This is a genomic window from Microbacterium sp. Z11_20 (assembly GCF_057197605.1).
On the sequence record NZ_JBXVOQ010000006.1, the window covers coordinates 281,865 to 329,668 of the forward strand.

A 47,804-nucleotide genomic window follows, 5' to 3' on the forward strand; every position below is an offset into this window, starting at 1 on the left:
GGCTCGTAGCCGTGCTCGCCGAGCCAGTCCACGGCCGCCTCGGACACCTCGATGGTCACCTCGCGCTTGGCGAGGCGAGCCTCCGTGGCACCGAGCATGAGACGCACGATCTGGCGCAGCTGCGGCTGGTCGAGCTTGCGGAACAGCACGATCTCGTCGATGCGGTTGAGGAATTCCGGACGCATCGCCTCGCGGAGCTTGCCCATGACACGGTCGCGCAGGTCCTTCTCCGAACCGAACCCGGTCGCGCCGCCGCCGTCCGCGATGAAGCCGATGGCTCCCGACCGCGACGCGAGGAACTCGCTGCCGAGGTTGGAGGTCATGACCACCACGGTGTTGCGGAAGTCGACCGTGCGGCCCTGGCCGTCGGTGAGGCGCCCGTCGTCGAGAACCTGCAGCAGCAGGTTGAACACGTCGGGGTGGGCCTTCTCGATCTCGTCGAACAGGACGATCGAGTAGGGGTTGCGCCGCACGCGCTCGGTCAGCTGCCCGGCCTCGTCGTATCCGACGTATCCCGGAGGGGCACCGACCAGGCGCGAGACGGTGTGCCGCTCGCCGAACTCGCTCATGTCGAACCGGATGATCGCGGAGTCGTCGTCGAACAGCGACGCCGCCAGAGCCTTGGCCAGCTCCGTCTTGCCGACACCGGTGGGTCCGAGGAAGAGGAAGGATCCGACCGGGCGGCGTGCGTCGCCCATGCCCGTCCGGTTGCGCCGGACGGCCTTGGCGACCGCGGCGACGGCGTCGTCCTGGCCGATCACGCGTCCGTGGAGCTCCTCCTCGAGCGAGGCGAGGCGCTCGCGTTCGGACTCGGTGACCCGGTTCGCGGGGATCCCGGTGGCCCGGCTGATCACCGCGGCGATCTCGGGCTCGCCGACGACGGCCTCGCCCGGACCGGCCCCGGGGCCCGTCGAGCGGGTGGTGGCCGCATCGAGCTTGTCCTGCACCTTCGCGATCTCGTCGCGGATGCGGGATGCCTCTTCGTAGTGCTCACCGGAGACGGCGGCGTTCTTGTCCGCCTCCAACGTCGCCAGACGCTCGAGGAGGGCCGACACGTCGACCTTCGAGCCCAGGCGCAGCCGCAGCCGCGCCCCGGCCTGGTCGATGAGGTCGATCGCCTTGTCGGGGAGCACTCGCTCGGTCAGGTACCGGTCGCTGAGTTCCACGGCGGCGCGGAGCGCGTCGTCGGTGTAGGTGACGCCGTGGTGCTCCTCGTACGCCGACCGCAGGCCGCGCAGGATCTCGACGGCGTCCTCGACCGAGGGCTCCCCCACCCGTACGGGCTGGAAGCGACGCTCGAGCGCCGGGTCCTTCTCGATCGTGCGGTACTCCTTGAGAGTGGTGGCCCCCACCAGGTGCAGGTCGCCCCGCGCCAGGCGCGGCTTCAGGATGTTGCCGGCGTCCATCGCTCCCTCGCCGCCGCCACCGGCGCCCACGACGGTGTGCACCTCGTCGACGAAGACGATGATCTCGCCCTTGCGGGCGGCGATCTCATCCATCGTCTGGGTGAGGCGCTCCTCGAAGTCGCCGCGGTAGCGGGTGCCGGCCAGCATGGCCGGCAGGTCGAGGGCGATGACGCGCTTGTCCAGCAACTGCTCGGGCACGTCCCCGGCCACGATCGCGGAGGCGAGGCCTTCGACGATCGCGGTCTTCCCGACGCCCGCCTCGCCGACGAGCACGGGGTTGTTCTTCGTGCGGCGGCTGAGGATCTCGATGGTCTGCTCGATCTCGTCGGCGCGACCGATCACGGGGTCGAGCTCCCCGGCGGCTGCCCGCGCGGTGAGGTCGGTACCGAACTTGTCGAGGTTCGGGGTCTCCGTCTGACCGGTGGCGGTCGCATCCGCCTCGCCGCTACCGCCGGCCGTCACGGTCTCCCGCATGCCCTGGGTGAGGGCCTCGGCGGTCACACCGGCCTGCGCCAGTACCTGACCGGCGGGAGCGTCCTGAGCCAGAACGAGTGCGAAGAACAGGTGCTCCGGGTCCACGTACGTGGAGCCGGCGGACCGCGCGACCTGGAAGGCGTGGAACAGCGCCCGCTGCACGGACGAGGTCACGACCGCACCGTCGACGTCGGCCTGGGCGGATGCCGCGGGCAGGCGCTCCTCGGTGGCTCGCGCGATGGCGTGCGGGTCGGCACCGATACGGGTGACCGCATCCCGTGCGGGGGCATCGTCGATGAGGACGCGGAGGAGGTGCAGCGCGTCGAGTTCGCGCTGACCGCGCGCGAGCGCGAACCGTCCCGCGCGCTGCAGCAGATCTTGGGTGCGGGCGCTGAGGAACCGGCTGAGGTCGATCGACCGTTCGGCACGCGCGCGCTCACCGGCGAGGTATCGCGCGAGGAACTCGTCGAACGAGCTCGCGCCTTCGCCGGCGTTCGGGGTGAAGTCTTCGGGCATTCCCGTCTCCTGTAGTACTTGAGTCGTGCGCTGGCAAGTTTGTAACTTGAGCGCGGTGATATCAAGTTCAACGCGGGAGCGCGGCCGCTATTCCCACGCCGGCGACAAAATCGCCGGGTCGGTCTCCGGCCACAGTTCGACCGTCTGCACCAGCCAGAAGACAGCGAACAGGAGGAGGGCGACCGCCTCCCCGACGAAGACCAGGGGCACGTCGCCGTCGAGAGGGCCGGTCCCGCCGAGGACGATCACGGCGGCGAGGAAGAGCAGGTCCGCGACGATGGCGGCGGCGATGGCGGCATACCCGATCCGCAGGAGACGGCGCCTCCGGTCGCCCCCCGCCGGACGGAGCGCCGCGATCGCCGCTACGGCCGCCACGATGGCGAAGAACCCCAGGGTGGCGGCAGAGTGCGCCCCCGCGAGGAAGGTCGCCGGAGAGAGGGCCCACCATGCGGTGCCGGCCTGCACGAGGATTCCGGCGGCGACGATGGTCGCCACCACGCCCGCCGTCAGCGTGCGCTGCAGCAGTCCGAGAGCCACCGCCCCGACCACTGCGACAGCGCCGACGATCGACAGGGTCAGCATCCCGGTGGTCACGTCGGCCAGGGCGGGCGGCGGCACGCACGACGCGCCCTCCGTGCAACCGGGGTCCACGCCCGGCACGCTCCCCGCGTGGATCGGGGTGGGAACGAGCGCGATGACCGGCGCGAGAACGGCGGCGAGGTCGAGGAGCGCCTGCTCGAGGCTGCGCCCCGACAAGGCCAGCAGCGCGAGCGACACGGCGCACAGGGCGCCGACGAACACGTTGCGGGCGGGCGTGTAGTAGGCGGAGCTCACCGACTCCAGCGGGCCGCCCAGGACCACCTGCACGCCCACGCCGACGCCGAGGAACACGACCAGGGCAACGAGGGACACGCGGACGTACCGGTAGGTGCGATGGGTCGACGTGGTTCGCACTTGCATCCCGCGTCCTCCTCCGACGAGGTCCATCCTGTCATCCGGCTCGGACGCGCGACCGTCTGGAAGACTGGCCTCATGCGGGAATTCGCCAGAGGAATCGGCACGTTGGCGCGCGGGTTCGGCATGTGGCGCCGCATCCCCGCCGCGATGGCCCTGGGCCTCGTGCCCGCCGTGGTCGTGGTGGTGCTCGTCGTCGCCGCGCTTGTCGCACTGGCATTCGCCCTGCCCGACATCGTCACGGCGATCACCCCGTTCGCCGACGGATGGCCGGAGTTCTGGGCCGGCGCCCTCAGGATCGCGGTGTCGCTCGCGACACTCGGCGGCGCGTTCTTCCTGGCCGCCGTGACCGTCACCGCCCTCACCCTCGCGGTGGGTGAGCCGTTCTACGACCGGATCTGGCGCGCCGTCGAGCGCGCCACGACCGGCACGGTGCCCGATGCCGCGTACGGATTCTGGCGAGCCGTGGGCGACGCCGCCGGCCTCCTCCTCCGAGGTCTCGGCGTCGCTCTGCTCGCGTGGCTCATCGGCCTCGTCCCCCTGGCGGGCGGTGTCGCCGGCACCCTCCTGGGTGTCACCCTGACCGGGTGGCTGCTCGCGGACGAGCTGACCTCGCGGGCGCTGACCGCGCGCGGCCTCGACCGGAGGGAGCGGCGGCGCCTGATGCGCCGCTCGCGACCGCGCGCGCTCGGTTTCGGCGTCGCCACGCAGGTGTGCTTCCTGATCCCGTTCGGGGCGATCGCCATCATGCCGGCCGCCGTGGCCGGGTCGACCCTGCTCGCGCAGGACCTGCTCGAACTCAGCGGTCCTTCGCCGCGGCAGGCGCTCCCGCCTGCAACGCACTGATCAGCGTCGCAGAATCGTATGGACCGACGTGTCGGCGCCCGTTGACGAAGAACGTCGGCGTGGAGTTGAGGTCCATGATCTCGGCATCGAGGCGGTCGTCCTGGATGTGGCGCAACACCCGCATCGAGGTGAAGTCGTTCGCGAAGGCGTCGGGATCGAGCCCGAGCATCTCGGCGTAGCGGAAGAGATCGTCGCGCTCCAGGTGATCCTGGTGCGTGAAGAGCTTGTTCACCATCTGACCGAACTGGCCCTGGTTCCCCGCGGCTTCGGCGGCCTGGGCGGCCTCTTGTGCATGCGGGTGCACGTGATCCAGCGGGAGGTGGCGCCACACCCAGCGCAGGTCGGCACCGAAGTGCTCGCGCACCGCGTCGACGGACCCGGTCGCTCGACTGCAGAAGGGGCACTCGAAGTCCCCGTATTCGACGATCTCATACGGGGCGTCCATGGCGCCGAAGACGTGGTCGCGCGTGGGGTCGACGGGTCGGGCGAGCCTCAGCCCCACCGCCTGCGGGGGAACGACCCGGTCACCGATGGCGAGGATGGCCCAGCCGAGAAGGAACGCCAGGACGGATGCGGTGAGCACGGCGACGCGCGCGATGTCCTGGGCCTCGGGGTCGGTGATGGCGATCGGAACGAGGAAGAGCGAGATGGTGAAGCCGATCCCCGACAGCGCTGCGCCTCCGGCGATCCGGTGGAAGCTCAAACCTGGCGCGAGTTGCCCCTTCCCGACGACGCACGCGAGCCATGCGGCACCGAGTATGCCGACGAACTTTCCCACGACGAGGCCGGCGACGATGCCCCACGCCAGTGGTGACGCCGCCGCATCCCGGAGGGTCTCCCCCGTGATGTGCACACCGGCGTTCGCGAGGGCGAAGATCGGCAGCACGCCGTAGTTGATGTAGGGACGCCATGCGTCCTGGGCTCGGTCGTTGATCGAGATCGAGTCTCGAAGGCTCCGGGAGATCGCCGCGGCGTACCGGGGATTCGGCGATTCGCGGAAGGCCCGCGCCTCCTCGGCGGCGCGCTCCACATCGCCGCGGCGCGGCGAGAAGACCGGGATGAGCAGGGCCACGGCCACCCCGGCGAGAGTGGGGTGGATCCCGGCCATGTAGATCTCGACCCACAACGCCGCACCGAGCACCGCGTACGCGAAGCCCCGGATCGGGGCGGGAAGGAAACGCACCAGCGCGAGAAGGCCGATGAGCGCGAGGGAGATGACGAAGGGCCACAGGTCCAGGCCGTTGTTGTAGAAGAGCCCGATCGCGAGCAGCGCTCCGATGTCATCCACCACGGCGAGGGTGAGGAGGAAGGTCCGCAGTCGCGCGGAGAACCTCGGACCGATGATGGCAAGTGCCCCGACGAGGAATGCGGTGTCCGTGGAGATCACCACTCCCCACGCGTTCATGTGGCCGCTGCCGAGGTTGATGAGGACGAAGATCAGCGCCGGGATGATCAGGCCGGCGATGGCCCCCGCGATCGGCACCATCGCGCGTGAACGATCGGTCAGCTCACCGATGGTGAACTCGCGTTTGACCTCGAGCCCCACGAGGAAGAAGAACAAGGTCATGATGCCCTCGTTCACGAGGGCATGCAGCGTGAACGTCACCGACGCGTCTCCGGCGCCGAGGGTGAGGGGGAGCTCCCACACGTCGTGGTAGGAGTCGCCTGGCAGGTTGGCCCACACCATGGCGATCACCACGCCGGCGAGCATGAGCGCAGCCGAAAGGCGGTCTCCCTGCAGAGCCCTCTTCTTCTGTCGCCCGTGAACCTGATCACTGGGCCGTGGTCGCTGGACGGTTGTCACGTTTTTCGTCCTGTCTTCGTCCGCTGTGCGATGCGTCAGGGTCAAGCCCTCCGCGGCGATGGAACATTGTGGGCCGCTCGGCACGGTAACCTGTGACCGGGAGGTTCCATGTACGTTATCGCGCTTGTCCTGTTCCTCGGTGGAGTCTTCCTCGTGGGCATCTCCTTCTCGCTTGCCCCGATCCAGGCGCTGGTCTTCATCCTCGGCATCCTGTGCGTGTCGGCTGCACTGGCGCTCCCGGTTCACCTCAGCAACCGCCGCACCTGACCTTTCCGGTCTCAGGGCCCGACGTGCCGCGGATGCGCCGCGCTCAGTGGCGCCCGCCGGGCGGGCCGATGACGAGCAGCGCGACGTAGAGCGCCACGATCCCGACGACGAGGATGAGCGCGAGGGCCCACGGCCGGCGGAGGAAGAACCGCAGCATCCGATCCAGCGGCCTGCCGTCGCGGGGATCCGCGGTCTCCTCGCGACGCCACTCCCCTGTCAGCAGGCCGGCACGGTGCAGCCAGATCTCGACCGGGACGGTGGCGTACGGGACGACGGCGCTGACGACGGCGACGACCGTCGGTGCCGCCCGCCAGCGCTGGTTCAGCGCCACGAGGATCGCGGTGGCGCCGTAGGAGAGGAAGACGAACCCGTGGATCGCGCCGCCGATCGTCACCGCGATGGGGAGGTCCCAGGCCGCGCGGACCACCAGCGCCGCGATGAGGATCGTCCACGAGATCGCCTCCGCGATCGCCAGCGTGCGGAACAACGTCAGGGGCGTACGGAACACGGGTCTCCTCGTCGGGTCGGGGATGCTTCAGCCTACGAACCTTCGCTGGGGGCTGCCGGCTCATCCTCACCGCCCCGGCGGGTAACGTGATGCGGTGGACTTCTCCCTCGACGCCCTCCAGCACGCCGGACCCCGCCAGGGGCCGCCGGCCCACGACGCCGCCGACCGGCTGCTGCTGGATGAATCCCTCGGCGCTCGCGGCACGGTCGCCCCGCACGAGGTGGTGGTGATCGGAGACACCGCCGGCGCCCTCGCCCTCTCCGTCGCTTCGGAGAGCCCGGCGGCTGCCTCCCCCGTGCGCGTGCATCAGGACGCCCTGTCGGACGAGCGCGCCCTCGCAGCCAACGCGCGCACGTTCGGCCTCGAAGGCGTCGTCCGCTCGCTGCCCCTGGATGCCGATCTCGTCCGCAGGGCACGCGTCGTGCTGCTCCGCCTGCCCCGCTCGCTGGACGCACTCCGCGACATCAGCGGGCTCGTCGCCGCGTACGCCGCACCCGACGTCGCCGTGTTCGCCGGCGGACGGATCAAGCACATGAGCCTGGCGATGAACGACGTCCTTCGGGAGCACTTCGCCACCCTCGACGTCACGCACGCGCGGCAGAAGTCCCGCGTGCTGGTCGCCCGCGGCCCGCGCAACGGACGGGATCCGGTGCCCGCGCGGACCGTGCAGGACGGCGTGACCGTCTGCGCGTTCGGCGGCGTCTTCGCCGGCGCCGGGCTCGACATCGGGACACGGCTGCTGCTCGAGCATCTTCCCGCGCCGCGCCTGGACCCCCACGATCCGTTCATCGACTTCGCGTGCGGAAGCGGGGTCGTGGGGGCGATGATGGCGGTGCGGCATCCGGGGCTCCACGTCTACGCATCGGACGAATCCGCCGCCGCCGTCGCATCCGCTCGCCAGACCGCTGCCGCCAACGGCCTGACCGACCGGATGACGGTGGTGCGCGACGACCGCCTTTCCCTGCTCCCCGACGCCGGCGCATCCCTCATCGCGCTGAATCCGCCGTTCCACCGTGGCGCGGCCATCGACGAGGGCATCGCGCCGTACCTGTTCGCCGACGCCGGCAGGGTGCTCCGCCCGGGGGGCGAACTGTGGACGGTGTGGAACTCGGCGCTGCAGTACCGCCCGGTGCTGAATCGCCTGGTCGGCCCGACCCGCCAGATCGCGCGGAGCCCGAAGTTCACCGTCACGGCGTCGGTCAAGCGCTGAGCGCGGCGTCCGGCGCCATCGATTCAGCCCACCACGTCGAAGTGCTCGACCGTGCGCTCCCGGTCGACGAGGAACGCGTCGTCCTCCGGATAGAACACCGCGACGGAGATGTCCGCGCCCGCGAAGGCCACGATGTCATCCCGGCATCGCCAGAGCGACAGCGTCCGCACTTCGGTACGCCCGTCGCCGAGGTCACGCATCACCGCCCACGCGCCTCGGTTACCGGGGGTGGCGCGGTACTCCCGCATCCCGGTGTCGGCCAGATAGCGCCTGTACGCCTCGCGGTCGGCCGTGCGGATCCAGCCGGTCCAGCTGCGGAGCACCGTTGCGTCAGCATCCATGCGCCGCAGTCTCCCACGTCAGGGTTCGCGCCGTGCGTCCGGCGCCTCTGGGCTGCGCGTCGTGCGCGCTGTCGGAGGAAACGACGAAGGTCGGAGGATCTGCGGGGATTCCTCCGACCTTCGTGCGTTCATCCGACGCCGCGGATGCGGAACTCTAGAAGTCCCAGTCGTCGTCTTCGGTGGCCTCGGCCTTGCCGATGACGTAGGACGAACCCGACCCACTGAAGAAGTCATGATTCTCGTCGGCGTTCGGCGAGAGCGCCGACAGGATGGCCGGGTTCACGTTCGTCACGCTGGCCGGGAACATGGCCTCGTACCCGAGGTTCATCAGCGCCTTGTTGGCGTTGTAGTGCAGGAACTTCTTGACGTCCTCGGTCAGGCCGACACCGTCGTAGAGGTCCTGCGTGTACTGCACCTCGTTGTCGTAGAGCTCGTACATCAGCGAGAAGGCGTAGTCCTTGATGTCGGCCCGCTCCGCCTCGGAGACCCGCTCGAGGCCCCTCTGGAACTTGTAGCCGATGTAGTAGCCGTGCACGGCCTCGTCACGGATGATGAGGCGGATGAGGTCGGCGGTGTTGGTGAGCTTGGCGCGGCTGGACCAGTGCATCGGCAGGTAGAAGCCCGAGTAGAACAGGAACGACTCCAGCAGCGTGGAGGCGACCTTCCGCTTCAGGGGCGAGTCGCCACGGTAGTACTCCATGACGATCTGCGCCTTCTTCTGCAGATTCGGGTTCTCCACCGACCAACGGAAGGCCTCGTCGATCTCCTTCGTCGAGCACAGGGTCGAGAAGATCGACGAGTAGCTCTTCGCGTGCACCGACTCCATGAACGCGATGTTGGTGTACACCGCCTCCTCGTGCGGGGTGATCGCGTCGGGGATGAGCGAGACGGCGCCCACCGTGCCCTGGATGGTGTCCAAGAGCGTGAGGCCGGTGAACACGCGCATCGTCAGCAGCTGCTCATCGGGCGTGAGCGTGTTCCACGACTGGATGTCGTTGGAGAGGGGGATCTTCTCCGGCAGCCAGAAGTTGTTCACGAGGCGGTTCCACACCTCGACGTCTTTATCGTCCTGGATGCGGTTCCAGTTGATCGCCTCGACATGCGAGAGCAGCTTGAGCGGTTCGGGTGTCATTCCATCAATCCTTAGTCGGTCCCTGAGCCTGTCGAAGGGCAAGCGTCACAGCGTGCAGCTGACGCACTCGCTCATGTCGGTGCCCTCGAGCGCCATCTGACGCAGGCGGATGTAGTAGATCGTCTTGATGCCCTTGCGCCAGGCGTAGATCTGAGCCTTGTTGATGTCGCGCGTGGTCGCGGTGTCCTTGAAGAACAGCGTGAGCGACAGGCCCTGGTCCACGTGCTGCGTGGCGGCGGCGTACGTGTCGATGACCTTCTCGTAACCGATCTCGTACGCGTCCTGGTAGTACTCCAGGTTGTCGTTGGTCATGAACGCCGCCGGGTAGTAGACGCGCCCGAGCTTGCCCTCCTTGCGGATCTCGACCTTCGCCGCGATGGGGTGGATCGAGCTCGTGGAGTTGTTGATGTAGGAGATCGACCCGGTCGGGGGCACCGCCTGCAGGTTCTGGTTGTAGATGCCCGCCTGCTGGATCGAGGCCTTCAGCTCGCGCCAGTCGTCCTGCGTGGGGATGTGGTGTCCCGCGAACATGCTCTTGACCTTGTCGGTCGCCGGCTCCCACACCTGCTCGATGTACTTGTCGAAGAACTCCCCCGACGCGTAGGTCGAGTCGGCGAACCCGTCGAAGGCCTGGCCGCGCTCGATGGCGAGCTTGTTCGAGGCGCGCAGCGCGTGGAACAGCACCGTGTAGAAGTAGATGTTCGTGAAGTCGACACCCTCCTCCGAGCCGTAGTACACGTGCTCACGGGCGAGGTAGCCGTGCAGGTTCATCTGGCCGAGACCGATCGCGTGCGTGCGGTCGTTGCCCTCCTCGATCGAGCGCACCGAGCGGATGTGGCTCTGGTCACTGACGGCGGTGAGCGCGCGGATGCTGGTCTCCACCGTCCGCGCGAGGTTTCCGCCGTCCATCGCCAGCGCGATGTTGAGCGAACCGAGGTTGCACGAGATGTCCTTGCCGATCTGGTCGTAGGACAGGTCTTCGTTGAGCGTCGTCGGGGTGTTCACCTGCAGGATCTCGCTGCAGAGGTTCGACATGTTGATCCGGCCCTTGATCGGGTTGGCCGCGTTCACCGTGTCTTCGAACATGATGTACGGGTAGCCCGACTCGAACTGGATCTCGGCGAGGGTCTGGAAGAACTCACGCGCGTTGATCTTGGTCTTCTTGATGCGGGGGTCATCGACCATCTCGCGGTACTTCTCGGTGACGGAGATGTCGCCGAAGGGCAGGCCGTACACGCGCTCGACGTCGTACGGCGAGAACAGGTACATGTCCTCATCGTTCTTGGCGAGCTCGAACGTGATGTCGGGGACGACGACGCCGAGGGAGAGGGTCTTGATGCGGATCTTCTCGTCGGCGTTCTCCCGCTTGGTGTCGAGGAAGCGCAGGATGTCGGGGTGGTGAGCCGAGAGGTACACCGCGCCGGCGCCCTGGCGTGCGCCGAGCTGGTTGGCGTAGCTGAAGCTGTCTTCGAGGAGCTTCATGACCGGGATGATGCCGCTGGACTGGTTCTCGATCTGCTTGATCGGGGCGCCCGCCTCGCGGATGTTCGACAGCAGCAGCGCCACGCCGCCGCCGCGCTTGGACAGCTGCAGCGACGAGTTGATGCCGCGCGAGATCGACTCCATGTTGTCTTCGATGCGCAGCAGGAAGCACGACACGAGTTCGCCGCGCTGGGCCTTGCCCGCGTTGAGGAACGTGGGCGTCGCCGGCTGGAAGCGGCCGGAGAGGATCTCGTCGACGATCTCGGTGGCCAGGCGCTCGTCACCGTCGGCGAGGGCGAGGCCCGTCATCACGACGCGGTCTTCGAAGCGCTCGAGGTACCGCTTGCCGTCGAAGGTCTTCAGCGTGTAGCTCGTGTAGTACTTGAACGCGCCGAGGAACGTCTCGAAGCGGAACTTCTTGCCGTAGGCGAAGTCGTTGAGCCCCTGGATGAAGTCGAACGAGTACTTCTCGAGCACGGCCGGCTCGTAGTACTCCTTCTCCACGAGGTAGTCCAGGCGCTCCTTGAGCGAGTGGAAGAACACCGTGTTCTGGTTCACGTGCTGGAGGAAGTACTCCCGCGCGGCGCGCTTGTCGGCGTCGAACTGGATCTTGCCGTTCTCGTCGTACAGGTTGAGCATCGCGTTGAGGGCGTGGTAGTCCATGCCGTCGAACCGCAGATCGGCCTTGAAGTCATTCGCGGTCAATGCCGCCTCTAGTGCTGTTGATTCCACCATCGTTCCAATCCTTCGCTGACGCGAGTGACGTCATCGGGTGTGCCGAACACTTCGAGCTTGTACAAGTGCGGCACGGAGCACTTGCGGCTGATGATTTCGCCGGCGAGACCGAAGTGCTCGCCGAAGTTCGTGTTGCCCGCGGAGATGACTCCGCGGATGAGGCTGCGGTTGCCGGTGTCGTTGAGGAACCGGATGACCTGCTTGGGCACGGCGCCCTTCTCGACGCCGCGCCCGGCGCCCCCGCCATAGGTGGGGGTCACCAGGACGTACGGTTCGTCGACGATGAGGGGGGCTTCGCTCGCCCGGACCGGGATTCGCACCGCACGCATCCCGAGCTTCTCGATGAAACGTGCGGTGTTGCCCGACACGCTCGAGAAGTAGACCAGGAGCGGAGCGTCGTCCCGCTTCGCTTGCTCAGTCACCGAAGCGGTGGCGGTCAGCGACATTGTTCCGGCCGGTAGCCGAGCGCCCTCGAAGCTCAGGCCAGGCGTGAGGCGAGTGCGTCGATCTTGTCGGGACGGAAGCCCGACCAGTGGTCCTCGTCCGTGACGACGACGGGGGCCTGCAGGTAGCCCAGCGCCTTGACGTGCTCGAGGGCGTCGGCGTCCTGGGAGACGTCGTGGACCTCGTACTCGATGCCCTTCGAATCCAGCGCGCGGTAGGTCGCCGTGCACTGCACGCACGAAGGCTTGGTGTACACCGTGATAGCCATGATTACCCGTTTCTTCCCTCAAGGTCCTGATTTTCCGGAACGATCCTGTGCCGGGAGCTCAATACTACATATGGGTGCCGACATTGGAAGTCACCACAAGGGCTAGTAGTTACATTCGTGTGATTCTCCACCGCTCTCCCCAGATACAACACATGTTGTCCACCGTTTCATCCACAGGCAGACGGATATCCGCAAGCTCGGAAAAGCCCTGAATCACGCCCATCTGGCCGACCCTCGCCCGATCCATCCACAGCCGACACGGTATGCCGGACCTCCGACACGCGCTCCCCTGTGGAATGCGCCCCACCGGCGTGTCGGGCGTGTCGTGTCGCCGCCGGCCACGACGCGTGACCGAGTCGCCGGGAGGCGGCCGAGTGGCTACCGTGGGATGTCGTGGCGGGTTACCGGGATCTTCTGCAGACGCGCGGCGTCGCGCGGATCATCGTCGCCCAGCTGGCCGCGCGATTCCCCAACGGGATGACGAGCCTGGCGGTGCTGCTGCACATCGAGCAGGTCACCGGATCGTACGGCGCCGCCGGTCTCGTCCTGGCGGCCACCTCGATCGGTCAGGCCGTGGCCGGCCCCGTCACCAGCAGGTGGATGGGGCGATGGGGGATGCGGCCCGTCCTCACCCTCACGCTCGTCGTGTGCGCCGCATCCATCGCCCTCCTCGCGCTGGTGCGCATGCCCGTGCCCGGCTACATGGCCCTCGGCCTGATCGCGGGCCTGTCGACCCCGCCCGTGCAGTCGGCCGTGCGCACCATCTACCCCAAGATGGTGACGTCTCGCCAGCTCACCCCGTTGTTCTCCCTCGACGCGTCGCTGCAGGAGATCATCTGGATCATCGCGCCGGTGGTCATCACGTTCGTCGCCACCCAGATCGGCACCGTGGAGGCGCTGTGGCTGATCGTGGCGATCCTGATCCTCGGCGGGGGGTGGTTCATCCTGTCGCCGGAGGTCGGGCGCGTTCGCATCCCGCGCAGCCGCCGGAGCTTCGGCAAGGTGCTCGCCAAGCCGCCCGTGCTGCTGGCCACCGTCAGCGGCTTCCTCCTGATCGCCGCGTGCTCAGCCGTCGAGGTCGGGGTGGTGGCGACCTTCGGTCACGGCGGCGCGGAGGCGGGGCTGGTGCTCGCGGTGTTCTCGGTCGGAAGTCTCGCCGGCGGCCTGTCGTTGGGCCATATCCCGATCGGTCCGTGGGCGATGGCGCGCCGCCTCGCCATCGTCGCCGGGGGCCTGGTCCTGGCGATCTTCGCGCTGGACGTCTGGTGGCTGGGCGGCACGCTCCTGCTCGCCGGCATCGGAATCGCCCCCGCCCTCGCCGTGATCTTCGCCATCACGTCCGCGAGCGTGCGGTTCAGCGAGACCGCCGAGGCCTACGGATGGATCGGCACCGGGCAGCTCATCGGCGCGGCGGCGGGGTCGGCGGCGGCCGGGTTCCTCATCGACGGCGTCGGGGCGCAGGGCGCCTACGTGGCCGCGGCCGCGTTCGCCCTGGTGGGAGCGGGCGTCGCGGCCGCGTGCGTCCGCGGCTTCCCCGACCTCCGCCATCGCGATGCGAGCCCGATCCCCGACACCGAGCCCGTCCACACGATCACGTAGGACGGCCGGCCCTCACGCGATGCGCGCGAGCAGCGACATCACGGCGAGCGCGTACGCGTCGGCGGGCTCGGGATGCTGGAAAGTGCGTCGCTCGCCGGCGACGACGACCTCCACCTCGTAGGTGTCGGTCATCCGGCGGAGCGCCCGGAACGCCGTCCGGAGCATCTCCCGCAGCTGATCCTCGGAGGGAAGCCACAGCGCCTCCTCCAGCGCGACGGAATCCAGCGCCCACTCGGTGGTGCCGTTGAAGGCGAGGATGGTGCCGGTCGGGTAGGTGCGCGCCTCGATCGTCATGTCGCTGACCGTGAAGACGTCGGCCTCGAACTCGGGCTCGTCGAGCTGGAAGCGATCTCCCGACCCCGGCTTCCAGACGAGCCCCGCTTCCCGCAGCGCACGGGCGGCCTCCGTCGAGATCATCCCTCCATTGTGGGGGTGCGCGGCGGAACGGGGGCCGCGCAGCGGGACGGGGGCCGCGCAGCGGGACGGGGGCCGCGCAGCGGGGCGGGGGCCGCGCAGCCGTCAATAGCATGGGGGCATGCCCTCCCCCGTGATCCTTCCGCGCCTCACCTGGGGCGACCCCGCCGCGAGCCGCCGCGCCCTCCTCGTCCACGGCCTCGGTTCCAATGGCGCCTTGATGTGGCGCTACGGCGTGGCCCTGGCCGATGCGGGGTGGCGAGCGGATGCGGTCGACCTGCGCGGGCACGGCTCGGCCCCCCGCGCCCTGGACTACACGATCCCGGCGTATGCCGCCGATCTCGCCGTGATCCGCGCCGACGGCGGTGCGTGGGACCTCGTGATCGCGCATTCGCTCGGCGGCGCCGCATCCACCGTGGTCGCCGCCGACGATCCGGAGTGGACGCGGCGGCTCGTGCTCATCGACCCCGCGATCCATCTCGCCGCGCGCGACCGCGAGGTCGTGCGCTCGAGCCAGCAGCGCGCATTCGCCGACACCTCCCTCGCGGCGGTGCGGGCGGAGCATCCCGCGTGGCACCCGCAGGACATCGAGCTGAAGGCGCTCTCGGCGCAGCAGGCGAGCGCGTGGGCGGTGGAGCAGACGAGTGTGCAGAATCCGGCGTGGGACGTGCGGCCGGCCGCCGCGCGCCTCACCGTCCCGACGCACATCATCGGTTCCGACCCGGAGGTGTACTCCATCTTCACCGGCGCCCTGGCCGAGGAGGTGCTGGAGAACACGGTCGTGTCGATGTCGATCGTCCCCGGCGCCGGGCACTCCCCGCACCGCGACAAGCCCGAGGACACCGTCGCCGCACTGTTCGCCGCCCTCGACTGATCCGCGGCGCGAGCACCCCTCCGTCCCGCCGGCACAACGGCGGAGAGAGACCACGACACGCCGCGGATGCCGGCTGGCGCGCGGGCGTGTCGCGAAGGATCTCCGCCGTTGTGTGCGAACCGGGCGGATGCGGAGCGGGCCATGATGGGACGATGACCGCCGCGTTCGAGCCCGCGCAGTATCTCCCCGACGACCTCCTGGGCCGCATCCGCGAGCGCGCGCCGGGGCACGATCGAGACAACACCTTCCCCGCGGACGACCTCGATGAGCTGCGGGCGGCGGGATACCTCGGCATCCTCGTCCCGGCCGACCGCGGCGGGGCGGGTCTCGGCCTGGCCGAAGCATCCCTCCTCCAGCAGCGCCTCGCCACGGCCGCCCCGGCCACGGCTCTCGCGGTGAACATGCACCTCGTCTGGACGGGCGTGGCCAAGGTGCTGCAGGACCGCGGCATCGACGACCTCGCGTTCGTGCAGGCCGGGGCCGCCGCGGGCGAGGTGTTCGCATTCGGCATCAGCGAGGCCGGCAACGACCTCGTGCTCTTCGGGAGCGACACCACAGCGACCCCGACCGGCAACGGCGGCTACACGTACAGGGGAACGAAGATCTTCACGTCCCTGGCCCCCGTGTGGGACCACCTCGGGGTCCATGGCCTCGACACCACCTCGCCCGACGCCCCCAAGATCGTGTACTCCTTCCTTCCGCGCACCGACGCCGTCGTCACCCGGGACGACTGGGACACGCTCGGGATGCGGGGGACGCAGAGCCGCACGACGGAGCTGCAGGGCGCCCACGCCCCGGCGGACCGGGTGGTGCGGCGCGTGGACCCCGGACCGCAGCCCGACCCCCTCGTCTTCGGGATCTTCGCCGTGTTCGAGATCCTCCTCGCCTCCGTCTACACCGGGATCGCCCGCCGTGCGCTGGACCTGGCCGTGGATGCGGCGACCACGCGCCGCTCGAAGAAGACCGGCGCCACGTACTCGCACGACCCCGACATCCGCTGGCGCGTGGCCGACATGGGCCTGGCCTACGACGCGCTGCCGCCGCAGCTGGCCGCGCTCGCCCGCGACGTCGACACGGTCGTCGACCACGGGCCGCGGTGGTTCTCGCTGCTCGCGGGGGTCAAGCATCGCGCGGTGACGACGGCCAAGCGCGTCGTGGATGACGCCATGCTCGTTGCCGGCGGCTCGTCCTACTTCTCGCGCAGTGAGCTGGCGCGGCTCTACCGGGACGTCCTGGCCGGGATGTTCCACCCCTCCGACCCGGAGTCGGCGCACTCCGCCGCGGCGACCGCGCTGCTCGGCCCGATGCAACCCTGACCCCGGCACATGGCGCCCATGCGAGGATGACCGGATGCCACCCACTCCTCCCGCTCTGCTGAGCCCGGCCGACCAGGAGCGGCGCCGCGCCCTCCGCACGATGAAAGCGGTGGCTCTGGGCGCGCTCGTGCTCATGGCGATCATCTTCGCCATCTCCTTCCCGCTGCAGGAGCGCTACCCGTGGATGCAGTGGGTGCGCGCGGCCGCGGAGGGCGGCATGGTCGGCGCCCTCGCCGACTGGTTCGCCGTCACGGCCTTGTTCCGCCATCCCCTCGGGCTGCCGATCCCGCACACCGCGATCATCCCGCGCCGCAAGGACGAGATCGGCCGGAGCCTCGGGGAGTTCGTCGAGACCAACTTCCTCTCGGCCCCGGTCGTGCGCGGCAAGCTCGAATCCACCGCCGTCGCCGCGCGCCTGGGCACGTGGCTCGCGCAGCCCGCGCACGCCGAGCGGGTCGCCGCCGAGGGCGCGACCGCCGCGACCGCCGTGCTGCGCGCGCTGAGCGACGATGACGTGCGCGACGTGATCGAAGACCTCGCGCGCGAACACCTCCTCGCCCCCGAGTGGGGGCCGTCCCTCGGCGGATGGCTGGCGCGCGTGGTGGACTCCGGCGCGCACACCGGCGCGGTCGACCTCGCCGCCGACTCCCTCGCGACCTGGCTCGCGGCCAACCAGGATGCCTTCGCCGGCCTGGTGTCACGCCGCCTGCCGTCGTGGTTGCCCGGCGTCGCCCACCGCCTCGTGGACGAGACCGTGTACCGGCAGGCGCTGACCTTCGTCGATGCGGTGCGGGATGACCCGCAGCATCCCGCCCGCGCCGCGATCGACCGGTACCTCGCGCGACTGGCGGAGAACCTCCAGGACGATCCGGAGACCATCGGCAAGGTGGAAGACGCCAAGGCGACACTGTTCGACAGCCCCCGCGTGCGCGCCCTCGCCGCCGAGGCGTGGCAGACCGCCAAGATCGGGCTGCTCTCGGCACTGGAGAACCCCGACAGCGGCCTGCGTCGCCGTGCGGCGCAAGCCCTGGCGGAGGTCGGCGAGCGCCTCACCACGGACGCGTCGCTGCAGCAGCGCGTGGACGGGTGGGTGACGGATGCGGCGGTGTTCGTCGTCGAGCGCTACCGCCATGACATCGCATCCGTCATCACCGACACTGTGGAGAGGTGGGACCCGGCCGAGACGACCGAGAAGATCGAACTCCTCGTCGGCCGCGACCTGCAGTACATCCGGCTCAACGGAACGATCGTCGGCGCGTTGGCGGGAGCGGCGATCTTCACCGTGGCCTCCCTCGCGCTGGGCTGAGCGCTACCCTGAAACGGTGGCCGAGGTACCCGCCGACGAAGCTCTCTTCACCTACGGGACGTTGCAGGTGCCCGACGTGCAGCGCGACACGTTCGGTCGCCTGCTGGCGGGCGAGGAGGACGTGCTCGCGGGGTACACCATCGACTACGTCGAGATCGAAGACACGAGGGTCGCGGAGGTGTCGGGCGCGGAGGTGCACCCGGTCTTGCGCGAGACCGGCGACGAACGGGACAAGGTGATGGGGATGGTGTTGTGGGTGACCGCGGATGAACTGGATGCCGCCGACGAGTACGAGGTGGCGCTGTATCGCCGGGCGTCGGTGACGCTGGCGAGCGGGCGCGCGGCCTGGGTGTACGTGACCGCATGATCCAGCTCTCTCTCGCCCGGCACGCCAAGTCGGATTGGGCCGACTCGTCGATCGACGACCATGACCGCCCCCTGAACGAGCGCGGTCAGCGCGACGCGCCGGACGTGGCCCGCCGCGTGATGCGCGCGGGTGTGCGCCCCGAGGTGGTCCTGTCGTCCACCGCGCTGCGTGCCCGCACGACCGCGGAGCACTTCGCCGCCGCCTTCGGGGCCGAGTTGCGCGAGCTCTCCGAGCTCTACCTCGCCGAGCCCGATGTGCTGCTCTCGGCGGCGCGGGAGAGCGGCGTCGACGAGGTGCTCATCGTCGCGCACGACCCGGGCGTGAGCGCGCTGGTCAGCGAGCTCGCCGGCCGCGAGGTGGGCATGCCGACGGGCGCCGTCGCCGTCTTCACGTGGGAGTCGGGCACGTGGGATGACGTCGGCTCCGCCCCGCCCGACGACGTCCAGGTGACCGCCCCGTAGCCGCCGCCCCGGGCCGCCGTGGCCCGGGGCGTTCAAAACTCAGGAGATCCGGGCCCCCAGGGCCCGTATCCGACCTCCGCACCGGCGTGTCTCCTGAGTTTTGAACGGCGAAGGCCGCTGACCCGGCGCCCCGGCACCTCGAGTGCCGGCCCGCGCAGCATCCGCCCGGCCGCGGGGCCCACCGCCACATCCGCCCCGCGACCGTTGCCGCACGTCGCCGCACGGCCCCAGGCCGTTCAAAACTCAGGAGATCCGGGCCCCCAGGGCCCGTATCCGGCCTCCGCACCGGCGTGTCTCCTGAGTTTTGAACGGCGAAGGCGGCAGACCCCCGCCCCCGGCGCCCAGACCGGCCCTCGGATGCCCCGAACACCGGATGACCCGGCCCCAGCCCGAACCGCCACCGCGCTCAGCGGATGACCAGGCGGGGCTCCACGAGCACATGCGCCGATCCGGATGCGGCGGGCCGGGGCGACACCACGCTCCCGGTGGCGCCCATGAGCAGCTCGAGCGCGCCGGCGGCGACCTCCTCGGGGAGCTGCTCGACGCTGGACAGCCCCAGCGCCTCGACAGCCGGGGTGTTGTCGAACCCGACGATGGGAAGCGCCGGCCGGGCGGCAGCGGCAGCGGCCAGGTGCGCGCCGATGGCGAGGGAGTCGCTCGCGCACACGATGCCGTCCACCGCCTCCCCGTCCGCGAGCGCCCGAGCGGCCGCGACCCGCCCGGCGGCCACGCTCTCCTCGGCCACCCACCGCGGTCCCGCTCCGCCGGCTTCGCGCCAGCCGCGCTCGCGATCGTCGCCGGTACCCGACCCCTCCGGCCACCCGAGGAAGGCGACGCGCGGCCCCGCCGTGCGCTGCACGTGTCCGGTGGCCGCAGCGGTGCCGGCGGCGCCGTCCACGTCCACCCACAGGTGCGCGGGCGCTTCGACATCGTCTTCCCCCCATGGCCGCCCGAACGACACGAAGGGAAGGGCTCGGTCGGCGAGCCACCCGGTGCGGGGATCGCCGCGGAACGTGCCCGTGACGACCACGGCGTCCACCTCACCCCCGTCGAGGAGGTCGCCCAAGCGCGCGATCTCCTCCTCGGGGGTGCGGGCCGCGTATACGAGCACGCGCATCCCGCGGTCGCTCGCGCGCTCGGTGAGGGCGTGGACGAAGCGGTCGAGCACCACGCCGGAGATGCCGCCGGCATACGGGTCGAGGTGGATGCCGATGGTCGAGCTCCGGCGGGTGCGCAGACGCCGCGCGGCCGCATGCGGTCGGTACCCGAGATCGGCGATGACCGCCTCGACGCGCTCACGGGTCGAGGCACGCACGACATGCGGCGCGTTCACGACGTTGGAGACGGTCTGGCGGGACACGCCCGCCGCCCGTGCGACGTCGTCGACCGTGGGCGCCTTGACCATCGCACCTCCTGCCGATCGATCCCGTGCGCCATCATAGGCCGCGCCACGCGGCCCCTTGACAGGCCGCGCCCGCGCTCCGTACGGTGATCTCGCGTAGAGTTTGATCGTTCAAATTCTGCCTCACATGCCTCATCGAAGGAGAGAGACACATGACACGGCACACCAGGCGGGTCCTGCTCGGCGCGGGCGCGCTCCTCGTCACCGGCACACTGACGCTCACCGCGTGCGGCTCCGGATTCGACGACTCCGGCAGCGGATCCGACGATTCCGCCGACGGATCGCTCAGCATCCTCATCGGCTCATCCGGCGACGCCGAGACCACCGCCGTCGAAGACGCCGTCGCGGCCTGGTCGGAGGAGTCCGGCATCGACGCCGAGGTACAGGTCGCCAACGACCTCCCCCAGCAGCTCTCGCAGGGGTTCGCGGCCGGTTCGCCGCCCGACCTGTTCTACCTGGCTCCCGAGGCCCTCGCCGGCTACGCGAGCAACGGCTCGATCCAGGCCTACGGCGACGAGCTGTCCAACCGGGATGACTTCTACCCGTCGCTCGTGGAGAACTTCACCCTGGACGGCGAGTTCTACTGCGCACCCAAGGACTTCTCCACCCTCGCCCTGGTCATCAACAGCGACCTGTGGACTCAGGCCGGACTGACCGACGCCGACATCCCCACCGACTGGGAGCAGCTCGCCGCGGTGGCCCAGCGCCTCACCACCGACGGCCGCGTCGGCCTCGCGTTCGGAGCCGAGTACCAGCGGATCGGCACCTTCATGGCACAGGCCGGCGGCGGACTGATCGCCGATGGCGAGGCCACCGCCGCCAGCCCCGAGAACGTCGAAGCCCTCACCTACGTCCAGACGCACCTGAACGACGGGTCGTTCGCGTACGCGGCCGACATCGGCGCCGGCTGGGGCGGCGAGGCCTTCGGCACGCAGGCCGCGGCGATGGTCATCGAGGGCAACTGGATCACCGGGGCCCTCACCACCGACTACCCCGACGTGAACTTCACCGTCGCCGAGCTTCCGGCCGGCCCCGCTGGACAGGGCACGCTGCAGTTCACCAACTGCTGGGGCATGGCTGCCGACAGCGCGAACCAGGATGCTGCGCTCGAACTCGTCGAATACCTCACGAGCACCGAGCAGCAACTGGCCTTCTCCGAGGCGTTCGGCCCGATGCCGTCCATCCAGTCGGCCGCCGACGCGTGGACGAGCGCAAACCCCGACCTCGCGGCGTTCCTCGCCGGCGCCGAGTACGCGCAGTTCCCGCCGAATCTCGCCGGCGCCGCCGAGGTCATCTCCGACTTCAACGCTCAGCTGGAGTCGCTGGCCACCGGGGATCCGCAGGCGATCCTCGACACCGTCCAGGCCAACCTCGAGGCGATCGTCGAGTGATCAGCATCCACCGCCGAGTGATGCAATGACCGCACTGTCGTCACCCGCTCGCCGCGCCGGGTCCTCCTTCGGGGGGATCCGGCGCGGCGAGACGGCCGCCGGATGGCTCTTCACGCTCCCGGTGCTGATCATCCTCGGCGTCTTCCTCCTCGTTCCCGTGCTCATGGCGCTGTGGGTGAGCTTCTCCGACTGGAACGGGCGCGGCAGCCCCTTCTCCCCCGACGTGAGCTTCGTCGGCGGCGAGAACTACGCCGCGATCACCACCGGCGGCGGCCTCGCCGAACGCGACTTCGGCATCGCGCTGCGCAACAACGCGTGGTACGTGGTGCTGGTCGTCCCGCTGCAGACCGCGCTGTCGCTCTTCCTCGCCATCCTCGTGAACCGGGCGGTGCTGCGCGGTCGCGGGTTCTTCCGCACGGCCTTCTACTTCCCCTCCGTGACCAGCTCGGTCGCCATCACGGTGCTGTGGCTGTTCCTCTTCTCCACGTCCGGCGCCGTCAACCAGGTGCTGTCGTGGTTCGGCGTCAACGGGCCGAACTGGTTCAACGACCCCAGCGGCGTGCTCCACAACGTCCTCGGCGTCGTCGGGATCGAATCCGGCCCCGCCGCCCTCACCGAGGGCGCTTTCCTCGGCGTGACGTGGTGGGACTGGCTGGCCGGACCCTCAGTGGCGATGTCGGCGTTCGTGCTGATGGCCGTCTTCACCACGTCCGGCACGTTCATGCTGTTGTTCATCGCGGCCCTCCAGAACATCTCCGGCGACGTGGATGAGGCGGCGATGATGGATGGTGCGAACGCGTGGCAGCGGTTCTGGCGAGTCACCCTCCCCCAGCTCAAGCCCACGCTGTTCACCGTCCTCACCCTCGGGTTGATCGGCTGCTGGCAGGTGTTCGACCAGATCTACACCGGCACGCAGGGCGGACCCGGCAAGACGACGGTGACACCGGCCTACCTCAGCTATAACTCGGCCTTCATCTCCCAGGAGTGGGGCCAGGGCGCCGCGATCGCGTTCGTCCTGTTCGTCATCATCGTCGCGTTCACGATCCTGCAGCGATGGGTCCTGCGCGACCGACCCGTCTCACGCCGCCGCGCGCGGCAGTACGAAGTCCGCACTCCGACGAAGGGCAGCATCCGATGACCGCCGTCACCGGCATGCAAGCCGACGTGCTCGTCGAGCAGCGCCTCACCGGCGGCGACCGCGGCCGACCGCCGCGTCGCCGCCGCAGCCTCCCCCGCAAGACCGCGGCATGGCAGGTCGTGCTCTACCTCGCGCTGGCGGCCCTCGCCCTCATCTACATCTATCCGTTCCTCGTGCAGGTGGCGACCTCGTTCAAGACGGATTCGGATGCGGCGGTCGACCCCATCTCGCTCGTGCCGACCACGTTCACGACGGCGGCGTACGAGCAGCTGTTCCTCCGCTCCGACTTCCCGACGTGGTTCGCCAACTCCGCCATCGTGACGATCTTCGTCACGCTCGGCCGCGTGTTCTTCGCCTCGCTCGCCGGCTACGCCCTCGCGCGGCTGCGCTTCCGCGGGCGCGGGATCGTGTTCGCGGCCGTGGTGGCGGTGATGGCCGTGCCCACCGTGGTGCTCCTCATCCCGAAGTTCCTCGTCATCAACCAGCTCGGCATCTACGACTCGTACGCGGGCATGATCCTGCCGCTGCTGGTGGATGCGGCGGGCGTGTTCATCATGAAGAACTTCTTCGAGTCCATCCCGCCGTCCGTCGAGGAGCAGGCCCGCATCGACGGGGCCGGCGCCTTCCGCATCTTCTGGTCGGTCGTGCTGCCGATGGCACGCCCGGCGCTCGTCACGATCGTCATCCTGTCGTTCCAGGGGTCGTGGAACGAGCTGAGCCACTTCGTCGTGTCCACCCAATCGCCCGAACTCACCACCCTCACCAAGGGCGTCGCCTCGCTGGCGAGCGGACAGCTCAGCCAGGGAAGCCAGTACCCCATCAAGCTCGCGGCCGCGGCCATCATGACGATCCCCGTCGCCGTGATGTTCTTCATCTTCCAGCGCCGCATCATGAACGCCAGCGAAGGAGCCGTCAAGGAATGACCCGCGAGAACGAGGGCGCGCAGCAGCCGCTGCAGCCCCTGCTTTCCGATGCCGTGATCGCCCTGCGCGCCCCCACCCAGGTGTGGTCGCGCGCAGGAGGCGACGCCGGCGCCGCCGCGATCGACGGGATCTACCACGGCGACGTGCGGCATGTCCGCGCGCTCGAGCTCTCCTGCGCGGGCTCCGCGATCGAGTGGATCTCCGTCGCCCCCGACGGTCCGTCCCGCGTGGTCTTCGGCGGCCTGGTCCGGGGCTTGGACGACGTGGAGGCCGACCCGAAGGTGCGGGTGGAGCGCGATCGGCACGTGGACGCGGGCCGGGTCGTCGAGACCCTGACCGTGCGATCCCACCTGAGCTCCCCGCTCTCGACGGCGCTCACCCTGCGGGTCGTGCCCGACTTCGCGCTGCTGCACGAGGTGAAATCCGGCGTCGAGGCACCGCGAGAGGCCGAGGTGACCGTTGCCGAGGGGGCTGCCACGGTGACGGCCGGCACCGCCTCCTTCGTCGTCGCCGCCGCCGGCGCCCGGGTGGTCGCCGAGGGCGACGCGCTCCTGGTCACCTGGCCGGTGGACGTGCCCGCGCGCGGCACCGTGGCCGTCGAGTGGTCGCTCGAGCTGCACGACGACTCGCTCGTCGTGCAGGCGGCTCGCACCCCCGGCCGGTGGGATGCCGCCGCGGCCGCCGCGTCGGCGACCGACCCGCGGCTGGGGCGGTGGCTCGAGGTCGCCCTTGGCGACCTCGACGCCCTTCGCCTGGCGCTCCCGGATGCGCCGGACGACGACTTCTTCGCCGCCGGGGCGCCGTGGTTCTTCACGCTGTTCGGGCGCGATTCCCTGTGGGCGGCGCGCCTGGTGCTTCCGCTGGACGCGGCGATCGCCGCATCCACGCTCCGGGTGCTGGCGCACCTGCAGGGCACCGTCGATGACCCCGCGACCGCGCAGGAACCGGGGAAGATCCTCCACGAACTGCGCGCGTCGGCGATCGAGCTGCCCGGCGAGGGGATCGTCCTCCCGCCGCGGTACTACGGCAGCGTCGATTCGACACCGCTGTGGATCTGCCTCCTCGCCGATGCCTGGCGGGCCGGCATGCCCGAGGCGGAGGTGCGCGACCTACTACCGGCGCTGCGGCGGGCGCTCGGGTGGATGCGGGAGAGCGGCGACAGCGACGGCGACGGGTTCCTCGACTACATCGACCGCCTGGGCACCGGCTTGGCCAACCAGGGCTGGAAGGACTCCGGCGACTCCATCCAGTGGCGCGACGGGACGCTGGCTGCCGGGCCGATCGCGCTGTGCGAGGTGCAGGGGTACGCGCACGAGGCGGCGCTCGGCGGCGCGGCGCTGCTCGAGGCGTTCGGCGACGACACCGACGACCCGGCGGGATTGCGGCGGTGGGCGGCGGATCTCAAGGCCCGCTTCGCGGCGGCGTACTGGGTGGAGACCCCCGAGGGGCGGTACCCCGCCGTAGCCCTGGACCGCGACAAGAACCCCGTCGACACCCTGACCAGCAACATCGGGCACCTGCTGGGAACCGGCATCCTCGAGCCCGACGAAGAGGCGGCCATCGCCGAGTTGCTGCGGGGTCCGACGATGTCGAGCGGTTACGGCATCCGCACCATGTCGACCGGGGCCGCCGGCTTCTGGCCGCTGTCGTACCACGGCGGCAGCGTGTGGGTGCACGACACCGCCATCGCGGTGCACGGGATGCTGCGGGCGGGGCTCGGCGAGGCCGCCCGGGCCGTGGTGGACGAGCTCCTCGACACCGCGGAGGGCTACGGCTACCGCGTCCCCGAACTGCACTCCGGCGACGCGGCAGCCGACACCTCCGTGCCCACGCCGTACCCCGCGGCCTGCCGCCCACAGGCGTGGTCGGCGGCGGCGGCCGTGACGTGCCTGCAGGCGCTGGCCAGCAGCTGACCCGTACCGCCGCTCCCCCTTGCCGCCCCCCCGTTCAAAACTCAGGAGATCCGCGCGCCCCAGCCCCACTACCGGCCATGACACCGGCGTCACTCCTGAGTTCTGCACCCTCGGCCGGCCCCGCGGCCCGGGGGCGCGGCGGATCGCTGCCGCGCGGCCGCTTCCGCGACGCAGCCCCGGGGGGCGCCTCCGGGGGGCGCTGCCCGTACCGCCGCTCCCCCTTGCCGCCTCTCCCCCGTTCAAAACTCAGGAGATCCGCGCCCCTCAGCCCCACTACCGGCCATGACACCTGCGTCACTCCTGAGTTCTGCACCCGGGCCTACCGCGCCGCGCGCGGCCCAGCGGCCGAGCGCTCAGCGGCGACGCGGCGCCGGCCGGCTCGCGAGGAGGCCGCGAAGTGCGGCGAGCACCTCGTCGGCGTGCCACATGATGTCCTCCGCGATCGGCCGGTAGGTGCCGTAGCCCTGGGCCGCTGCTGCCTGGTCGCGGCGCAGATCGCGGCGACGCGCGTCCCAGCCGGAGTGGTGCTCCTCGCTGTCGCACTCGATGATGAGCCACCCATCCACGACGAAGTCGACCCGCCCCACCCCGCGGATCTCCACCTGCACCTCGAAGGAGCATCCAAGCTTGCGCAGAAGAAGCCGCAGCAAGGACTCCGCCCCACTGCCGGCGCGAGCATCCAGTAGCCCCCTCAGAACGAGGTAGCGACGAGGAAGGCGGGCGAACAGCTCATCGACCTCGTCGTCGCGGAGCACACCGAGCCGAAGCGCCGAGTCCAGCGTCGCCACCGCCCCGCGCGGCTCCTGACACCTCACCGCCTGCAGCACCGCATCGAACGGCTCGACGGCACACGAGCGCGGATGCGGCTGCCGAACCGGTACGTCCCAGTGACGATGCACGGCCTGACCCGCGTTCCGCATGCGCCCCGCGTTGGCGGGGAGGTGGACGTGCACCGTGGAGAGGCCGAGTACGAAGACCCCGCGTCGACGCAACTCCGAGAGGCACGTGAGCCGCCCGCCGACCCGAGCCGCCGTCCGCAGGTCGGGGTCGTCGGAGGGGAGGAGGTACACCCCGTTGCGTGGCCGCACCAGGTCGCCGCGCCGCACCGCCGCGGTGATGACGCGGCCGGTCCAGCCGTCGGCGACGAGATCGGCGCGAGAGCGGGCGAACGGCGCCGGCGCTGCGGCGACGGTGAGAGGCCGACCATCCCAGGGCATGGCGTCACCCTCCTCCGCCCAGGCCGTCGCCACGGCTACCGGCGGGAATCTGGGGATGCGGCCACCGCTGCGGCCCCTGGGGAGGAGACATGGCCGAACGGGCCACCGCTCCCGCCCCCTGGGGAGGAGACATGGCCGGAGGTGATGGTTCAAAACTCAGGAGACACGCCGAGGACAGAGCCCGGAAGGGGGTCGAAACACCCGGATCTCCTGAGTTTTGAACGCGGAACGGCCGCCGGAAGGCTGCCGCGCCGCCCGCGAGGTCGCGCCGGGAGGCCCCGCGCGCGCAGGCCCCACGCGGGGCGGGACAGTAGGACCGGGGCCCGGCCGGCCGCAAGACCCTGGCCCGGCCGCCCGCGCCGCACCTATCCTCGGGGCATGCTCCCCCTCGACCTCCCCGACGACGCACACCTGCTGAATCTCATCGAGGCGCGCCACCCCGGCAGCATCAGCCTGCTGGTGGGTTCCTCGCCCCGGCCGGCCGATCACGAGCGGGCCCGCATCGCCCTGCGCGACGCCATCGACGAAGCCGAGCGCCGGCTCGATGCCCTGGATCTGCCCCGCGAGGCGCGGTCGGCCATCGTCGAGCGGCTGCGCGAGACGCTGCAGGACGACGAGGTCTGGGCCCACCAGTCCCAGGCCATGCTCATCCTGGCCGACGCGGACCGGCTGGAGTGGTTCCGACTCCCGTTCGAGGTGACCGACGAGGTCTCCGTCGCCGATCGCTTCGACACCCGGATGCTGCTACGCGCCCGCTCGGACGCGTCGACCGCGTTCGTCCTCCAGCTGTCGCGCGGGCTCGTGCGCCTGACGGAGATCGCGCCCGACGGCGCGGTCACCGAGCACCCCCTGGTGCTGCCGGACGATCACGCCCTCATGCTGCAGCACACCTCCAACGACGGCCACATGGACCGTGACGCCGCTCAAGGCTCCGATGGCGACCGCCCCGAACGCGAGCGGTTCTGCCGCGCCGTCGATCAGGCCGTGACCGCCGTGGTCCCGCGTGGAACTCCGCTCATCCTCACGGTCACGGACGACCTCCGTCCTGCGTATCGCGCACAGAACACGCACGCCCTGCTCCTCGAGGACGAGATTCCGGCTCATCCGGAATCGCTCGCGGACCAGGACCTCGCCGACCGCGCGCGCGAGGCGCTGCGCGCTCGTCACGAGCGCCGGGTCTCGGAGTGGAAGGAACGGTTCGGCACGCTCCGTGCTCAGGGGCTGGCGACCTCCCGCGTCTCGCAGGTCGCCGCCGCGGCCGCCGCCGCCGCGATCGACGAGCTGCGTCTGGATCAGGATGCGGAACGCTCGGGAATCGTCGACGAGTTCGGCCTCGTGCACGCCGGCGACGGGGATGCCCCGTTCCTCCTCCTCGACCTGGCTGCCGATGTGCTCCGCACCGGCGGAAAGGTGATCGCGGTACCGCGCGAAGAACTCACCGACGGATCGCCGGTGGCGGCGCTGCTGCGCTTCCCCGTGCCGTCACCGACCGGAGCCTGACGGTCAGTCCACCTTCATCACGGCGCCGCCGGTCAAATCCACCAGTTCCTCGAAGGTCAGCGGGAAGACGGTGTGCGGGGTGCCGCCGGCCGCCCACAGCTCGGCGTAAGCGGCGAGCGCTTCGTCCACGATCGTCGTCAGCGGCGCCGGGTGGCCGGTCGGTGCGACGCCGCCGATGGGCTGTCCGGTCGCCTCACGAACCTGCTCGGGCGTCGCCCGGCCGATCGACCGGCGGCCCATTCGCTCGGCCAGCGCGGCGGTGTCCACCCGGTGCGCGCCGCTGGTCATTACGAGGAGCGGCTCGCCGTCGCTGAAGAACACGAGGCTGTTGGCGATCGCCCCCACCTCCACTCCGAGCGCGGCTGCCGCGAGGGCCGCCGTGGATGCCGCATCCGGCAGCACGACGATCTGTCCGAGGATGCCCCGTTCCCTCAAGCGGTCGGCGACGAGGCGGCTACGGGCGGGCAGGTCGTCGGCCATGAATCCACCCTAGGGCGGTGGCGGCGGCCGGGCGTAGCATCGGGGTCACGAGCGACAGGAGGCACCATGTCCGACGTGTTCCGCCCCGACAATGCCGCGCATCAGAAGGCGCTGAGCCTTCTCCAGGAGCGCATCATCGCCTGGTTCACCACCGTGGATGCCGAGGGCCGCCCGCGCGCGGTTCCGGTGTGGTTCTTCTGGCACGAGGGCAAGATTTTCGTGTTCAGCGCGCCCGACAAAGCGAAGGTTGCGAACGTGCGACGCGGTTCGCCCGTGCTCATCCACCTCGACAGCGGCCCCTTCGGCAGCGAGGTCGTCATCCTCAACGGCACCGCGGAGATCTCCGACCGCGATACCGCGACGTGGGTGACCGACTTCGGCGACGCGTACGACCGCAAGTACGCCGAGGCGATCGCCCACTCGGGCCGGCCGCGGGACGAGCTGCTGGCCGCCTTCCCGCTAGCGATCATCTTCACGCCGGAGACTCTCCAGACCTGGTGAGGCGGCGCGGCCTGACCTGAGGCGTCCCTCCCTAGGGTGAGGCGGCCACGCCTGGCGAGGCGTCCAGGCCTGGCGGGATCGGCCGGCCGAGTCGGATCAGCCCGAGATACCGCGGGCGATGATCTCGGCGTGGGGAATGACCATCCACCCGTCGGGCGCGGCAGCCCAGGTGCGCCACGCCTCGGCGATCCGCACGAGATCCTCCCGGCTCGCCAGTCCGTGCTCCAGCGCGAGCTGCGCGAAGTCCCCCTCCATCGCGCGCTGCGCCCAGCGGTCCGCGTACCATGACCGGTCGTCCGCCGTCGCGAAGAGCCAGACCGAGGCGGAGGGTTCGATGTCGCTCAGGCCGGCCTGCTGCGCCCATCCCAGCAGCTTCCGCCCCGCCGCCGGATCGCCGTCGACCATGCGCCGGATCCGAAGGAACAGGTCGAGCCACTCGTCCAGCGCGGGCACCTCGGGAAACCACAGCGTTCCGCCGAAGTCGAATTCGCGCAGCGCCACGAGCCCCTCCCGCCCGGCGACGCGGCCGAACTCGCGGATCGCCTCGACGGGCCGCTCGAGGTGGTGCAGCATCAGATGCGCGTGCACGACGTCGAACGCGCCGGATTCCGCGTCGAGGGCATACGCGTCACCGAGGGTGAACTGCACGTCCGCGCCCCGGCCGGCGGCCAGCTCCCGCGCCACCTGCAGGGCCTCCTCGGAGGTGTCGACGCCCTCGACGCGCCCCGGGGCCACGCGTTCGGCCAGGGCGACGGTGATGTCGCCGGGGCCGCATCCGACGTCCAGGAGTGACATGCCCTCCCGCAGCCGCGGCAGAAGGTACGCGATGGAGTTCTCGATCCTCCGTCCTGCAGGAGTGTTCGCAACGACCGAATCATGTGAGTGCACTGCCATGCGCAGACCTTACCTGCCGAACCTGCGGCCGCCCCCTCGCCCCCTGTCGCTTCCCTGGGACCGCGGGCACAATGGTCGTGGATGCCGCACACCCGCGGCATCCGAAACCCCACGGCCCACGAGGCCCGCCGGAAGAGGATCAACGATGACTCCTGCCCTGCCCCTCCCCGATTTCACCCACGAGCGCGTGGAGGTGAGGACCGGGCAGCGCAGCGGCCTGTTCCTCGCCGTCGCCCTGCACTCCTCGACGCTCGGTCCCGCCCTCGGCGGCGCGCGCCTGTGGGCCTACCCGCACTGGAGTGCGGCGCTGGGCGATGTCCTCCGCCTCTCCGCGGCGATGACGCTCAAGAACGCCGCCGCGGGGCTCGATGCCGGCGGCGGCAAGGCCGTCATCGGCCTCCCCGAGGGAACGATGCTCGACGCGGAACGGCGCCGCGCCGCCTTCCTCGACCTCGGCGACGCCGTCGAGTCGCTCGGCGGGCTGTACCGCACCGCAGAAGACGTCGGATCGACCGCGGAGGACATGCTCGTCGTCCGCGAACGCACGGCGTGGGTCGTCGGCCTCCCGGATGCCGCCGGAGGCTCGGGAGAGCCGGCCGGTCCGACCAGCGTCGGCATCTACGAGGCGCTGCGTGCGACGCTCGAGCGCGTCACCGGTTCCGGCGACCTGATCGGACGCCGCATCACGATCTCCGGGCTCGGTCAGGTCGGGAGCCGCCTGGCGGTGCGCCTGGCCGCCGAGGGCGCTCAGTTGCACGTCACCGACGTCAACCCGGCCAAGCGCGACCTCGCGGCCGACCTCGGCGCGACGTGGGTCGCGCCCGGGGAGGAGCACCTCGTCGCGGCCGATGTGTTCGTCCCCGCCGGGCTGGGCGGCCTCCTCACCGCCGAGGTCATCGACGCCCTGGATGCGCGAGCGGTATGCGGGCCGGCGAACAACCCCCTCGCCGAGCGCTCGGGCGCCGAGCGCCTCGCCGCCCGGGGCATCCTGTACGCGCCCGACTTCGTCGCCAGCGCCGGCGGCGTGATCTACCTCGACGCCGTGGACAAAGGTCTCGGCGACCGCCCGCAGATCATGGCGCGGGTCACGGCCATCGGCGACACCGTGCGGCGCGTGTTCGACGAAGCAGACGCGCGCGGCGTCACGCCGCTGGCCGCGGCCGAGGCCCTCGCCGCCGAGCGGCTCAGCACGGGAACTCCGCGCGAAGCGCTCGTCGGCTGAACCGCTCCGCGCGAAGCGCTACCCGTGCGTGCGCGCGGGGTTGGTGACGGCGGGCAGCACCCGCGGGGTCTCCCCCGGGTGCGCCCACCGCACGGCGTTGGCGAGCACCCGCCGGATCTGCGGGTGGTGGTAGACGGGGTATTCCTGGTCGCCGGGTGAGAAGTAGAACACGCGCCCGCGCCCGCGCCGGTAGGTGAGACCGGAGCGGAAGACCTCGCCGCCGGCGAAGGACGACACGAAGATCTGCTCGTCGGGCTGGGGCACGTCGAAGAACTCCCCGTACATCTCCTGCCGGTCGATGGTGATGGGATGCTCCACCCCCTCGGTGATCGGATGGCCGGGCGCCACGGTCCAGACGAGCTCGCGCTCCCCGTCGTTGCGCCAGGCCAGCGAGCACGTCGTGCCCATGAGCCGGATGAAGATCTTCGAGAAGTGGCCCGAGTGCAGAACCAGCAGTCCCATTCCCGACAGCACGTGCCGGTGAACGCGCTCCACGATCGCGTCGTCGACCTGGTCGTGGGCGATGTGTCCCCACCACAGCAGCACGTCGGTCGCGGCGAGCGCCTCCTCCGACAGGCCGTGCTCCGGGTCACGCAGCGTGGCCGTGCGCACCTCGACCTCGCCGCCCAACAGGTCGCGGAGGCCCTCGGCGATCGCCCCGTGGATCCCGTCCGGGTAGATCTCCTGCACGGCGGCGTCGTGTCGCTCGTGTTCTCCCTCGTTCCAGACGAGGACGCGGATCGCGCTCATGCGGGTGCTCCGATCTCGATCTGCTCGACCGCGACTTCTCGGCCTTCCGCTGCCGACCGGTAGCAGGCGTCGATGATCGCGGCCCGGCGTGCGGCCACGCTGCCGTCACTGGCGGCCCACAGGGACGGGGTCCGGATGGTGCGGATGAATTCGTCCACGACGCCCTGATGTCCGGCCGGGGTGCCGCCGGGGAGGACCCGATCGGAGACCGCCTCGGCCGTGCCGGCGTAGAGCGCGACATCCGTCGCCGGGGCGTAGTCGACCACGCGCAGCTCGGCGCCCCCCTCGGTGCCGTAGAGGACGAAGCCGAACTCATCGCCGCTCGGGCGATACGAGGCCCAACTCGTGTCGAGGGTGATGGAGCCGCCGCCCTCCAGGCGCAGCAGCACCGTCGCGAAGTCTTCGACATCGAACGCCGACCCGGTGAACTGCTTGCCCCCGGGCGCCGCATCCGGGCCCCCGAGACCACGCGGACCAAACTCGGCATGCGTCACCGCGGAGGCGGAGAGCACCCTCGGTTCGCCCATGAGGTGGAGCACCGCGTCGATCATGTGCACTCCGATGTCCACGAGCGGACCACCGCCGGCGAGCTCCTTGCTCGTGAACCAGCTTCCCAGGGTGGGGATGCCCGAGCGGCGCAGCCAGGAGGCGCGCACGTGGTAGATCCGGCCGAGGGCGCCGGAGGAGACCTCGGCGGCGAGCGCACGGACGTCGCCGCGCAGGCGGTGGTTGAACGCCACCTGCAGCACGCGGCCCGCCCGCCGCGCGGCCGACACCATCTCCTCGGCTTCCGCGGCGCTCCGGGCGATCGGCTTCTCCGACAGCACATGGATGCCACGCTCCAGCGCTGCCACCGTGATCGGCGCGTGCAGGAACGTCGGGACGGCGACGCTCACCGCATCCAGCGGGGTGCTGTCGAGGAGCTCCTGCCAGTCGGCGACGGCGACCTCGACGTCGAACTGCCCGGCGAGCTCGCGCCGCGCATCCGCTTCCAGGCCCGCGATACCGACGAGACGGACGTCGGGGTGCGCGGTGTACGCGGCGATGTGCTGCTGACCCGCCCAGCCGAGGCCGACGACGCCGACGCGCAGCGGAGTGGTGGATCGATCGGGTGGTGCCAGGGTCATGGACTCTCCGGGGGTTGGATGAGGCGCTCAGCGGCGCCCGAGGGAGCGACGCCCTTCGAGTCAAGCACAGGGGTCCCCCACCGGCGCGAAATCAGGCGATCCCACCGGGGCCGCGAACGAAATGGACGGATGAGTCCGGATACCCTGGCACCGGCGAGAGGAGCCCGCATGGCGTCGACTCGAAGGGATGCGGTGCGTAGCCGCGAGGCGCTGCTGGATGCGCTGCAGGCGATGTACACGGAACTCGGAACCCTCCCCGGCATGCACGCCCTCGCGGCGCGCGCGGGGGTGGGCGTGGCGACCCTCTATCGGCACTTCCCCACGCGTGAAGACCTGCTCGTGGGTCTCGGCACCGCGCGGCTGGTCGACCTGGTCGATCTCGCCGAACAGGCGTCGGAGGTCTCCGATGCCGCCGAGGCGGTGCGGGGGTTCTTCCACGGCGTCGTCCGGTCGGAGCGCGACCCGGCGCTGACGGCCTACGTCACGGCGGACCACGCCGGCGCGGACGCGCGGGAACTCCTCCGCCGTTTCGAAACCGGCGTCGACGATCTGCTCACTCGCGCCTACTCCGCCGGGGTCCTTCGAACCGACGTCACCCGCCGCCGAGTGGTCGCCCACCTGCACGGCCTCCTCGCGACCGTGTCGAACCTGGGGCCTGCCCCGGATGACGCGGACTTCGCGTGCGACGCCCTGCTGCGGGGGCTGGCGGCCTGACCCACGGCCCCCTCGCGCCCGACGGCGCCCGACGGCGCCCGACGACACCCGACGGCGGACCGGCGCCCGACGGCGCCCGGCGCGGTCAGCGCGCGACCCCGCCCTCCATGGCCACGATGTGGCCGTCCTCGGCGTGGGTGAGCGGGGTCCGCAGGAAGACCTCGTCGGTGGGGAGGCGCAGATCGAAGCGGGAGAACGCCGACATCCGCAACTCGCCGGTCGCCAGCCTGACCTCGAGCACGTGGCCGCCTGCGCGCCGGTCAGCGGCGAGGAAGTGCAGGTGCAGTCCGGCGACGGCGATTCCCTGGTAGATCTCCGGCGCCCAGAACCCCACGATCGTTCCGGCCCGCTCCTCCAGGACCGTCTCGACCTGGTCGCGCGTGGCCTCGGCCAGTGACCGGAACGGCGCCTCCCGGCGACGCGGCACGCGGATACGCACCGCCGCCAGCACGCCGTCCACCCGCACCGCGTGGAAGAGGTTGCGGCTGACGAGGCGTTCCTCGACCACGGCCGTCAACGCCGCCAGGTCGGCGGCTGCCACCGGCTCGGCCGCCGCATCCGGGAACTCGCATACCTCGAAGAACGGCAGCGCTTCGTCGTCGGTCATCGCACGGGGCGCGGCTTCGTCCGTGCATTCGTAGAGCTCGCCGTCGAGCATGACCACCTCGCCGGCCAGCCCATCGCAGCATCCGATGCCGAAATCCCCCAGCCGGCGAGCGTCTGCGGCGTCGATCCCGGAGGTGTACGCGCCCGCCAGCAGCGCATCGAGCACGGCATATTGCGTGACAGGGGCGGAGGTGAGCAGAGTCATGACGACGACGCTATAACGCCCCGCCGGCCGGCGGGCCGCTCCCGCCGAGCGGAGATCAACTGTTCACCCGAGGCGGCCTCCCTGAAGACTCGACGCACGCACACGACGTCTGGGGCCTTGATGTTCGTCAAGCGCCACGGCTACCCGTTCCGACGCGGGATGGCCGGTCGCGGGATGCTGCACCCACCGACGAGAAACGCCCCCGACCAGCGGGGGCGTTCCTTGTTTCGGTGGACCTGAGGGGACTCGAACCCCTGACCCCCTCGATGCGAACGAGGTGCGCTACCAGCTGCGCCACAGGCCCCTGAACCTCCGCTACATTATCACGGCGGGCGGCTCGCCCCGCGCCGCGGGAGGGGCTACTGGCCGACCGCGCGGCGCGACAGGAGGCCGCGCACGTGCGCCTCGATCTCGGCGTCGTCGACGTAGCCCATGCGGCTGAATTCCGACGCGCGAGCGACGCGCGCGTCGTCGATCGAGGGCGGCTGGTTCTGCTGTGCGAGATCGCGGATGGCCTCTGCGCGCGCGGCGACGCGCAGCGCTTCGCGAGCCTCCTGCTCGTCGAGCACGGCCGCGGCGCGCGACCCGGTGGACGAGGCCAGGGGGCGAGGCAGTTCGCGTGGGGTCCACGCGGCCGAGCGTTCGCGGCCGACGGCGAGATCGGGCATCACGGTGGCGACGCGCTCGGCGACGGCAACGGCGGGCTCTTCGCGCACGGCGGCGCGGGCGGCGACCCGCGACATCCGGTGCAGCGCGAGGATGCTCGTCACGAACGCGGTCCCCCCGGCCCAGATCAGCGCCGAGGATGCGACGGCGAGATACTGCCAGACGCCGAAGCCGGTGACCGCCAGTGCCGCGACGGCGACGACGGTGGCGGCCAGGCGGAGCCGCCGCCGGGCCCGTACACGGCGAAGCGCCGGACGCTGCCGGACGGCGGCGCGCTCGGCGCGAGCAGCGGCGATCGCCTCGGCACGGGCGGCGCGGGCGAGTTCGCGCTCGGTGGCGCTCTCCTCCTTGGCCGTCTCGAGCTCGGCGCGGGCGACGGCGAGGTCGGCCTGTTCACGCTCGGCTTGCGCACGGCGGGCGAGGCGCTGCTGCGCGAGCGCGGTGCGGGCGTTCAGCTCTAGCTGCACCTCGCGCGGAGTCTCGCTCGTTTCGGCGAGCACGCGCAGGGCCTGGTTCAGGCGCACCGCGTTACGTTCAGCGGAGGTGTACTGGTAGCGGCTGGCCCACGAGGGCAGAAGGTAGACGAGCCAGAGCACGACGGCGACGGCGACGATCACGCCACCGCCCAACACCTGCCCACCCATGCGCTAAAGCTATGCGACGCGGGGCCGTGCACCCGCGCACCCGGCGCGCGTGTCGCCGAGCAATCGGGGCCGGGGCTCTCAGGCCGGCAGGCGATCGGACGGCGGCACGGTCGCCGCATCCGGGGGCACCCGGCCCTCGACCCACCGCGCCAGGACGCCCTCCGGGACCTCTTCCCGCACCAGGGCGAAGGAGTAGTGGTCGCGCCAGTCGCCGTTGATGTGGATGTACCTGCGCCGGAGGCCCTCGTAGCGGAACCCGAGTTTCTCCACGACGCGGAGGCTCGCGGCGTTCCCGGGCACGATGCAGATCTCCATGCGGTGCAGCCGGAGTTCGTCGAAGCACACGTCGGTCGCCAGCGCCACGGAGGTGGGGGTGATCCCCCGGCCGGCGAACCGCTCGCTCACCCAGTAGCCGATGGCCGCCGACGCGAGGGAGCCGCGGGACATCCCCCACACGTTGAGCTGACCGGCGACCTCTCCGTCGTACTCCATGACGAACGGCACACCGGCGCCGTCACGGTGCTGCTGCAGGAGCCGCCGCACGCCCAGCCGCATGTCGAACGACACCGGCCCGTCGGGGCTCGTCGCCTCCCACTGCCGGAGCCAGGGGCGGTTGGACAGCAGCTCGTCCTGCAGCACCCGCGCGTCGCGGTTGCGCACGAGGCGGATGGAGATCGCCCCGTGCCGTCGCGGGATCGACAGGTCCATCCCATTCCCTCTCTCGAGCGGCGTCACAGTCCCGCCGCGAACTCCTTGAACCAGGGACGCAGCTCGGGGCCGAGGTCGTCACGGTCGGCGGCCAGCTGCACGATGGCCTTGATGTAGTCCACCTTATCGCCGGTGTCGTACCGGCGACCGCGGAAGATCACGCCGTACACCCCGCCCCCGTCGCCCGCACCCTGGGCGAGTTCCTGCAGCGCGTCGGTGAGCTGGATCTCCCCGCCCTTGCCGGGCTCGGTGTGCTCGAGAATCTCGAACACATCGGGCCCGAGGACGTACCGGCCGATGATCGCGAGGTTCGACGGCGCATCCTCGGCCGAAGGCTTCTCCACGAGCTGGGTGACCTTGACCACGTCGTCTTCGTCGGTCGCCTCCACCGCGGCCACGCCGTACATGTGGATGGACGCGGGGTCGACCTCCATCAGCGCGATGATGGTGGCCCCCCGGCTGTGGTACTCCTCGAGCATCTTCGCCAGGAGCGGGTCGCGCTCGTCGATGAGGTCGTCGCCCAGCAGCACCGCGAACGGGTGGTCGCCCACGTGGGCTTTGGCCCGCAGCACCGCGTGACCGAGCCCCTTCGGCTCGCCCTGGCGCACCATATGGATGTCGGCGAGGTCGGAGGAGTGCTCCACCTTGGCCAGCTTGTCTTCGTCGCCCTTCGCGCGGAGCTTCTGCTCGAGCTCCGGCATCGCGTCGAAGTGGTTGGCGATGTTGTTCTTGTTGCGCCCGAGGATGATGAGCACGTCTTGGATGCCGGCGGCGACGGCCTCCTCGACGACGTACTGGATCGCGGGCTTGTCCACGACCGGCAGCATCTCCTTCGGCATCGCCTTGGTGGCGGGAAGGAAGCGGGTGCCGAGTCCGGCGGCGGGGATGACGGCCTTGAAGGGCTTATGCGACATGAAGACAGGTTAGCCGGACCATCATGAACTCCGTGGGAGGAGAACGTTACGCCGAGGGGTCTGCCCGGCCCGCTTACAATCAAGACCATGCCGGACTCCATCGAACAGGCCAAGCGCGCCCTGCGTGCCGACCTGCGCGAGCGGCGCCAGATGATGTCGGACGGCGCCCGGGAAGAGGCCGCCGAGGGCGTCCGCGCGCAGCTGGATGATCTCGTCCAGCGCCTGGGCGCCCGCTCCCTCTCGTGCTTCCTGTCCACCCCCACCGAACCGGGCACCCGTGCGTTCGTGGATGCGGCGGTGCGCCGCGGCATCCGCGTGCTCCTTCCCATCACGCGCGCCGACGGCCTGCTCGACTGGGCCGTGGCCGTCGCCGGCGGCGACATCACCGAGGGGCTGCTGGGGATGCCGGAGCCGGTCGGCGAAGTGCTGGGCCCGATCGCCGTGAACGACGTCGACCTCCTCGTCATCCCCGCCGCTGCTGTGGACCGCACCGGGATGCGGCTGGGATGGGGCCGCGGATACTTCGACAAGACGATCGGTTCGATGGAGAACTGCCCGCCGGTGTACGCCGTCGTCTTCGACTCCGAGCTCGTCGACGACGTGCCGCGCGACGTGCACGATCAGCCGGTCACCGGCATCGTCACCCCGACTCGCACGCTCACCTTTTCTGCCGCATCCCGCTGAACTCCCGAGGAGCCCCCATGCCCACCTACGCGTATGCCTGCAAGCAGTGCGGACACCGATTCGACGAAGTCCAGTCGTTCTCCGACGCGACGCTGACCGTCTGCCCCGTGTGCGGGGGCGAGCTGCGCAAGGAGTACGGCTCCATCGGCGTCACCTTCAACGGCTCGGGCTTCTACCGCACCGACTCGCGGGCGGCGGAGAAGAAGGGCTCGGACAGCTCCACCTCCAGTAGTTCGGAAAGCGCAAGTGGTAGCGGGTCATCCTCCTCCTCGGAATCGTCGAGCAAGAGCAGCCCGGCCGCTCCGGCACCGTCGGGCTCATGACCGTCCCCCCGGAGAAGGAGCACCCCATGATCAGAGGTTTCAAGGAGTTCATCCTCCGCGGAAACGTCATCGACCTCGCTGTCGCCGTCGTCATCGGCACCGCGTTCACGGCCATCGTCAACGCCGTGGTGACGTCGATCATCAATCCCCTCGTGGCGCTGTTCTACCAGGCGGATGCGGCCGGGGAGTTCGGCCCGCAAGTCACCGGGATCTACGGCCAGGAAGTCACCTTCCCGCTCGGTTCGCTCCTCAGCGCCATCATCAGCTTCTTCGCCGTCGCCGCCGTGGTGTATTTCGTGTTCGTCTACCCGATGAACCGCATCAAGGAGCGTGCCGCCGCCCGCGCCGGGGTCAGCGAAGCCGGCGACGAGCCCAACCTGCCCACCGAGCAGGAGCTTCTCGTCCAGATCCGCGACCTGCTGGAGAAGCAGCCCCGCGCCTGACCCTCCCGCCCGGGTCAGTAGTGCGGGGGGACGTCGCGGCGCAGCTGCTCGTCGTTCGGGCCGCGCTGCTGACCCGCGGATGCGGCGGCCGCACCCCGGGCGGACGCACCACCCGCGGCCGCACCCCCGCCGGGCGCACCCGCGGCGGAATCATCGGCCCGCTCGTCCGCGGGCACCGGCTCGGCCGCCGTGCCGGGAGCGGGCGTGAGCTTGGCCCGGCGCGCGCCCGGGACCCGTTCGATCCGCTGGCGGTCAGTCGGTGACATCAAGGACGTGCTCCGGCGGTCAGTGGCCGAGGTCGAGGGGCTGCGTCGCCGTGTCGGCGGTCGGCCCGTCGGGCTGCACGCCCAGGAGCGCCGCGATCCGGGCGGCGACCGACGCGGGGTCGCTGTAGAGGTCGAAGGCGTGGACGCGCACGTAGTGCCATCCGAGACGCCGCAGGGTCTGCGGGCGCAGCCGGAGCGTTTCGCGCAGCGAGTCGGCCGCGGTCTCCGGGTCGCTCTCGGCCACGACGGCCTTCCCGCCGTGCTGCGCCACGAGGGGCAGGAGCCCGCGGTAGTGCACGTCGACGGCGAGCCCGAGGCGGCGGAGCTCCCGCGCGAGGGCGAGAGTGAGCGGATCGGCCAGGTCTTCCAACCGCGCATCGCGCCCGCGAGCGGCAAGGCCCCCGAGGATGCTCATGAGCGTGGCGGCGCCGTGCTCGAGGCGGCCCTCGTCGAACGCGGAGGGGCGGATCGACGACACGATGACCATCGACCGGCGCGCGCGGGTCATGCCGACGGTCAGCAGCCGCTCGCCGTCCGGCGTCGACAGGTCGCCGAAGTCGCTGAGGACGCGGCCGTGCTTGGTGAGCCCGAACCCGAGGGAGAAGATGACGCGGTCACGGCTCTCGGCGACGGATTCTTCGAGCGTGAGCACCGCGAACGGCTCGGCGGTGTCGCGGGAGACGAAGTCGGCCACATCCGACCGCCCGGCGAAGGCCGACTCGACCGCCGCGCGCACGCGCTCGGCGTGGCGCGCACTGGCGGTGACGACCATGAGCGACTCGGCGCCGCGGTTGACGGCGTGCTCGACCACGAGGGTCACCACGCGGGCGACCTCGGCGTCGGGGCTTTCCACCGCTCCGGTAATCGGATCGGGAGCTCCGGTGCCGCCCTCGACGTAGTCGACGCTCAGGCTGCCGCGGCCGAGGTACGAACCGGCCCACGGGAGAGACACGATCTCGCCGCCGTAGAAGGCGTCGTTGACGAGCTCGGCGAGGTCTTCGCCGCCCGCGCGGTAGCTGCGGGTGAGGGTCGCCACCGGGAGGAGCTCGGCGAGGCGCTCGAACACCGACACGCTGTCGAAGGGCACCTCGTCCTCGGTGTCGTCGGAGGCGAGGGTCGCGCTGACGCGGAAGGGCGTCGGCTTCTGGGTCACCGGGTCGCCGAACAGCACGATCTGCCGGGAGCGGCGGATCGCGGGTACGGCTTCGGCGAGGCACAGGGCGGCAGCATCCGCGATGATGACGACGTCGAAGGGCTGCTCGTCGGGGATCTCCGGCACCTCGTACGGCGAGGCCAGCCACACCGGCGCCAGCGTGTTCAGCAGCCTCGGCGCGGCCGAGGCGAGTTCGCGGGGCGTCGTGAGGCCACGCTTGAGCGCATCCTTCAGGGCGGCGGCTTCTCCGGGTTCGTCGACGATCCCGATCCGCCACTGCTTCGCCAGGTGCGCAGCGAGGAGAGGACCGGATGCGGCGGCGTGCGCCTCGTCGACGAGACGGAAGTCGCGTTCCAGGCGGTCGACGACGGTGGTGTTCGCGCCCAGGAGCGCCCGGTCGGTGCGGAGGAAGTGCTCCAGCGCCGACTGCCACCACGCGAATTCGAGCTCCTGCCCGACGCGGTCTTCTGGAACGTGCCGCACCGACATCTCGACCAGGAGCGACTCCAGGCCCAGGTGCGCGAGCTCGGAGCGCAGCTCGGCGCGCTCGACCAGGTTGTCGAAGAACTCCGACTCGGCGGCGAGGCCCGCAAGCGTGCGGACAAGCCGCTGCACGGGCATCGCGGCCAGGCGATCAGAGCCGGAGCGTCCGAGGATCTGGTCCAGTTCGCTCAGCTCGGCGTCGGCGCGCTGCCACGCCACCGACACGTCGGCCAGGCCCAGCGGAACCTCGGGCGTGACACCGGCCTCGACGACGCGCTGCCACTCGGTGCGCTGCTGCTGGATGCGCATGAGCGCCTCGTACATGTCGGGCACGTGCACGCCGGGGCGCACGTATTCGCGCGACAGCCGCTTGAGGCGGCGCCGGTTCGGGCCGCTCATGTTCGGGGCGTCGCGCCGGGGCGCGTGGGCCTGGATGAGTTCGAGGAGGGGCCGCTCGAACACCGTGGGGCTGAAGCGGTCGAGCGAGTCGCGGATGCCGCCGAGGAGCCGGAGGTACTCCCCCAGCTCGGAGATCGTGTGGAACGGGCGCATCCGCGTCTGGGCGATGAGCTCGTACCCGCGCTCGAGGAGGCTCGACACGTGCTCGCGGTGGAGCTTGCCCGCGAGCCGGTGGGCGGCGCGTGCATCCTCGGTGCGGGTGAACGACACCCCGTACCACGGAGAGTCGTCGGGGCCGAAGCGGAACTCCCCCAGCCGTGCGGCCGCCGCGAGCGCCGCGGATGCCTCGGCGCGGCGATTCGCGAGCCGCTCCAGGGTGGCGAAATCGAACCGGGCGCTCGTGGACGGCGCGGGCGAGAGCGCGGCGATCTTCGTCAGCGCGCGCAGCGTCTCCAGCACCGAGACGCCGAGGGAGGGATGCTCCGCCGTCACCGCCCCGCGGTAGTCACGGAGCACTGTGCGCAGGCGCACGAGGGCGTCGTCGATCTCGGCGACCTTGGGCTGCTCGGCCTTCTCGTTGCGGCCGATCGCGCGGATCAGGTCGCGCCGCAGATGCGTGGGCGAGACGGCGAGGCCCGGAAGGCCGATCCCGGACAGGCGATGGCGGATGCCCTCGAGCGTGGAGCGGCGAGCGCTCACCACGAGCACGCGCTTGCCGGCCTGGACGAGCTGGCCGACGGCGTTGATCACGGTCTGGGTGCCGCCGGTGCCCGGCAGGGTGTGCACGGCGAGGGAGTGTCCGCTGGCGATCCGCGCGAGCACGGCCTCCTGCTCGGCGTCGGCGTCCAGGAGCAGGGTGTCGGATGCGGGTGACCGCTCATCCGCGCTGGTCACGACGGGATCGGCGCGTCGCACCGACACGCGCGAGCGGTCGTCGGGGTGACCGGCGAGGGCGTTGAGGACGATGTGGTCAAGGTCGGCGGTGTCGCGCGCCATCGCCGAGCCCACGTCGGCGAACGAGGAGATCACCAGGCGCGGGTGGACGATGAACGTCGGCAGGTGCCGGGTGAGCGCGCGCAGGTGGTCGATCACCGGCTGCGGCTTGAACACGCCCTGGTCGTACGCGAGGCCGGCGAGCGCCGTGGAGTCGATGGGGATGCCGAAGTGACCGCGGAACGCGCGGGCCAGCTCCGGGTTCAGGAAGAACGTGCCGTGGAGCTTGAGTTCGAAGTCGCCGTGGTGCCGGCGGATCGCGAGCGGGCGGAGCAGCACCGGCGCCGACCACGGGGCGCCGCCGATCTTCCACTCCGCCAGCCCCACCGCGAGGTGCACGGGCTCGATGCCGCGGGAGGTGCGCAGCTCGACGTTCTTGGCGGTGATGCGCTCGGCCGCCATGCGCGCGGAGCGCAGCGCCACCTCGTCGCGGAAGAGGTTGGACAGGAGCGTGGATCGCCCCGTGATGAACTGCGGGAGGCTTCCGGGGTGGGCCTTGGTGATGTCGATGCCGGCATCGGTGGCGTCGTCGAAGCGCAGCAGCGTCGATCGCCCGCCGAGGGTCGCCGCTTCCGCGCGCAGCCGATCCCGTTCGGGGTCGGCGACGTGCCGCACGGTCACACCGGGCTCCGCCACACCCAGATCTCCCGGGTTCACGGATGCGGCGTCTCTGTCCTGTTCGCCGATCACGGCGTTATCTCCTCGCCACACACGAGCCACAGTAGGCGCGGCAGGGCCCGCTGCTCGGCATCCCGCGCGGGTTTCGGACGATTCGCCAGACACGCCGCGCCATCGGGTCTTCCTCCCCAGGCCCGTTGTCACCGCATCCGTGCACAGGGTGGGCTCTCCCCGCTCGCCGCAGCGGACCGAGCGGCCAGGATGTCTCCATGACCCGCTTCACCGCAGCCGTGCACCCCACCCCCGTCGGCGACATGCTCCTCGCGTACGCCGACGAACGCCTCGTGAGCCTGCAGGTCGTGCACGACGACCTCCCCGGCGCGCGGGAGCAGCTCGTGCGGCTCCTCGGCGCGGTGCCGGAGGACGATGACCGGGCGGCGGCGGATGCGGCGGCGCAGCTGGATGCGTACTTCGCCGGCGAGCGGCAGGAGTTCGACCTGCCGCTGGACTGGCGGCTCACCCGCGGGTTCGGGCGAGCCGCGCTCGAGGCGATCTGCCGGATCCCGTACGGGGAGACCGCGGCGTACGGCGAGGTCGCGATCGTCGCCGGCTCCCCGGGAGCCGCGCGTGCGGTCGGCACGGCGTGTGCGACGAGCCCCTTCTCGATCGTCGTCCCGGTGCACCGCGTCGTGCGCTCCGACGGCACGATCGGCGAGTACGGGGGGCATCCCGAGGCGAAGGAGTACCTCCTCCGCCTCGAGCAGGGCTCGGGCGCGTAGGCCGCTCCGAGACGAGCCGAGGCCCCGGAACGGAGAGTTCCGGGGCCTCGGTCTCACCCGACCGCGCTAGTGCGACGTCGCCTTCTCGGCCCCGAAGCCGGTGAGCGAGCGCACCTCCATCTCGGCAGCCAGACGCGGATCCTCGGCGCCCCGCTTCGAGGTGACCGTGCCCAGCCAGCCGAGGAAGAAGCCGACCGGGATCGACACGATGCCCGGGTTGTTGAACGGCCAGATCGCCACGCCCGTGTCGCGGAAGACGCTCGTGGGCGTGCCCCAGAACACCGGCGAGAGCACGATGAGGATGATCGCGGCGGCCAGGCCCCCATACATGCTCCACACCGCGCCGCGCGTGCTGAAGCGGCGCCAGAAGAGCGAGTACAGGATCGTCGGCAGGTTCGCCGAGGCCGCGACCGCGAAGGCCAGGGCCACGAGGAACGCGACGTTCTGCCCCTGCACGCCGATACCACCGAGGATCGCGAGGACGCCGATCACGATCACCGTGCGACGGGCGACCTTGACCTCACCATCCGGGGGCACGTTGCCCTTCTTGATGACGTTGGCGTAGATGTCGTGCGCGAACGATGCCGCCGCCGTGATCGTGAGCCCGGCCACCACGGCGAGGATCGTGGCGAAGGCGACCGCGGAGATGAATCCGAGGAGGATCGGCCCGCCGAGCTGCAGGGCGAGGAGCGGCGCCGCCGAGTTCACGCCACCGGGAGCGGCGGCGATCGTCTCCGCCCCGACCAGCGCACCGGCGCCGTAGCCCAGGACGAGCGTCAGCAGGTAGAAGAGGCCGATCAGCCAGATCGCCCACACCACCGAGCGGCGTGCTTCCTTCGCGGTGGGCACCGTGTAGAAGCGCATGAGCACGTGCGGGAGGCCCGCGGTGCCCAGGACGAGCGCGAGGGCGAGCGAGACGAAGTCCCACGGGTTCGCGCCGTACTGCAGGCCCGGGCCGAGGATGGCCTCACCGTTCGCCGAGTTATCGACCGCGGCCCCGAGCAGCGTGTTGAGGTTGAAGCCGTGGATCGCCAGGACCCAGACGGTCATGACCAGCGCGCCGCCGATGAGGAGGAACGCCTTGACGATCTGCACCCAGGTGGTGCCCTTCATCCCGCCGACGAGCACGTAGACGATCATGAGGAGGCCGACGACCGCGACGACGATCGACTGCCCGAGGGTGTCGCTGACCCCCAAGAGCAGCGACACGAGCCCGCCGGCTCCGGCCATCTGCGCGAGCAGGTAGAAGAAGCACACCGCGAGGGTGGTGATGGCCGCGGCCATCCGGACGGGGCGCTGCTTCAGGCGGAACGACAGCACGTCGGCCATCGTGAACTTGCCGGTGTTGCGCATCATCTCGGCGACCAGCAGCAGCGCGACGAGCCACGCGACGAGGAACCCGATCGAGTACAGGAATCCGTCGTATCCGTTGATGGCGATCGCGCCGCAGATGCCGAGGAAGGATGCTGCGGAGAGGTAGTCGCCGGAGATGGCGAAGCCGTTCTGCGGCCCCGTGAACGAGCGCCCGGCGGCGTAGTAGTCGGCGGCGGTCTTGTTGTTGCGGCTGGCGCGGATGACGATGAACAGCGTCACCGCGACGAACGCCCCGAAGATCGAGATGTTCAGGATGGGGTTGTTCTCCACGGTCTGCGCCGCGGCGTGGACGGCTCCGAATACCTCGTTCACGACCGGGCCTCCTCAGCGCGCTCGAGTTCTTCCCGGATCTCTTCCGCGCGCGGGTCGAGCTTGCGGTTGGCGTACCAGACGTAGGTCATCGTGATCGCGAAGGTCGTCACGAACTGACCGAGCCCGAACAGCAGACCCACGGTGATGTCGCCCATCACCCGCTGCGACATGAAATCCCTCGCGAACGACGAGAGCAGAACGTAGACGAAGTACCAGACGAGGAACGCGATCGCGAGCGGGAAGATGAAGCTGCGTTGGCGCCGCTTCAGCTCTCGGAATGGCGGGGACTCCTCGACCGCGATGTAGTCGATGGCGCCTGGTGCGGCATCGGTACGCGGGTCCGACATGTGGCCTCCTTGCCTCATTGGCCCGGAACACGGCGCGCTCCGGATTGCAATAATTACCCGGCGCCGTGGTGTGCCCGGTGATAGGGTCGACGCTACGAAGGCGGCGACGGGGCCGTCACCCCCGGAAGTAGGTAGTTCGTGGGAGCCACCACCGCCCAGGCCGACCAGGCAGATCTCGTCTCGCACGCCGTCGGAGAGCTCGCCCGCCGCACGCGCTTCCCTGTCGCGTTCGGGGGCCTCGAGCGTGACGGCGCCATCCACGTCACCTCCATCGCCGGCGGCAGGACGCGCAGCATCGAAGGCCTGGTCGTGCGGGAGAACCGCGGGCTCGGCGGTCGCGCGTTCGTCGAGAAGCGCCCCCGGCTCGCCCTGGATTACCGCACGTCGCGCACCATCACCCACGACTACGATCGCGCGATCCTCGGCGAGGGCATCTCCACCCTGTTCGCGGTGCCGGTCATCGTGGCCGGGTCGGCACGGGGCGTGCTGTACTGCGGCTCCTGGACCGAAGCCCCGGTGGGCGATGTGGTCGCCCAGCCCGCGTTCCGCGTGGCGCAAGATCTCGCTACCGAGCTGCGGGTGCGGGATGAGGTCGACCGCCGCATCTCGATGCTCCCGGTCATGCGCTCGGATGCGCCGCTGACTCCCGCCGCACAGGAGGAGCTCCGCGAAAGCTACGCCGAACTTCGCAGCGTCGCCGCATCCATTCAGGACGACAGCCTCCGCCAGCGGCTCGCGCAGGTGGAGCGGCGGCTGGCCGCCCTCTCCGGCGCTGCCCGGAACGGCGCGCAGGGAGAACCGGAGGTGCGGCTCTCTCCGCGCGAACTCGACGTCATCGCGTGCGCGGCGCTGGGCGCCACGAACTCCGAGATCGCCGTGCAGCTGGATCTGAAAGAGACCACCGTCAAGTCGTACCTCGCGGCGGCCATGGGCAAGCTGGACGCGTCCACCCGGCACGCCGCCGTCACCCGGGCCCGGCGGCTCGGCATCCTCCCCTGAACAACCCCCCTCGGTAAGGTGTCACCATGGCTCGCAGAATCGTGCATCAGCTCGTCGACGACCTGGACGGCACCGTGCTCGAGCCGGGTGAGGGCGACACCGTCCTCTTCTCCCTCGACGGCACCGCCTACGAGATCGACCTGACCGACGAGAACGCCACCGCCCTCCGCGACGCGCTCACGCCCTACATCGAGGCCGCTCGCCCGGTGTCGTCTCGCCCGGGTGCCGGTGGTGGCGGGATGACCGGGAACCGCCCGCGTCGCCGCACCGGACAGCAGGACTACACCGCCGTCCGCGCGTGGGCCAAGGAGGAGGGCCTCTCCGTCTCGGAGCGGGGCCGCATCCCCGCATCCGTTCTGGAAGCGTACGAAGCCGCGCACTGAGCCTTTGAGCCGGGTGGGAATCGCCTGGCAATGGCGCCCTTTACTTGAGGTGCGCGCGCGTTCTCGGCATCGTGGCTGCCTTCAGTCCGCAACGGAAGGAGCATCCATGCTCACGCTCACCGAGCAGGCGACAGACGCCGTCAAGACCATCACCGCGCAGTTCCCGGAGGTGACCGACGGCGGGATCCGTATCGAGGGTTCCGGTGCGCCGGACTCACAGTTCCAGCTCACCGTCGTCCCCGGCCCCGAGCCGGCCGACGAAGTGGTCGAGAAGGACGGCGCCCGCGTCTACCTCGACTCCGAGGCCGCCCTCGTGCTGGAAGACCGCGTCCTCGATGCCCTGGCCGACGGCGAGGGCGGCGTCCAGTTCGCCGTAACCTCCGCCCACCCCTAACCCTCGCTTTCGATTCCGAACGACGCCCCGGTGGCTGAGCCTGTCGAAGCGCCCGGGGCGTCGTCCGCGTCTCCCGGTCGCGTCCGCAGTGCCGCGCGAGCGCCGGTCGCTGAGCCTGTCGAAGCGTCCGGCCCCCCGCTAGCTGTAGGAGGCCAAGACGTTGTTGACGCGTGATCGAGTCACGGATGCTGGCGGCATTCCGTCGTGCGCGCCGT

Annotated in this window: 48 protein-coding genes and 1 tRNA gene (1 of these 49 only partly in view); 24 read left to right on the forward strand and 25 right to left on the reverse strand. The window is 70.6% G+C overall.

All coding sequences use genetic code 11. The annotated features are described in order from the left end of the window. Positions 1-2,396: the 5' portion of an ATP-dependent Clp protease ATP-binding subunit gene (locus tag AC2DFQ_RS15700; RefSeq protein WP_484534527.1), read on the reverse strand. Its footprint begins 169 nt before the window's first position; only the first 2,396 of its 2,565 coding nucleotides appear in the window; its start codon is at positions 2,394-2,396; its stop codon lies off the left edge, out of view. Between the two features lie 87 nt (positions 2,397-2,483). Then, positions 2,484-3,356, reverse strand: coding sequence for a hypothetical protein (locus tag AC2DFQ_RS15705; protein WP_484534528.1), 873 nt, complete (start codon positions 3,354-3,356; stop codon positions 2,484-2,486). A 72-nt stretch (positions 3,357-3,428) separates the two neighbouring features. On the opposite strand from AC2DFQ_RS15705, the gene AC2DFQ_RS15710 reads away from it, so the two are divergent. After that, positions 3,429-4,196 (forward strand): EI24 domain-containing protein, encoded by a 768-nt coding sequence (locus tag AC2DFQ_RS15710; protein WP_484508712.1) that lies wholly within the window; start codon positions 3,429-3,431, stop codon positions 4,194-4,196. Here the strand turns inward: AC2DFQ_RS15710 and nhaA are convergent. Further along, the gene (nhaA, locus tag AC2DFQ_RS15715; protein ID WP_484508711.1) at positions 4,150-6,000 is read right to left on the reverse strand and encodes a Na+/H+ antiporter NhaA; all 1,851 of its coding nucleotides are present in this window, start codon (positions 5,998-6,000) and stop codon (positions 4,150-4,152) included. The two genes, AC2DFQ_RS15710 and nhaA, sit on opposite strands and share 47 nt — an antisense overlap. 108 nt (positions 6,001-6,108) lie before the next feature. On the opposite strand from nhaA, the gene AC2DFQ_RS15720 reads away from it, so the two are divergent. After that, a complete protein-coding gene (locus AC2DFQ_RS15720) occupies positions 6,109-6,267 on the forward strand; it encodes a hypothetical protein (RefSeq protein ID WP_484534529.1) in 159 nt (52 codons plus the stop codon). Positions 6,268-6,310: 43 nt separating this feature from the next. On the opposite strand, the gene AC2DFQ_RS15725 is transcribed toward AC2DFQ_RS15720, so the two are convergent. Continuing rightward, a complete protein-coding gene (locus AC2DFQ_RS15725) occupies positions 6,311-6,775 on the reverse strand; it encodes a DUF3817 domain-containing protein (RefSeq protein ID WP_484534530.1) in 465 nt (154 codons plus the stop codon). A gap of 94 nt (positions 6,776-6,869) precedes the next feature. Between AC2DFQ_RS15725 and AC2DFQ_RS15730 the strand changes: the two genes are divergently transcribed. Continuing rightward, positions 6,870-7,985: a class I SAM-dependent methyltransferase gene (locus AC2DFQ_RS15730; protein ID WP_484508708.1), complete on the forward strand. Its 1,116-nt coding sequence runs from the start codon at positions 6,870-6,872 to the stop codon at positions 7,983-7,985. Between the two features lie 23 nt (positions 7,986-8,008). Here AC2DFQ_RS15730 and AC2DFQ_RS15735 read toward each other — a convergent pair whose 3' ends face one another. The 5 genes from AC2DFQ_RS15735 to nrdH form a co-directional block, all read right to left on the reverse strand. Then, positions 8,009-8,326, reverse strand: a complete 318-nt coding sequence (locus AC2DFQ_RS15735; protein ID WP_484534531.1) for a hypothetical protein — start codon at positions 8,324-8,326, stop codon at positions 8,009-8,011. A 154-nt stretch (positions 8,327-8,480) separates the two neighbouring features. Next, positions 8,481-9,458, reverse strand: coding sequence for a class 1b ribonucleoside-diphosphate reductase subunit beta (gene nrdF / locus AC2DFQ_RS15740; protein WP_484508706.1), 978 nt, complete (start codon positions 9,456-9,458; stop codon positions 8,481-8,483). A 45-nt stretch (positions 9,459-9,503) separates the two neighbouring features. Further along, complete coding sequence (gene nrdE / locus AC2DFQ_RS15745; protein ID WP_484534569.1) at positions 9,504-11,603, reverse strand: class 1b ribonucleoside-diphosphate reductase subunit alpha; 2,100 nt, start codon at positions 11,601-11,603, stop codon at positions 9,504-9,506. A 50-nt stretch (positions 11,604-11,653) separates the two neighbouring features. Beyond that, the gene (nrdI, locus tag AC2DFQ_RS15750) at positions 11,654-12,121 is read right to left on the reverse strand and encodes a class Ib ribonucleoside-diphosphate reductase assembly flavoprotein NrdI (RefSeq protein WP_484534532.1); all 468 of its coding nucleotides are present in this window, start codon (positions 12,119-12,121) and stop codon (positions 11,654-11,656) included. Positions 12,122-12,153: 32 nt separating this feature from the next. Further along, a complete protein-coding gene (gene nrdH / locus AC2DFQ_RS15755) occupies positions 12,154-12,387 on the reverse strand; it encodes a glutaredoxin-like protein NrdH (protein ID WP_484508704.1) in 234 nt (77 codons plus the stop codon). 393 nt (positions 12,388-12,780) lie between these two features. Here nrdH and AC2DFQ_RS15760 point away from each other — a divergent pair, with 393 nt between their 5' ends. Continuing rightward, complete coding sequence (locus AC2DFQ_RS15760) at positions 12,781-13,986, forward strand: MFS transporter (protein ID WP_484534533.1); 1,206 nt, start codon at positions 12,781-12,783, stop codon at positions 13,984-13,986. A gap of 12 nt (positions 13,987-13,998) precedes the next feature. Here the strand turns inward: AC2DFQ_RS15760 and AC2DFQ_RS15765 are convergent, their stop codons facing one another. Next, the gene (locus AC2DFQ_RS15765; RefSeq protein ID WP_484534534.1) at positions 13,999-14,403 is read right to left on the reverse strand and encodes a pilus assembly protein CpaE; all 405 of its coding nucleotides are present in this window, start codon (positions 14,401-14,403) and stop codon (positions 13,999-14,001) included. A 118-nt stretch (positions 14,404-14,521) separates the two neighbouring features. On the opposite strand from AC2DFQ_RS15765, the gene AC2DFQ_RS15770 reads away from it, so the two are divergent. The 5 genes from AC2DFQ_RS15770 to AC2DFQ_RS15790 all read left to right on the forward strand — a co-directional run bounded on the left by AC2DFQ_RS15770 (position 14,522) and on the right by AC2DFQ_RS15790 (position 18,724). Beyond that, the gene (locus tag AC2DFQ_RS15770; protein WP_484534535.1) at positions 14,522-15,274 is read left to right on the forward strand and encodes an alpha/beta fold hydrolase; all 753 of its coding nucleotides are present in this window, start codon (positions 14,522-14,524) and stop codon (positions 15,272-15,274) included. Between the two features lie 152 nt (positions 15,275-15,426). Beyond that, positions 15,427-16,590, forward strand: a complete 1,164-nt coding sequence (locus tag AC2DFQ_RS15775) for an acyl-CoA dehydrogenase family protein (protein ID WP_484534536.1) — start codon at positions 15,427-15,429, stop codon at positions 16,588-16,590. Between the two features lie 34 nt (positions 16,591-16,624). Next, the gene (locus tag AC2DFQ_RS15780) at positions 16,625-17,896 is read left to right on the forward strand and encodes a DUF445 domain-containing protein (protein ID WP_484534537.1); all 1,272 of its coding nucleotides are present in this window, start codon (positions 16,625-16,627) and stop codon (positions 17,894-17,896) included. A 16-nt stretch (positions 17,897-17,912) separates the two neighbouring features. Then, positions 17,913-18,263, forward strand: coding sequence for a gamma-glutamylcyclotransferase family protein (locus tag AC2DFQ_RS15785; RefSeq protein ID WP_484534538.1), 351 nt, complete (start codon positions 17,913-17,915; stop codon positions 18,261-18,263). After that, positions 18,260-18,724 (forward strand): SixA phosphatase family protein, encoded by a 465-nt coding sequence (locus AC2DFQ_RS15790; protein WP_484534539.1) that lies wholly within the window; start codon positions 18,260-18,262, stop codon positions 18,722-18,724. Before AC2DFQ_RS15785 ends, AC2DFQ_RS15790 begins: the two co-directional genes overlap by 4 nt. Positions 18,725-19,130: 406 nt before the next feature. Here AC2DFQ_RS15790 and AC2DFQ_RS15795 read toward each other — a convergent pair whose 3' ends face one another. Next, positions 19,131-20,129, reverse strand: a complete 999-nt coding sequence (locus AC2DFQ_RS15795) for a LacI family DNA-binding transcriptional regulator (RefSeq protein WP_484534540.1) — start codon at positions 20,127-20,129, stop codon at positions 19,131-19,133. 149 nt (positions 20,130-20,278) lie between these two features. Between AC2DFQ_RS15795 and AC2DFQ_RS15800 the strand changes: the two genes are divergently transcribed. The 4 genes from AC2DFQ_RS15800 to AC2DFQ_RS15815 are packed head-to-tail and all read left to right on the forward strand — an operon-like array spanning position 20,279 to position 25,491. Beyond that, the gene (locus tag AC2DFQ_RS15800; protein ID WP_484534541.1) at positions 20,279-21,517 is read left to right on the forward strand and encodes a sugar ABC transporter substrate-binding protein; all 1,239 of its coding nucleotides are present in this window, start codon (positions 20,279-20,281) and stop codon (positions 21,515-21,517) included. Between the two features lie 25 nt (positions 21,518-21,542). After that, positions 21,543-22,655 (forward strand): carbohydrate ABC transporter permease, encoded by a 1,113-nt coding sequence (locus AC2DFQ_RS15805; RefSeq protein WP_484508694.1) that lies wholly within the window; start codon positions 21,543-21,545, stop codon positions 22,653-22,655. 14 nt (positions 22,656-22,669) lie between these two features. Next, the gene (locus AC2DFQ_RS15810; RefSeq protein WP_484534570.1) at positions 22,670-23,578 is read left to right on the forward strand and encodes a carbohydrate ABC transporter permease; all 909 of its coding nucleotides are present in this window, start codon (positions 22,670-22,672) and stop codon (positions 23,576-23,578) included. Continuing rightward, entirely contained in the window at positions 23,575-25,491 is a 1,917-nt protein-coding gene (locus AC2DFQ_RS15815; protein WP_484534542.1) for a glycogen debranching N-terminal domain-containing protein, read from the forward strand. Before AC2DFQ_RS15810 ends, AC2DFQ_RS15815 begins: the two co-directional genes overlap by 4 nt. Before the next feature lie 353 nt (positions 25,492-25,844). Here the strand turns inward: AC2DFQ_RS15815 and AC2DFQ_RS15820 are convergent, their stop codons facing one another. Continuing rightward, positions 25,845-26,708, reverse strand: coding sequence for a DUF559 domain-containing protein (locus tag AC2DFQ_RS15820; protein WP_484534543.1), 864 nt, complete (start codon positions 26,706-26,708; stop codon positions 25,845-25,847). A gap of 378 nt (positions 26,709-27,086) precedes the next feature. Between AC2DFQ_RS15820 and AC2DFQ_RS15825 the strand changes: the two genes are divergently transcribed. Then, positions 27,087-28,208: a baeRF11 domain-containing protein gene (locus tag AC2DFQ_RS15825; protein WP_484534544.1), complete on the forward strand. Its 1,122-nt coding sequence runs from the start codon at positions 27,087-27,089 to the stop codon at positions 28,206-28,208. A gap of 3 nt (positions 28,209-28,211) precedes the next feature. On the opposite strand, the gene AC2DFQ_RS15830 is transcribed toward AC2DFQ_RS15825, so the two are convergent. Beyond that, a complete protein-coding gene (locus tag AC2DFQ_RS15830; protein ID WP_484534545.1) occupies positions 28,212-28,688 on the reverse strand; it encodes a YbaK/EbsC family protein in 477 nt (158 codons plus the stop codon). 66 nt (positions 28,689-28,754) lie between these two features. Between AC2DFQ_RS15830 and AC2DFQ_RS15835 the strand changes: the two genes are divergently transcribed. After that, positions 28,755-29,189: a pyridoxamine 5'-phosphate oxidase family protein gene (locus tag AC2DFQ_RS15835; protein ID WP_484508689.1), complete on the forward strand. Its 435-nt coding sequence runs from the start codon at positions 28,755-28,757 to the stop codon at positions 29,187-29,189. A gap of 96 nt (positions 29,190-29,285) precedes the next feature. On the opposite strand, the gene AC2DFQ_RS15840 is transcribed toward AC2DFQ_RS15835, so the two are convergent. Beyond that, the gene (locus AC2DFQ_RS15840) at positions 29,286-30,083 is read right to left on the reverse strand and encodes a class I SAM-dependent methyltransferase (RefSeq protein ID WP_484534546.1); all 798 of its coding nucleotides are present in this window, start codon (positions 30,081-30,083) and stop codon (positions 29,286-29,288) included. A 145-nt stretch (positions 30,084-30,228) separates the two neighbouring features. Between AC2DFQ_RS15840 and AC2DFQ_RS15845 the strand changes: the two genes are divergently transcribed. Continuing rightward, positions 30,229-31,305, forward strand: coding sequence for a Glu/Leu/Phe/Val dehydrogenase family protein (locus AC2DFQ_RS15845; protein WP_484534547.1), 1,077 nt, complete (start codon positions 30,229-30,231; stop codon positions 31,303-31,305). An 18-nt stretch (positions 31,306-31,323) separates the two neighbouring features. Here AC2DFQ_RS15845 and AC2DFQ_RS15850 read toward each other — a convergent pair whose 3' ends face one another. Continuing rightward, on the reverse strand, positions 31,324-32,055 hold the full coding sequence (locus AC2DFQ_RS15850; RefSeq protein WP_484534548.1) for a ThuA domain-containing protein: 732 nt from the start codon (positions 32,053-32,055) through the stop codon (positions 31,324-31,326). Next, positions 32,052-33,182 (reverse strand): Gfo/Idh/MocA family protein, encoded by a 1,131-nt coding sequence (locus AC2DFQ_RS15855; RefSeq protein WP_484534549.1) that lies wholly within the window; start codon positions 33,180-33,182, stop codon positions 32,052-32,054. The genes AC2DFQ_RS15850 and AC2DFQ_RS15855 overlap by 4 nt, the downstream gene beginning before the upstream one ends. 168 nt (positions 33,183-33,350) lie before the next feature. Between AC2DFQ_RS15855 and AC2DFQ_RS15860 the strand changes: the two genes are divergently transcribed. After that, complete coding sequence (locus AC2DFQ_RS15860; RefSeq protein WP_484534550.1) at positions 33,351-33,896, forward strand: TetR/AcrR family transcriptional regulator; 546 nt, start codon at positions 33,351-33,353, stop codon at positions 33,894-33,896. Between the two features lie 85 nt (positions 33,897-33,981). Here AC2DFQ_RS15860 and AC2DFQ_RS15865 read toward each other — a convergent pair whose 3' ends face one another. The 5 genes from AC2DFQ_RS15865 to galU form a co-directional block, all read right to left on the reverse strand. Continuing rightward, positions 33,982-34,707: an acetolactate decarboxylase gene (locus AC2DFQ_RS15865; RefSeq protein WP_484508683.1), complete on the reverse strand. Its 726-nt coding sequence runs from the start codon at positions 34,705-34,707 to the stop codon at positions 33,982-33,984. A gap of 231 nt (positions 34,708-34,938) precedes the next feature. Continuing rightward, a tRNA-Ala gene (locus tag AC2DFQ_RS15870) sits at positions 34,939-35,011 on the reverse strand. 55 nt (positions 35,012-35,066) lie between these two features. After that, entirely contained in the window at positions 35,067-36,017 is a 951-nt protein-coding gene (locus AC2DFQ_RS15875; RefSeq protein ID WP_484534551.1) for a large exoprotein, read from the reverse strand. 78 nt (positions 36,018-36,095) lie between these two features. Continuing rightward, positions 36,096-36,725: a GNAT family N-acetyltransferase gene (locus AC2DFQ_RS15880; RefSeq protein WP_484534552.1), complete on the reverse strand. Its 630-nt coding sequence runs from the start codon at positions 36,723-36,725 to the stop codon at positions 36,096-36,098. Between the two features lie 23 nt (positions 36,726-36,748). Continuing rightward, on the reverse strand, positions 36,749-37,639 hold the full coding sequence (gene galU, locus AC2DFQ_RS15885) for a UTP--glucose-1-phosphate uridylyltransferase GalU (RefSeq protein ID WP_484508680.1): 891 nt from the start codon (positions 37,637-37,639) through the stop codon (positions 36,749-36,751). Positions 37,640-37,726: 87 nt separating this feature from the next. On the opposite strand from galU, the gene AC2DFQ_RS15890 reads away from it, so the two are divergent. Genes AC2DFQ_RS15890 through mscL form a run of 3 tightly spaced genes read left to right on the forward strand, consistent with a single transcriptional unit; the run spans position 37,727 to position 39,089 of the window. Next, on the forward strand, positions 37,727-38,323 hold the full coding sequence (locus AC2DFQ_RS15890; RefSeq protein ID WP_484534553.1) for a 5-formyltetrahydrofolate cyclo-ligase: 597 nt from the start codon (positions 37,727-37,729) through the stop codon (positions 38,321-38,323). A 17-nt stretch (positions 38,324-38,340) separates the two neighbouring features. Beyond that, on the forward strand, positions 38,341-38,646 hold the full coding sequence (locus AC2DFQ_RS15895) for an FmdB family zinc ribbon protein (protein WP_484534554.1): 306 nt from the start codon (positions 38,341-38,343) through the stop codon (positions 38,644-38,646). A gap of 26 nt (positions 38,647-38,672) precedes the next feature. Beyond that, a complete protein-coding gene (gene mscL, locus AC2DFQ_RS15900) occupies positions 38,673-39,089 on the forward strand; it encodes a large conductance mechanosensitive channel protein MscL (RefSeq protein ID WP_484534571.1) in 417 nt (138 codons plus the stop codon). 14 nt (positions 39,090-39,103) lie between these two features. Here mscL and AC2DFQ_RS15905 read toward each other — a convergent pair whose 3' ends face one another. Together AC2DFQ_RS15905 and AC2DFQ_RS15910 are read right to left on the reverse strand one after the other, a co-directional pair. Continuing rightward, positions 39,104-39,355 carry a hypothetical protein gene (locus tag AC2DFQ_RS15905; protein WP_484534555.1) on the reverse strand — a complete coding sequence of 84 codons (252 nt, stop codon included), beginning with the start codon at positions 39,353-39,355 and terminating at the stop codon, positions 39,104-39,106. 19 nt (positions 39,356-39,374) lie between these two features. Continuing rightward, positions 39,375-43,073 (reverse strand): AAA family ATPase, encoded by a 3,699-nt coding sequence (locus tag AC2DFQ_RS15910; RefSeq protein WP_484534556.1) that lies wholly within the window; start codon positions 43,071-43,073, stop codon positions 39,375-39,377. A gap of 197 nt (positions 43,074-43,270) precedes the next feature. Between AC2DFQ_RS15910 and AC2DFQ_RS15915 the strand changes: the two genes are divergently transcribed. Continuing rightward, positions 43,271-43,780, forward strand: a complete 510-nt coding sequence (locus tag AC2DFQ_RS15915; RefSeq protein WP_484534557.1) for a methylated-DNA--[protein]-cysteine S-methyltransferase — start codon at positions 43,271-43,273, stop codon at positions 43,778-43,780. 66 nt (positions 43,781-43,846) lie between these two features. Here AC2DFQ_RS15915 and AC2DFQ_RS15920 read toward each other — a convergent pair whose 3' ends face one another. Both AC2DFQ_RS15920 and AC2DFQ_RS15925 read right to left on the reverse strand, forming a co-directional pair. Further along, complete coding sequence (locus AC2DFQ_RS15920; protein ID WP_484534558.1) at positions 43,847-45,466, reverse strand: solute symporter family protein; 1,620 nt, start codon at positions 45,464-45,466, stop codon at positions 43,847-43,849. Continuing rightward, positions 45,463-45,813: a DUF485 domain-containing protein gene (locus tag AC2DFQ_RS15925; RefSeq protein WP_484508672.1), complete on the reverse strand. Its 351-nt coding sequence runs from the start codon at positions 45,811-45,813 to the stop codon at positions 45,463-45,465. Before AC2DFQ_RS15925 ends, AC2DFQ_RS15920 begins: the two co-directional genes overlap by 4 nt. A gap of 138 nt (positions 45,814-45,951) precedes the next feature. Between AC2DFQ_RS15925 and AC2DFQ_RS15930 the strand changes: the two genes are divergently transcribed. The 3 genes from AC2DFQ_RS15930 (at position 45,952) to AC2DFQ_RS15940 (ending at position 47,589) form a co-directional block, all read left to right on the forward strand. Continuing rightward, positions 45,952-46,812, forward strand: coding sequence for a helix-turn-helix transcriptional regulator (locus tag AC2DFQ_RS15930; protein WP_484534559.1), 861 nt, complete (start codon positions 45,952-45,954; stop codon positions 46,810-46,812). A gap of 26 nt (positions 46,813-46,838) precedes the next feature. Beyond that, positions 46,839-47,195 carry a histone-like nucleoid-structuring protein Lsr2 gene (locus tag AC2DFQ_RS15935; RefSeq protein WP_484534560.1) on the forward strand — a complete coding sequence of 119 codons (357 nt, stop codon included), beginning with the start codon at positions 46,839-46,841 and terminating at the stop codon, positions 47,193-47,195. Between the two features lie 106 nt (positions 47,196-47,301). After that, positions 47,302-47,589, forward strand: a complete 288-nt coding sequence (locus AC2DFQ_RS15940) for an iron-sulfur cluster biosynthesis family protein (protein WP_484534561.1) — start codon at positions 47,302-47,304, stop codon at positions 47,587-47,589. Positions 47,590-47,804: the final 215 nt, after the last annotated feature.

Coding starts and splice junctions, on each gene's coding strand:
- AC2DFQ_RS15795 (WP_484534540.1), bottom strand. CDS start 20,129: ATGGTCAAGGCGCCCACGGTCGACGACGTCGCACGGGCGGCGGGCGTG.
- AC2DFQ_RS15815 (WP_484534542.1), top strand. CDS start 23,575: ATGACCCGCGAGAACGAGGGCGCGCAGCAGCCGCTGCAGCCCCTGCTT.
- AC2DFQ_RS15805 (WP_484508694.1), top strand. CDS start 21,543: ATGACCGCACTGTCGTCACCCGCTCGCCGCGCCGGGTCCTCCTTCGGG.
- AC2DFQ_RS15880 (WP_484534552.1), bottom strand. CDS start 36,725: ATGGACCTGTCGATCCCGCGACGGCACGGGGCGATCTCCATCCGCCTC.
- AC2DFQ_RS15850 (WP_484534548.1), bottom strand. CDS start 32,055: ATGAGCGCGATCCGCGTCCTCGTCTGGAACGAGGGAGAACACGAGCGA.
- AC2DFQ_RS15935 (WP_484534560.1), top strand. CDS start 46,839: ATGGCTCGCAGAATCGTGCATCAGCTCGTCGACGACCTGGACGGCACC.
- AC2DFQ_RS15905 (WP_484534555.1), bottom strand. CDS start 39,355: ATGTCACCGACTGACCGCCAGCGGATCGAACGGGTCCCGGGCGCGCGC.
- AC2DFQ_RS15765 (WP_484534534.1), bottom strand. CDS start 14,403: ATGATCTCGACGGAGGCCGCCCGTGCGCTGCGGGAAGCGGGGCTCGTC.
- AC2DFQ_RS15705 (WP_484534528.1), bottom strand. CDS start 3,356: ATGCAAGTGCGAACCACGTCGACCCATCGCACCTACCGGTACGTCCGC.
- galU (WP_484508680.1), bottom strand. CDS start 37,639: ATGTCGCATAAGCCCTTCAAGGCCGTCATCCCCGCCGCCGGACTCGGC.
- AC2DFQ_RS15845 (WP_484534547.1), top strand. CDS start 30,229: ATGACTCCTGCCCTGCCCCTCCCCGATTTCACCCACGAGCGCGTGGAG.
- AC2DFQ_RS15780 (WP_484534537.1), top strand. CDS start 16,625: ATGCCACCCACTCCTCCCGCTCTGCTGAGCCCGGCCGACCAGGAGCGG.
- nrdE (WP_484534569.1), bottom strand. CDS start 11,603: ATGGACTACCACGCCCTCAACGCGATGCTCAACCTGTACGACGAGAAC.
- AC2DFQ_RS15875 (WP_484534551.1), bottom strand. CDS start 36,017: ATGGGTGGGCAGGTGTTGGGCGGTGGCGTGATCGTCGCCGTCGCCGTC.
- AC2DFQ_RS15840 (WP_484534546.1), bottom strand. CDS start 30,083: ATGGCAGTGCACTCACATGATTCGGTCGTTGCGAACACTCCTGCAGGA.
- AC2DFQ_RS15940 (WP_484534561.1), top strand. CDS start 47,302: ATGCTCACGCTCACCGAGCAGGCGACAGACGCCGTCAAGACCATCACC.
- AC2DFQ_RS15915 (WP_484534557.1), top strand. CDS start 43,271: ATGACCCGCTTCACCGCAGCCGTGCACCCCACCCCCGTCGGCGACATG.
- AC2DFQ_RS15720 (WP_484534529.1), top strand. CDS start 6,109: ATGTACGTTATCGCGCTTGTCCTGTTCCTCGGTGGAGTCTTCCTCGTG.
- AC2DFQ_RS15825 (WP_484534544.1), top strand. CDS start 27,087: ATGCTCCCCCTCGACCTCCCCGACGACGCACACCTGCTGAATCTCATC.
- AC2DFQ_RS15775 (WP_484534536.1), top strand. CDS start 15,427: ATGACCGCCGCGTTCGAGCCCGCGCAGTATCTCCCCGACGACCTCCTG.
- AC2DFQ_RS15865 (WP_484508683.1), bottom strand. CDS start 34,707: ATGACTCTGCTCACCTCCGCCCCTGTCACGCAATATGCCGTGCTCGAT.
- AC2DFQ_RS15925 (WP_484508672.1), bottom strand. CDS start 45,813: ATGTCGGACCCGCGTACCGATGCCGCACCAGGCGCCATCGACTACATC.
- AC2DFQ_RS15855 (WP_484534549.1), bottom strand. CDS start 33,182: ATGACCCTGGCACCACCCGATCGATCCACCACTCCGCTGCGCGTCGGC.
- nrdF (WP_484508706.1), bottom strand. CDS start 9,458: ATGACACCCGAACCGCTCAAGCTGCTCTCGCATGTCGAGGCGATCAAC.
- nrdH (WP_484508704.1), bottom strand. CDS start 12,387: ATGGCTATCACGGTGTACACCAAGCCTTCGTGCGTGCAGTGCACGGCG.
- AC2DFQ_RS15710 (WP_484508712.1), top strand. CDS start 3,429: ATGCGGGAATTCGCCAGAGGAATCGGCACGTTGGCGCGCGGGTTCGGC.
- mscL (WP_484534571.1), top strand. CDS start 38,673: ATGATCAGAGGTTTCAAGGAGTTCATCCTCCGCGGAAACGTCATCGAC.
- AC2DFQ_RS15835 (WP_484508689.1), top strand. CDS start 28,755: ATGTCCGACGTGTTCCGCCCCGACAATGCCGCGCATCAGAAGGCGCTG.
- AC2DFQ_RS15790 (WP_484534539.1), top strand. CDS start 18,260: ATGATCCAGCTCTCTCTCGCCCGGCACGCCAAGTCGGATTGGGCCGAC.
- AC2DFQ_RS15860 (WP_484534550.1), top strand. CDS start 33,351: ATGGCGTCGACTCGAAGGGATGCGGTGCGTAGCCGCGAGGCGCTGCTG.
- AC2DFQ_RS15770 (WP_484534535.1), top strand. CDS start 14,522: ATGCCCTCCCCCGTGATCCTTCCGCGCCTCACCTGGGGCGACCCCGCC.
- nrdI (WP_484534532.1), bottom strand. CDS start 12,121: ATGTCGCTGACCGCCACCGCTTCGGTGACTGAGCAAGCGAAGCGGGAC.
- AC2DFQ_RS15735 (WP_484534531.1), bottom strand. CDS start 8,326: ATGGATGCTGACGCAACGGTGCTCCGCAGCTGGACCGGCTGGATCCGC.
- AC2DFQ_RS15830 (WP_484534545.1), bottom strand. CDS start 28,688: ATGGCCGACGACCTGCCCGCCCGTAGCCGCCTCGTCGCCGACCGCTTG.
- AC2DFQ_RS15820 (WP_484534543.1), bottom strand. CDS start 26,708: ATGCCCTGGGATGGTCGGCCTCTCACCGTCGCCGCAGCGCCGGCGCCG.
- AC2DFQ_RS15810 (WP_484534570.1), top strand. CDS start 22,670: ATGCAAGCCGACGTGCTCGTCGAGCAGCGCCTCACCGGCGGCGACCGC.
- AC2DFQ_RS15800 (WP_484534541.1), top strand. CDS start 20,279: ATGACACGGCACACCAGGCGGGTCCTGCTCGGCGCGGGCGCGCTCCTC.
- AC2DFQ_RS15895 (WP_484534554.1), top strand. CDS start 38,341: ATGCCCACCTACGCGTATGCCTGCAAGCAGTGCGGACACCGATTCGAC.
- AC2DFQ_RS15890 (WP_484534553.1), top strand. CDS start 37,727: ATGCCGGACTCCATCGAACAGGCCAAGCGCGCCCTGCGTGCCGACCTG.